Origin of the sequence: Alcanivorax sp. HI0007 (assembly GCF_001635525.1) — a bacterium.
Taxonomy (GTDB): Bacteria; Pseudomonadota; Gammaproteobacteria; order Pseudomonadales; family Alcanivoracaceae; genus Alcanivorax.
This window is the reverse complement of the sequence record NZ_LWEJ01000182.1, coordinates 1-40,766: the sequence shown is the minus strand read 5'-3', so window position 1 is coordinate 40,766 and position 40,766 is coordinate 1. Positions and strand designations below refer to the sequence as shown.

The window sequence follows — 40,766 nt, the reverse complement described above, 5'->3', positions numbered from 1 at the left end:
GCCGAAAGGGAAACTGTCGGCCGGAGAAAAAGGGTTGTGGGGGCGTATCCGCTGGCGACGGGCGGGGAGATGGACTGGTCACCGCCAAGGGCGTTCCGGCTCAATGGCAACTTCGATGGCTCTGGTGTGGTGATCCTCAACCAGCTGCAGCCGGGCACTCGCTACGAGTACCAGGCGGGCTGGGTGAACACACAAGAGGATGTGGCGCTGGACTGGAGCGCCGTAGAACAGGGGCAATTTCTTACCAACCAGCCGGATGCCAGCGCCACCCGCTTTTTTTTCGGATCCTGTTGTTATCGCTTTGTTGGCCTTGATGGCGAGATTCAGGATGATCGGGCGGACAAGATTTTTGCCGAGATGTCATCCCGGGCAACGTCTTCGAAACCGGATTTTGTCCTTTTCGGCGGGGATCAGGTGTATGCCGATTCCATGTATAAATTTGGTGCCGCCTCCACGCGAGAGGACTTTGACGCGCTTTATCGGGAAAGCTTTTCCCAGCCCCATCTGGCCAAGTTGCTGCGCGAGACCAACAGTTACATGATCCTCGACGATCATGAAATCGAGAACAACTGGCCGGCTCGGGCCAATGCAGAGCTGTGGACCAGCAAATACCCGGCCGCGATCAAGGCCTATCAGATTTATCAGGCCTCTCACTCGCCGGCGGCCCCTCTGAACCAGGCCGGCACCTATCTGGATCGTGACCCGGACCGGTTCTGGTACACCTTCTCCCGGGGGCCGGCGGATTTCTTTGTCATGGATGTGCGTACCGAGCGGGTACTGAGCCGCTGGCCCTGGCAGCGCCGCATGATCGGTGATAGTCAGGAAAAGGCGTTTATCGAGTGGTTGGATCGTGATCCGGAGCGCATCAAGGTGCTGGTGACCTCGGTGCTCTTGTTCCCGGAACAACGCAGGCCGTTTCGTGGCAAGGATGCCTGGGAAGGCTTCATGCACCAGCGACAGCGTCTGCTGGAAGCTATGGGCCGCAGCCGTAGCGACAAGTTGGTGGTACTGAGCGGTGATGTGCATGCTTCCCTGTATGCCTGTCTGACCTTGAAGAGTGGCAAGCAGGTGCATAGCTGGACCTGCTCGGGCCTTTTCTGGCCCACTGCGCTGCGGGCGTTCCGCTGGTATCGCCCGATGATCCGGGTGCCGGGCGTATTGCATGGCGGTTGGGGCAAACCCCTGGGCAAAGTGGAGGTACCAGGGGAGGTGTTTAGTGACAACGCCTTCTCCGAGGTTACGTTTGATGCCGAGGGTGCCAGCTTCCAGCTGTTCGACCGCAGGCAGCGGCCGATCAGCGAGACAAGCCAGAAGATTCGCTGGCGCTGACCCGGAGTGATGAGAGGCTGTTTTGCAGGCGTGGCGCTTGAGGCCTGGTCGGTCTGGAAGGGCACAGCGCGCGCCGCTGCTATCGTCTCTTCTCCAGCGATCTGGCCAGAACGGCATTGCTTCAATGGCAAATGGCTTACAGAAACTGTAGCGAATCGCGTCTTATCTTCCGGGTGGGACTCTCCTAAAGTGGATCTCGCAAGGACGCAATCGAACATGGATGTTCAATTTCGGCCCCGGTACAGCCCGCCCGCCATCCCCAAGTGGCGGGCGTTCTTTTCCTGCACTTTGATTGCCCCCCTCCGAATACGGATAATGCACGGCCCTGAATACGGAGCCGCCCATGTCTGATCCATCCGCAGATCGCGATATTCTCAAAGCCAAACTCAACCAGGAAACCGCCAAGGCGAACTGGAAAGAGCTGCAACCCTTCTTTGCCCGCGGCCAGACGGTGTATGTGGCGCCGGAGCTGGACCTGATCGAGGTGGCCCTGGCGTTTTCCGAAGACCAGGCCGATACCCTGTCTTTGTGGCGGGACAAGGGGCAGGTGGACAAGGTTGCCGATGCGCAGGCCGGCCAGTGGTTCGAGGCCGACCAGGCACTGTGGACCGTGGTGGTAATGCCCTGGGTGCTGGTACAGCCGGTGCAGGTACAGTAAGACGCCTGAGGCCGGAGCGTAGGGTGCACTGAACCTTAGGCGAACTGCACCCTACGTATTGGTAAGGCCTGTTTGGAGCCTCTGTCACTTCCCTTGTCATCCCACTGTCGCGGTCTGCTGATCTAATCACGGCACCGGGCTGGTATTGATCTCTTCCTCCGGTATAGAGTGAAACAAGGGCCGCTGGCGCCTTGCCGGCGCGCCTGAACGGATGCCGGAGGATTCGATGCAGGATGACGTCGCGCAGCGCCAGGCCCTGTTACAGGCCCAGCTGGAAGCACTGGTTACCGCCCACGTCGGGGTTGAGCATCAACCCCTGTTCCGCAGTTTCATGGCGGCCTATTTCGAGATGAGCAGCCAGGCCGCGCTCACCGCCAGAACCCCCGAACAGCTTTTCCATATCGCCCAGCAGCACTGGATGATGGCTTTCCAGCGCCACCCGGAAGAAACCCTGATCCACCTGAAACCTCCCACCCGGTCCGGGGGACTGGCCGCCTTGAGGACGGTGACCGATGACATGCCGTTTCTGGTGGACTCCATTGCCATGGCGGTGCGTGATGCGGGCACGGCCATCGACTGGACGATTCACCCGGTGATCCAGGTGCTCCGCGATAATCACGGCCACATGACTCGGGTGGTGGGGGTTGGCGATGGTGAGCACCCGGCGGAATCACTGATCTATGTGGAATTCGAGCCGCTGGCCGACGATGATGCCTATCAGCATCTGCAGGAACATCTGGAACAGGTGCTGGGGGAGTTGCGGGTGGTGGTGCAGGATTTTCCGGCCATGCTGGATAATCTGGAAACCACCCAGCGCAATCTCTCGGCGGAGTTTCCCAACCGGGACCAGGAAGAGCTGGCCGAAGCGCGTGCCTTCATCGACTGGCTCTCCCAGGATCATTTCACCTTTCTCGGCTATGCCCGTTCCCGGGCGGAGCCCGTGGCAGACGGCATCAAGCTGACCCTGGATGATGATGCGGGTCTGGGCCTGGCCCGGGCCGGTAGCCGTTACGCCAATGCGGAAGAATTTATCGCCCCCCATGATGAGATGGCAAAGTACATTTCCCATGGCCGTCTGGTGGTGGTGACCAAGGCCAATGCCCGCTCGCCGATTCATCATCCCCATTATATGGATGTGGTGTCGGTGAAACGCCTGGCCGAAGACGGCACGGTGGAAGGGACGGATCGCTATATCGGCTTGTTCTCCCTGGATGCCTACATCAACCGGCCCCGTGATATTCCGCTGATACGTCGCAAGGTCAACTATGTACTGGAGCGCTCCCGCCTGCCCGAGCGCTCCCACTCCGGCAAACATCTGCGCGATATTATCTATCAACTTCCCCGGGACGAGTTGTTCCAGTGCAGCGAGGAAGAGCTTTATCACACCTGCATGGGAATTCGCGCGCTGCGTGATCGCCATCATCTCAGCCTGTTCATGCGCCGTGATCGCTATGGCCGTTTCTATTCCTGCATGGTGTATCTCAGCCGCGAGCGTTATTCCCGAGAGCTGCGCGACCACGTCACCGCCGAGCTGAAAAGTCTCTGCAACGGGAATTCGGTGGAGCGCACCGTGGACTTCCTGCGCGAAGGGCTGGCCCGAATCCACTGCATTATCCGCATTCCCCAGGGCACCCGCCTGGCCATGTCCCAGGAACAGGTGGAAGAACGGTTGCTGGCGGTGACCCGGACCTGGGCGGACCAGCTTCGCGATATTCTCAAGAAGGACGGGGAAGAGGGTGCGGCGTTATCCCTGCGCTATGGCGATGCCTTTTCGGTGGGATATCAGGAAAACACCCGCCCCATGGAAGCAGCGGCAGATATTCAGTACCTGGCCCAGTTGCATGATGCCCAGCCGGTGTTGCCTTCCCTGTCGATCAACAGTCAGGACGGTGCGGCGTGCCCCACCAGTTTGCGTCTCTATAGCCAGAAGAAACCCATCGCCCTGTCAGAAGTCTTGCCGGCACTGGAAAATTTTGGCCTGCGAGTGGTGAGGCAAGAGCCCACCCAGGTCATGCCCCGCGAGGGTGATGCCCAGTGGATTCAGGTTTTTGATGTTCAGGTGCATGGCGATTGCGCCCTGGGGCCGGTGCAGCAGAAGCGCTTTTTTGAAGAGGCGTTCCTGGAATGCTGGCACGGTCATACGGAGAACGATGGGCTGAATCGACTGGTGCTGCTGGCCGGACTGAACTCCCGGCAAATCGTCTGCCTGCGTACCTTGACCAAGTATCTGGTGCAGACCGGCTTGCCGTATTCCCAGGGCTACATGGAGCAGTTGCTGGCGGACCATGCCAGGATCGCCCGGTCCCTGGTGCAGCTATTCGAGATCCGCTTTGATCCTGCCGTTAGCGATGAGCGCCGTAAAAATGAGGGCATCACTCTGGCCCAGACTCTGGATCACCAGCTGGATCAGGTGGCCTCCCTGGATGCGGACCGGGTGTTGCGGGCTTTTCTCAGTGTGGTGCGGGCCGGGTTGCGGACCAACTTTTATCAGCCGGATGCCGCCGGCCGTGACAAGTCCTATGTGAGTCTGAAACTGGACCCGAGTCAGGTATCGGAATTGCCGCCGCCGCTGCCCATGTATGAAACCTTTGTCTATTCTCCCCAGATGGAGGGGATTCATCTGCGTGGCGGTCCGGTGGCCAGGGGTGGGCTGCGCTGGTCTGACCGGCGAGAGGATTTCCGCACCGAGGTATTGGGCCTGGTGAAAGCGCAGATGGTGAAAAACGCCATTATCGTGCCGGTGGGGGCCAAGGGCGGATTCGTCCTCAAGCGCGGCAACCCGGCGGACCGGGAGGCCTGGCAGAAACTTGGCATCACCTGTTACAAGGAATTCATTCGCGGCCTGCTGGACATCACCGACAACCGGGTTGGCGACCAAGTGGTGCCGCCTGAATCGGTGGTCCGTCATGATGGCGACGATCCCTACCTGGTGGTGGCGGCGGACAAGGGGACGGCGACCTTTTCTGATATTGCCAATGGTCTGGCCGAGGAATACGGCTTCTGGCTGGGGGATGCGTTTGCCTCCGGCGGCAGTGCCGGCTACGACCACAAGAAGATGGGTATCACCGCCCGTGGCGCCTGGGAAAGCGTCAAGCGACACTTTCGGGAAGCGGGAAAGGATATTCAGACAACGCCCTTTACGGTGGTGGGCATTGGCGACATGGGCGGCGACGTGTTCGGGAACGGCATGCTGTTGTCCGAACAGATCAAGCTGGTGGCCGCATTCAACCACATGCACATCTTTATTGATCCGGACCCGGACCCGGCAACCACCTTTGCCGAGCGGCAGCGTCTTTTCACCACCCGCGGTACCACCTGGGAGGATTTCGATGCTTCGCTGATTTCCGAAGGGGGGGGCGTCTGGTCGCGCAGCGCCAAGAGCATCACCCTGAGCCCGCAGGCCTGTGAGGCCCTGGGGATCGAACAACGGACCCTGACCCCCGCAGAACTGATTACTGCCATTCTCAAGGCGCCGGTGGAGTTGCTCTGGAACGGCGGCATCGGCACCTATGTGAAAGGCAGCAATGAAAGCCAGGCCCAGGTGGGGGACCGGGCCAATGATGCCATCCGGATTAACGGCCGCGACCTGCGCTGCCAGGTGGTGGGCGAGGGCGGCAACCTGGGGCTGACCCAGCTGGGCCGCATCGAATACGCATTGAACGGCGGCTGTATCAACACGGACGCCATTGACAACTCCGGCGGCGTGCACAGCTCCGACCGGGAAGTGAACATCAAGATTCCACTTAACCAGCGGCTGCGCGATGGTCGTCTGGATCGGGAAACCCGGGATCCGCTGCTGGAACGGATGACCGATGATGTGGCCAGCGCCGTGCTGCGCGACAACTATGTGCAGTCCCTGGCCCTCAGCCTGCTGGAATTCAATGCGCCCAGTCGTCTCGACGAACACGCCAACCACCTGCGCACCCTGGAGCGCCAGGGCATGCTTACCCGGTCGGTGGAATACCTGCCGGATGACGAAGGACTCAGCGAGCGGCGCACCCGGGGCAAGGGGCTGACCCGGCCGGAACTGTCGGTGCTGTTGTCCTACACCAAGAACGCCCTGTTCGATGCCATGCTGGCCACCGATGTGCCGGACGATCCGTTCTTCGATCAGGACGTCCTCAACTACTTCCCCAGCGAGCTGGTGGAATCCTACCGCGAGGATTTGCTGGCCCATGGCCTGCGACGGGAACTGATTGCCACCGTGCTTTCCAATGCGGTGGTCAATCGTATGGGGTTCTCCTTTGCTCATCGTTACGCGGACGAACACGGCTTGTCATTGCATCGCATCGTCAAGGCCTACGCCATGGCCCATGCGGTGTTTGACGGTGACCTGTACTGGGCGCCGGTGGATGGGCTGGATGGCAAAGTGGACAGCCAGGTACAGCTGCGACTTTATGGCCGTGTCATAGGTTTGATGAAACACGTCACCACCTGGCTGATCCATTACAAATGGGGGCGCCGTCCGGTGGCGGAAGCGGTCAATCGTTATCGCCAGTCCATTGGCGAACTGGAAGCCATGCTGCCGGACATCCTGCCGGGCAGTTACCGTCAGGAGTGGGATCAGGCCGTGACCGGTATGGGCGACGACGGTGTACCGGAAAAAGAGGCTCGCCTGCTCGCCAACACCATGGTGCTGGGTAGCGCCCCGGACGTGATCGAGCTGGCCTCACAGGCCCAGGTGCCACTGAAGCTGGCGGCGGAAGTCTATTTCCTGGTGGGTGATCATCTGCAGATTCTCTGGCTGTTGTCTTCCATCATCGACTTGAGCGTACAGGGCCGCTGGCAGGCCCTGGCCCGCGCCAACCTGCGCGAAGACACCTATCGCCTGCACCGTCAGGTCGCGGCCAAGGTGCTGGAGCAGGAGGGCGACAGCGCCACCGCCCGTTTCGAGGCCTGGGAGGACAAGGCCAGCCGCAAGGTTGCCTTCGGCATTCACCGCCTGCAAACCCTGCAGGCCGACAGCCCTCACGATTTCATGACACTGGCGGTCGGGGTAAGGGAGCTGCGCAAGCTGCGGAGTTTGTGAGGGCCCTTTATGTCCCGCCCTCATTTCCCCGTTGGCGCCTTGCTCGCAAGGCGCCAACGGAGTGGGTGGGTAGCGTTGGGTAAAAAGTATTGAGTCCGGGCTCGTCTCGATATACTGTACAAAAAGACAGTATTCGACAGGAGCCATTATGCCTGCTGTGAACCGGGGTACCCTCAGCCAGATACCGGGGCGCTTTGCCGTCAGCCACACTGACAGGGATGACGCGCCGGTGAACCGACCCACCCGCTATCACCGTGAACAGGCGAAAAGCCTGATCATGACCAACCACAGTCCGGACCTGCCCTTCGAGCAGAGTATCAATCCCTACCGGGGCTGTGAGCATGGTTGCATCTACTGTTACGCGCGCCCCAATCATGCCTATGTGGATCTATCACCCGGGCAGGACTTCGAGAGTGAAATCTTCTGCAAGGACAATGCGGCGGAAGTGCTGCGCGATAGTCTGCGCAAACCGTCTTACCGTTGCCGCCCCATTGTGCTGGGCACGGTGACAGACCCTTACCAGCCCATTGAAAGAGAGCGTCGTATCACCCGCGAATTGCTGCAGGTGCTGGTGGATTGTCAGCATCCCTTCAGCCTGATTACCAAGAGCACCCTGGTGCTCCGGGATCTGGATCTGATTGCGCCCATGGCCCGTCAGGGCAGGGCTTCGGTGGCGGTGTCCGTGACCACGCTGGACAACCGTCTCAAGGGTCAGCTGGAGCCGAGGGCCAGTGGTGGCCGTGAGCGGATCAAGGTGATTCGTGAGTTAAGCCGGGCCGGTGTGCCGGTGACGGTGCTGGCGGCGCCGGTCATTCCCTTTATCAATGATCACGAACTGGAAGATATCGTCGAGCAGGTGGCCCAGGCGGGGGCGCAGCAGGCAGGGTATGTGGTGCTGCGCCTGCCCCATGAGGTGGGGCCACTGTGGCAGGAATGGCTCCATGAGCATTACCCGGAGCGGGCGGAAAAGGTGATGTCGGTGATGCGGGATCTCCATGGTGGCGCCATTTACGATAGCCGCTGGCATCAGCGACAGAGCGGTCAGGGAGCCTGGGCGCATCTGTTACGGCAGCGATTCGCTTCCGCCTGCAAGGGGGCCGGCCTGGAAGCTAGGGAAGTGCAATCCCTGGATACCAGTGGCTTTGTGCCGCCGGGCCCCCATGGTCAGCTCAACCTCTGGGGGGTGGCCGAGGGGGCGATCTGAAGCGATGGCGCTGTTGGAGCTTTGCTCGCAAAGCGAAGATTCCTCTGAGAACCCGGGCTCTCAAGGGGTAGTGGCAAGGCAAATGGATTAAGTGACCAGCGGTTATTTACATGGCGGTAAGTTTTCTCTAAATTAGTGACCACTGGTTACTTAATGGAGAGAAGACATGCAAGCAGTCGTTATTACTGGCGCCAGCGCCGGCATTGGTAAGGAATTTGCCCGGCAACTGGCGGCGGAAGGGAAGAGCCTGGTACTGGTTGCCCGGCGACTGGATCGCCTGGAAGCGCTCGCGGCTGAGCTGCGTGACGGGCACGGCATTGAGGTGGCGTGTATTGCTTCGGATCTGGCGCAGCCGCAGGCATCTGCAGAACTGGTCAAGGCGCTCGAAGAACAGCAGATTGCGGTGACCGGCCTGATCAACAATGCCGGCTTCGGTGATCGGGGGCAGTTTGCCGACCTGGATCTGCAGCGCCAGCTCGATATGGTTCAGGTGAATGTGACCGCCCTGGTAGATCTGACCTGGCGCCTGGTGCCGGCTCTCAAGCAGGCTCAGGATGCGTTTGTCATCAATGTGGCGTCCACGGCGGCGTTCCAGGCTGGTCCTAACATGACTATCTACTATGCCACCAAGGCGTTTGTCCTTTCGTTTTCCGAAGGTCTTCATGAGGAGCTGAAAGCAAGCGGCGTTGCGGTGAGCGCCCTGTGTCCTGGCGCCACCGACTCCGAGTTCGCCACCGAAGCACACATGACCGACACCCTGTTGTTCAAGGCAGGCACCATGAGAACGGACGCGGTGGTGAAGAAATCCCTGGCGGCACGCCGTCGTGCCATTGTGATTCCCGGGCTGAAAAACCTGCTGCTGGTGTGGATGGGCAAACTGTCCCCCCGTATGATTACCCGCCGACTGGCAGGCATGCTGCAGGCGTAATCTGCAGACGACTTCTCCCATGGGAAGCATTGGGGCCGGGGCGAGCTGCATCAGAAATATTGAGCATTGATAGCGCGAGGGATAGTGCCGTCATTGGCTAAACCAAGAGGCCGCGGTGGCACTTTAGCGCGACTTCCGGGTGTTCCGACCAGGCGGCGTTTGTCTCCGTGCTTATCAATGACCCAGTCCCAATGACCCATGTAAGGGTGTGGGTGTTGTTCGCCTGAGGCCAATTGCACCCTATTGTCATGCCGCCCCGCAGGGTAATGACGGGATAACCGTTTCGGTGGAAATCAGGCCGGCATGATGCAAATGCAGGCCTGCTACCCGACTCAATCAGAGGTTCTCTATGGCCGAATGTCCTTTTCAACGCGCCCGCTCCCCGGAGCAGAAGGCGGAACGTCGAGCCCAGATTCTTGCGGCAGCGGCCACCTTCTTCGAGCAGGAGCGTTTTGAAGCGATCAGCCTCGCGTCCATTGCCCGCAAGGCGGGCGTTACAAAAGCGGCCTTGTATCGTTATTTCTCTTCCAAGGAAGCCCTGTTTCTGGGCCTCTACCTGGACGAGCTGGAGCAGGTGAGTCTGGCGCCGGTGAATGACAGCCTGCCGCTGTGGCAGGCCCTGTCCGAGCTGCTGGTGGCGCGGCCGTTGTTTTGTCGTCTGACAGCGATCCTGCATTCGGTGCTGGAACAGAATCTGGAGGAAGACGCGGCCCGTGAGTTCAAACAATCGCTGCTGTCCCGCTTTACGGTCCTGGCGCAACGGATACAGCAGGCCTACGCCCTGACGGGGGATCAGGCGGCCACCTATCTCATGCAGGTGCAGCAGACTCTGATCGGTTGCTGGGCGGTCAGTCATCCGGCACCGGTGGTAGAGAAGATACTTGATACACCGGGGCTGGATCTTTTCCGGGTCGATTTCAAAACGGCGTTGCAGGCTCAGCTCAAAGCGTTGGAGATGGCGTTGTGATAGAGCTGTTGTGGAATCGTGCCGAGCAACCTTCTGCCTTGTTGGTATTGGCCCATGGCGCCGGAGCGCCCATGGACAGTGACTTCATGAACGTGATGGCTGAGGCCATTGCCGGGCGGGGGGTCTCAGTGGTCCGGTTCGAGTTCCCCTACATGGCGCGCCGGCGTCAGGAACAGCGCAAGTTTCCCCCCAATCGCGCCCCCCAGTTGCTGGCTCACTTCCGGGAGGTACTGGCGGTGTTGCCGGAGGGCTCTCTGCCCGTGTGGATCGGCGGCAAGTCCATGGGCGGGCGTATGGCCTCGCTGCTGGCAGCGGAAGCAGACTGTCCCCCCATCCACGGGGTGGTGGCCTTGGGCTATCCGTTTCATCCTCCGGGCAAACCTGAGAAAACCCGCACCGAGCATCTGCGGCATCTGGCGGTGCCCATGCTGATATGCCAGGGTGAGCGTGACCCTTTCGGTAAGCCGGAGGAAGTGGCGGGTTATGGCTTGCCGGGGAACGTTCGGGTGCACTGGCTCGCCAGTGGCGATCATGATTTCAAACCCTTGAAGCGCAGTGGCCTGATTCAGGCAGACTTGATTGAAGAGTCCGCGGTGGCGGCAGCAGGATTGATTCAGGGAGGCTAGCGCTTCCACCAGAGGTTGGCGGAAAATGTCGCCCAGGAAACACAAGAGGCCGCGCCGGGATATCCGGGCGCGGCCTCTTGCGTTTTCACCCAACCCCGGGTGTATTGAGGGCAGGGCGGTACCTGATCATTCTCAACGATCAATTGCCCTTCTTGGGTTTCTCGCTGATCCAGAGATTGATGGTGCCTTCCACGACTACGGTGCCGTCATCACGCATGGCCTTCACGGTGACGGGCAGGTCGCCGGGTTTCCAGTCTTCCGGGTTGGCCTCGGCGGTAGCAGTGATGTCGCTGGTGGCCTTGGCGGTGTAATTCACATTCATCCCTTTGGGGATCCAGCGCAGGTGTTTGGGCACGGACGCTTCCGCCATGGCGCCCATGGCGCATTCCAGGGCGTTGCAGATAGCGATCACATGCACCGTCTGGATGTGGTTTTCCACACCTTTACGTTTCTTGAACTTTACCTCACAGAAATTGGGGCGAAGTTCGCTGATGGTCGGGGTAATAGTAGCGAAGTAGGGGGCTTTGCGGCTGAACACCATGGAAAACAGCTTGCGGCCAGCAGGCAGCTTGAGGGCTTTTTCATACATGTTCAGAAGGTAGTTGTCGCTCATGGCAGGACTCCTGTGCAAGATGCGCCCATTTTCCACAGCCGTCCGGGTGGCGCAATGGGTTTGGGGCGCCACTGGCGCGCGCAACTGCTACCATGGCGTCAACATTGAAAGGTCTTGAAAGGAGGCAGTTGTGAAGGTGCTACAGGCCTGGAAAAGCAGTAGCTGGAAAGTGAAAACCCTGATTATTCTGGCTAGCCTTTATCTGCTTTATGCCTTGCTGGGGTTTTTCCTGGCACCGGGCCTGGTCCGGGATAATGCCAGGCAGGCACTGGCAGACCTGACCGGTCGGCAAGTCACCATTGAGGAGGTGAAGGTCAACCCTCTGGTGCTAAGCGCCACGGTGAAAGGTTTCTCCATTGAAGACGACCAGACCGAGGTGTTGCTCGGGTTCAACCAGCTGTATGTGAATTTCCAGCTGTCTTCCCTGTTCCGCTGGAGCTGGCATTTTGATGAGATCATGCTCGATGCCTTGACGGTGCGAGCCCAGCGCAACCCCGGTAATACCTTCAGCTTTGATGATGTGCTGAGCCATATCCAGACGCAGCTTGCCCAGACTCCGGAGGAGGAAGCCGCGGAGCCGGAGCAGGAAGAGCCGGGGTTGCCGGCCATTTCCATAGCCAGCCTCAGTCTTGCCGATGGCGATCTGCGTTTTACCGAGGCCACCGGTGAAGAGCCAGAGACTTTGGTGCTGCCGCTGGCCTTCACAGTGAGCAACTTCTCTACCAAGAGCAAGGACGAAAACAGCAATGACTACGCCATTCGCCTGGAAGGGCCGGACGGCGGCGTCCTTGATTGGCAGGGCCGTTTCGAATTTACCCCCTTCAGCGCGCAGGGCCACTTGAATGTGGAAAAGGTCGATCTGGTCCCGCTGGCGCGCCTGCTCAAGAACGAAGTGCGTTTTACGGTGCCGTCCGGTGAGCTGGATGTGGAAACCGCGTATCAATTCAACGCGGAGCCTCAACCCAGGGTGCTGCTCAGCGACGGCCAGTTGATATTGCGACAGCTGCAGCTGTTAAAACCCGGCGAGGACACGCCCAGTGTCTCCCTGCCGCAGGTTCGCGTTGAAGGCGTGGCGCTGGACTCCCATGCCCAGGAACTGACGATCCCCAATGTGACCGTTACCGATCCCGGTGTCGCTGTGGTACTGGATGGTCAGGGCATTGATCTTGCAACGTTGTTCCTGCCTGTTGATCGGGAAGCGGCGGAGGAGCGCGTCGAGGAAGTCAAAGAGAAGGCAGAGCAGGCGGCCCAGAAAGTTCAGCAAGGTAAAAGCGAATGGATTGTTCGCCTGGAGAACGTGCAGGTTGCCGGCAGTGGACTGCGGTTCACCGATCGCACCCTGCAACCGGCTCAGACCCTGGCGCTGTCCGACGGCACCCTGACCCTGAAAAACCTGATTATCGGCGAGCCAGCCACGTTTAGCTGGGAAGGCAGTAGCAAGATCCAGCAGAGCGGCACCCTGAACCATTCCGGTGAAGGCAATCTGACGCCTTTCAGTATGGATGCCCAGGCCGGGCTGAAAGGGTTGTCGTTGACACCCTTCTCGCCATGGCTGGAACGGGAAGCGCCGCTGGTGCTGGCCGACGGACTGTTGTCCCTGGATACCCGGGCCAGCGTGAAAGGTGAGAACGCGGATGTGTCGGTCAATGCCTCCGCCACGGTGGAAAATGTCAGTTTGCTGGAAAATGGCCAGTCCCTGCTGAAGATCAACCAGGGCCGCGTGACAGACCTGTCACTGAGCACGGCTGAACAGGTTGTGCGTATCGGTGAGGTGGGGCTCACCGGAATGGATCTGGCCAATAGGGTGGATGCCCAGGGTCGGGATGTGGCCGCACGGATTCAGGCGGGTATGCCTTCCGGTAATTCTCCGGATAAAGCCAATAGCCAGGGTCAGAGCGAGCCCTGGCAGGTCACTGTGGATCGTGTGCGGCTGGTGGGCAGCCAGATTCGCCATGAAGATTTGTCCCTTAGCCCGAATTTCCGGATCGGCCTGTACCAACTGTCCGGTAATCTGCGCAATCTGGATACCCGACCGGGTAAGCGGGCCAGGATTGATCTGAGTGCGCAGGTGGATCGCTACGCACCCCTAACGGTGAAAGGGTCGCTGACACCGGAGCCTCTCTTCACGGATCTGAATGTCTCTCTGCAGAACTATGAAATGACCGGATTGACTCCCTACACCGGTCAATACCTGGGCTACAAGGTGGAAAAAGGCCAGCTGGGTGTCACCACGGGAGTCTCCATCGAAAAAAATCAGCTCAGTAGTGATACCAATATTCGTGCCAATGAGTTCTATCTGGGTGAACAGGTCCCCAGCGAACAGGCGGTGAAAGCTCCCGTTAAACTGGGGCTTTCCGTCCTGCGAAACCGGTCCGGCGAAATTACCCTGCCCGTTACCATGGCCGGCAATCTGGATGATCCCAGTTTCAGCGTGGGCGGCATGGTGCTCAAGGTCTTGAGCAATATCGTGGTGAAGGCAGCCACGGCACCGTTCTCCGTGCTGTCAGCACTGGCTGGTGGCAAAAACCTTGAGACCATTGCCTTTTCGGCAGGGGATGCCGAGATCCAGTCGGACACAGCCTCAGCCCTGGATGCGCTTGCCAAAGTGCTCAATGAGCGCCCGCAGCTCAGGGTGGGGCTGGTCGGCACGACCAATGAAGCGGACCGTACTGCGCTGGCAGCGCAGGCCATTGGACGGGATGTGGCTGATGAGGACTGGTTAGGTATCGATGACGCCTTGCTGGAGAAGAAGTGGCGCCGCAAATTGATTCGGCGCTATGAGTCCAGCACCGACCGTGACGTGGAGAGTCTGGTCAGCGACCCGCTACCCGAAGACGATCAACAGCGGGAAACGATTCTGGCCAAGGCTGCCTGGGAATCCATGCTGGCAGCCGAAGCCCGGGCGCTGGAACGGGCGCAACTCACCGAACTGGCACGTCTGCGGGGTGAAAATGCCAAAGCGGCCTTGGTACAAACCCTGGGAATTGATCAGAACCGGGTGTTCCTGAACGAAACCACCGTCGATGGCAATGTGGCTGGCCTGACCCTGACTCTGGAAAAATAAGTGTGGCGTTGATCTGGAAAACCGACCTGCAAGGTGTGCATTACGAAGTGCGTCGAGCAGGCCGGACCCTGCGACTGTATGCCAATGGCGTTCAGCATTCCGAGTTTCATCCCAAGCGCCTGCTCACTGGCAGTGTCTGGGATCTGCTCTGGCTGCCGGCACTACTGCATGAGCCTTCCCGGTTTCGCCGGGTGCTGGTACTGGGGCTGGGCGGGGGATCACTGATCCCGCCGATTCGACGTTTGTTGAACCCGGAGACGCTGGTTGCCGTAGAGCTGGACCCTGCCCATTTGCAAGTGGCGCGGGAGGTGTTTGGCATGGCGGCGTTCGGCGTGGACACCCATGAAGGGGATGCCCAGGCCTGGTTGCGGGCCTATCAGGGAGAACCGTTCGACCTGATTATCGAAGACCTGTTCGCCCCCAGTAATGAGCAGGTCAGCCGCGCGGTGGCAGCAGACAGGCCGTGGCTAGAGTGTCTGGCAGACAATCTGGCACCCGGCGGTACCCTGGTGATGAACTTTGGTGACTGGAAGGAATACCGGGAAAGCCCGGCGGCCACCGATGAGGCCATGGCCGGCTATGCCAGCCGTTTCCGGTTATCATGCAGTGACTGTCACAACGCGATCATTGCCTTCACCCGGGAACCGGCTCGCAGCATCCACCTGCGCCGGCGGGTGGAGGCGACCCCGCTGCTGTCCACCCGCGATGCCCGAGCCCGGCTGGATTACCACATCCGGCAGCTGGATTGAGGGAGAAGAGGCAGAGCGAGTGACGGAAACCGAATCGGAACTCCCGTTATTGCCTTTCGCTTCTCGTAACTCGCAACGAACCTTGCTTTGTTCGCCTTGTCCGGGCGCAAAGAGCGGAGTGCCCCTCCGTCAAATCATGCTCAATCCAGCATCGAGACGGAATACAGAACCTGGCTTTCCTTTTCGGTGAGCAGTTGCGAGGTGCGTGCCTGGTTGTCGTGTAGCCCTACAAACAATGCCCGGTAGGTGAGTACAGCCTGGACATAATCCCGGGTTTCCCGAAACGGAATGGATTCGATCCAGACATCCGCGGGCACGGCATCGTCTTCCTCTCCCAGCCAGTTATTCACCCGATGCGGACCGGCATTGTAAGCCGCCAGGGCCAGCACCCGGTTGCCTTTGAATTCGTCCAGCAACTCTGCCAGGTAACGGCTGCCGAGCTGGATATTCAGATCAGGGTTCTGCAGGGTCTGGTTGGTGGGCCGTCCCAGATTGGCGTCCTTGGCAACTTTGCGAGCGGTGGCTGGCATCAATTGCATCAGGCCCATGGCCCCTACCGGTGAGCGAGCCTGGGGATTGAAGGCACTTTCCCGTCGCGCCACTGCCATGGCCAGCCAGGGGTCCAGGTCATGGGCCGCCGCCATCCGTTCAAAATCGTTCTGGAATGCCGGCGGGAAACGCCAGGCCAGCACATCCCAGGCCTTGGCCTGGATGGATGCCTGTACCGCCAGGTCATACCAGTGTTGTTCCAGTGCATGCTGGGCAAGCTGGCGAACCTTGGCATCATCGTTGTGCCACATCAGCCACAGCCACTCCTGACGGGCCGCATGATCCTCGCCCAGTTCCCGCAGCAGTTTCACTCTGGTGATGGCGGGGGGAGGCGTGAAATCGTCGGAGGACGCAACCCTGGCATTGGAGAAATGGTAGGGCTCGCCAAGCCGGTCGGCGGCCATAAAGGCAAAAAAGTTTCTCTGTCTGGCTGCTTGCTGGTAGAGGGCCCGGGCCCGATCGGATTGGTCCAGTTCCTCCAGGGCCCGGGCACGCCAGTAGAGCCAGCGTGAGTCCTGCTGTTCGTTTTCTGGCAAACGGCTAATCCACTGCTCCGCGCCACTCCAGTCCTGTTCAATGATGGTACGCCGGGCGCGTTGTTCCAGCAGTTCCCCATCCGGGTTGGCAACCAGCCAGGTGTCCAGCCATTGGCGATTTTCTTCAATGCCCCGGATGGTGGAATACCAGGCAATGCGTCGACCGGCTTCTGCCCGGATGGTGTCATCGCGAAGACCGTGACGACGGCTGTGCTCATCGAACCACTGGCGAGCGGCTACCGTGTCCTTGTAAGCCCACCGGTGAAGGGCTGCGGCCAGCAGTTGCTGGCGTTGTTCCGGCTTGATGGCGGTGGGCAGGTTGTCCACCTTGTCGGGATCACGATAGAGCGTTTCCAGCCAGTCACTGGCCGTTTCATAATCGGTGTCCTCGAGTTTCTGTGCCAGGTAGCGGATCAGGCCACGGCTGTTGGCCTTGAAGGCCAGCAGCTGCCTCTCCCAGATAGCGGCATCGTCAATCACACCCCGTGCCTGAGCCTGATCAAACAGGGGGTCACACTGATTGGGGCGAGATTGTCCACTGGCCCAGATTTGGGCAGCAGCTTGCAGGGCGGTGTCGTCCCCATGGGCCAGTTTGGCCTGGTAGTAGTAGCACTGGCGGGCAGTGGCAGAGGGGGCATCGCTGATGACAGCCAGCAAAGCGTCCCACTTTTTCGCCTTGCCATAGGCCACGGTAGCCAGCTGACGAATATCGTTAGGCAGGGGCGAATCCGGGTAGCGCCGAGCGTAGTCGTTGATCCTGTCCGGGGCCAGGTCCGGCAATGCCGCCCGCAGCCGATGGAAATCCAGATAGGCTTGCAGAGGATGATCGTCTCCCAGCTGTTTTTCCATCCGGGTCAGGGTATTCCAGTCATCATTGCGTGCTGCGTCCAGTGCCTGGCGGAAAGCGCCGCTATCCGTAGCGGCGGCCACCAACGAAGAAAACAGACAACAACTAAACAGTGCCACAGCGCGAAAATAGGCAACAGCGCGAATGCAGGGTCCTGCGCTTACCATTTAAGTCTCCACATCGTCGGGTTGATTCCGTGATTCTACCGGTGTGGCCGGTTCGTTGGCGTGGAGAATGTGTAAAACTTGAAGCCTAATACCAAAGGGTGAGAGCCCGTTGCGACTGACATGAAAAGGCGTGCTGCTCTATACTGCGCCGCACTTTATTCCACCGGTTCGAGCTCGCTGCTATGGAAAATACGACACAGTTATTATTGCGCCAGGCAGGGGCCCTGTCGGGCCGTCAGGTATTGGTGGTGGATGCGGATGACCCGGCACTGAAAAACCTGGATGCGGATGCCCAGGTGCATTTGCATGCGGATGATTTCACCGTAGGTGCCCAGCAGTGGGCAGCGGCACCCACGGTCCCCCCCGAGGTGGATTTGTTGGTTCTTCCCTTGCCCAAATCCATTGAGCGTTTACGGTTTCTGCTTAACTGGCTGGCCGGTGAAATCAGTCAGCCGGTGGAGTTATGGCTGATCGGACCGGCCAAGGGAGGCATCCGTGGCGCCCTGAAACACATGCAGTCACATGTGGATGATGCGGTATTGGTGGATAGTGCGCGCCACTGCAAGTTGTATAGCGGCCAATTACAGCCCGGGGAAACCCAGACCCTGGCGGCCTGGGGGCAGGCGATACCGGTTGGGGATCTGGAGATCGTCAGCTATCCGGGCGTGTTCAGTCATGGCCGCCTGGACGAGGGGACCCGGCTATTGCTGGAGTTGATGGCCGCGCATCGCTTGCCTGGCCCGGGAAGCATGATCGATATGGGCTGCGGCGCAGGAGTGATCAGTGCCAGCCTGGCCAGCCAGGGTTGGAAGGTGCAGGCGGTGGATGTGAGTGCCTGTGCGGTGGCGGCGACCACCGCCAGCTTGGCCCGTAATGGTTTGCAGGGGCGAGTGATTGGCGGCGATCTGTTTTCTCCGATCTCCGGTCGGGTGGACATGATTGTCACCAACCCTCCCTTTCACGACCGTCGTCAGCGCACCACGGATATCACTCGCCGGTTGATCGCCGAGGCACCGGCTTACCTGAACAAGGAGGGAGAAATGTGGCTGGTGGCAAACCGCGAGTTACCCTACGCCCAGTGGCTGGATGAGGCCTTTTCCCATGTGCAGGTGGCCGGGGAGACTACGCGGTTTCGGGTATATCGGGCGGTGGTATGAATCAGAACAGGGCATTGCTGCCCTGATGCTTTTTCCCGTAACGGTTTTTCTGTAGGAGCTATGCTTGCATGGCGAACCGCCCACACAGGCAAACAGGTTCGCCATGAGAGCATAGTGACTACAGGCGTTTCTCCTGACTCATCCAGTGAATACAGTTTGCGATCATGGTGGCCAGCGGAACCTTGTCGTTGAAGCCCAGAGCTTCTACGGCCTTGCTGCCATCCGCATGCACCCGGCTGGTTACCAGCGCCACCTTTTCCGGTGTCAGACGGGGTTCATTGCCGGTAAACAGGCTGCCAATAGGGTATAGCTGTCCGGCCAGTTTCAATACTGCCGGAGGCACGGTGCGGGTCGGGGCTTTTTTGCCCAGTTGCCCGGCAATGGTCTGCACCAGTTCCAGAAAGCTGGCTTCCACTCCGGCCAGGATATAGCGCTCACCGCATTGGCCCCGTTCCAGCGCCGCCAGGTGCGCGTTGGCCACCTCTTCAACGGCGCAGAAATTACCTCCGCCCGGTGGCACCCCCGGCAGCTTGCCGTCCTGAATCAGTTTGATCATCTGCGACCAGTTATGGGTGTCGCCGGCGCCGATAATCCCGCAGGGATTCAGGATGACGGCGTCCAGCCCCTGGCGGATACCGTTTTCCACCTCTTGTTCGGCCAGATACTTGCTGCGGTTATAGCCGATCCAGTCGTTGGCGGCATTGGAGGGTGTCTGTTCATTGATGGGGATGTCCTGGATACCCCAGGCAGAAATCGAGGAGGTATGCACGAAGCGGCCCGCTACATTTTTCAGCGCCGCGCTGACCATGGCCCGGGTCCCCAGGACGTTATCCCGGTACTGCTGCTCGTTGCCGCGTCGCCACAAACTGGTATTACCGGCCACATGAAACACCGCGTCCGGGGCTGCCGGCATCACCAGGGCCAGCTCGGTGGCATTGTCCAGCGGAGCCTGTACCACCTGAACGCCCTTGGCCTGGAGTGCTGCCGCATCACTGTAGGGTCGGATCACGGCGGTAACTTCCCAGCCCCTGGCCAGCAACTGATCGACGATATGCCCACCGAGAAAGCCCCGGGCCCCACTCACAAATGCCATTGGCATGGCCATGCTCCTCTTTTCATTCTCATCGTTACGGGGCCCCTGAGTATGCAATGCATGATTCAGAAGCGGTTAATGCAGTGTAGCCCAACCTTTCTATTATGACGTATTTGCCCACATCAGCACTGGCAAAGACACATCCTTTTGACTATATTGCCGGTTGTCAAAGCGGGTGTAGTTCAATGGTAGAACGGCAGCTTCCCAAGCTGCATACGAGAGTTCGATTCTCTTCACCCGCTCCATATTGAAAAGCCACCCAGCGGGTGGCTTTTTGTTTATGGGGTATCGGTGTTTGTCAGATCGGATAAGCCAGAAATTTCCCGCCAAGCCGGAACAGTACCTGTACCTGCATCCCTTCTTCCAGGTCCTGAGCGGCGTCCCGCGCCAGCATGATGTAGGGGTAGCGGCGCGCCCAGGCGCATGGCTTCACATAGTGAGTCAAGGATGGGGCAGGGGCGTCGGCGACAAAGCTGTCATTTTCCCGATGATAGAGCACATAGCCCTGAAAAACGGCGTTGGCCGGCAGTCCCATTTCTTCCAGAAAGTCGGACATCCAGCCCGGGTTCCCTTCAAGCATATGACTGCATCCTGATCATGGATTCTTAATGCCAACCCTAAGGCAGCCATGGTGGTGGTGTGGATATGCCTTTCTTTGCGTTTTGTTGTTTTCCTGTGTGTTCCTTCAAGGGGGTATCCGGCAATATGGGTGCACTATATAACTGTACATAAAGACAGTATTTGATAGCATGGTGCTATCGCTATTTTCCTGTGGTGTCCCATGACTGCGCTGCCTTTTTTTACCGAACGTGTTGCCGCCGGGTTCCCGTCTCCTGCCCAGGGATATCTGGAGGCGCCGCTGGATCTGAACCAGCTGTGCATCGGCCAGCAGGAAGCCACCTTCTTACTTCGTGTGGAGGGGGATTCCATGCGCGACGCCGGCATTTTTGCGGATGACATTCTGGTGGTGGACCGCTCTCTGGAGCCGGCCCACGGGGATGTGGTGGTGGCGTCGCTGAACGGGGAATTCACCGTGAAGGAATTGCGGTTGCGACCGCAGCCCGTATTGATGCCTCGCAACCCCTGCTATGCGCCGATACCGCTGGCCGATCAGGACTGGGAGCTGTTCGGGGTGGTGACATTCTCGCTCCATGCGCACCGGCCAGTGGCTCGCTCCGGACGATGACTGCCATGTTTGCGCTGGTGGACTGCAACAGCTTCTATGCTTCCTGTGAGCGTATTTTTCGCCCGGACCTGAGGGGGCGCCCGGTGGTGGTGCTATCCAACAACGATGGCTGCATCGTGGCGGGATCCGCCGAGGCCAAGGCACTGGGGGTGAGAACCGGGATGCCCCTGTTCGAGGCGCGGGATCTGATCCGCAAGCATCAGGTCGCGGTGTTTTCCTCCAACTATGGACTGTACGGCGATATCTCCCGGCGGGTCATGGCGTCGCTGGCGACGCTGATACCCGCTGTGGAGGTGTATTCCATTGATGAGGCGTTTCTGGATCTGTCTCTGATGCGACCCGAGGAGCTTCAGCCACTGGGGCAGGCCTTACGCGAGCGGGTTGGCAAGTGGGTGGGGGTCCCCGTATGTGTGGGGGTGGCGCCGACCAAGACCCTGGCCAAGCTGGCCAACCATGCGGCCAAGAGGTATCCGCAAACGGGGGGCGTGCTGGTACTGACGGATCCGCAGAGGCGTCAACGGCTGCTGGCACGTACGCCGGTATCGGCGGTGTGGGGGATCGGCCGACGTCTGGGGCGGCGTCTCAATGATATGGAGATTGAGACTGCGCTGGACCTGGCGCAGACCGATTACCGTCTGATCCGCAAGCGCTTTTCCGTGGTGCAGGAACGGGTGGTGCGGGAATTGAATGGAGAAAGCTGCCTGCCCCTGGAAACCCGCCTGGAACCCCGTCAGCAGATCATCCATTCCCGTTCTTTCGGGGAGCCGGTGGCCTCGCTGGTGGCCGTGCGTCAGGCGGTCAGTGATTTTACCGCCCGGGCCGCGGAAAGCATGCGTGCCGAAGGACTCAGTGCCGGTGCGATCAGTGTGTATCTGCGCACGGCTCCGGTGGGCAAACCACAGCAGTTATTTCCCCATTCCGCCCGGGCGACCTTGTCGCCGGCCACGACAGACACCCGGGTGATGGTTCGCCATGCCATGGAAATGGTGTCAGCCCTGTGGCAGGCCGGTTACCGCTATGGCAAGGCGGGAGTCATGCTGACGGATCTGGGCCCGGCGGGGCGTGAGCAGGTCACCCTGTTTCGCGAAGATGACAACGCAGAGAAAGGGAAGGCGTTGATGGCGGTGATGGATACCATCAACCGGAGCGGCAAGGGCAAAGTCTGGTTGGCAGGGAGAGGGGTCAATCAGGCGGCGCGCTGTGTCTGGGCCATGCGTCGGGCGCATTTGTCACCGGCCTATACCACCCGCTGGAACGATCTGCCCCGGGCCCGGTAACCCGGGCGGCGGGGCAGAGGATGACGCCTGTCAGACGGCGGTCATCGGTACCTGATCGAGCATGCGTTCCTCGATACGGTCCAGACGGGCGCGGCAGTCGCGGAAGGTGCGACTGATGGCGGTAGTGTTGGCCACCATATCGAGCTTGGGCCAGGTCGCCTTTTCCCCCTTGCGGATGTAGTTGCGTACATCCTGCAGGGTCGGGTTGCTCAAGACTCTCAGGGCGTTCATGGGCTGGCGCGGCGGGATCATGTTGATATCGCCGATGTATTTCTGGGTGACCATGCTTTTGGCCTTGTCGAACATCAGGCCCACGTCGTTGGACTCCACCCGGCGCTGCATCAGTTGTAAAGCATAGCGCAGGTTCATGGACACGTTTTTCAGGCCCCAGTCTGCCAGTGTGCTCAGGGAACTGTCGGTGTTCTCGTTACGGGACAGGAAGGGCACCACATGGGGGTTGGTCTGGCTGACAATGGAGTGGTTGACGCCATACAGTCGTGACAGGCGGCGGATGGGCAGGTCGTCGACGATGGAGCCATCCACGAACTTGCGGCCGGGGATATAGGGCACCCGCTCGCCATCAATATTCTTGGCCCACAGGGAGACCGGCGGGTAGATGCCGGGAATCGCGCAGGACGCCAGGGACGCCTTGCGGATCAGCACATTGGGCGAGGTACGCCAATTAAGCAGACGGGCGTGCTGATTGCGGTCGTAGGGGCTGACGGTGATGTTGATTTCACGACCGGTGTGGCGGTAGGCCTCCTCGAAGGTCATGTCGAGGATGTTCTCTTCCAGGCAGGCTTCCAGGTGGTCGCCATCCAGTACTGGCGTGCCGCGCACGATGCCCTTCCAGCCCAGCACCTTGAAGGCTTCCAGATAAATGTTTTCCGGTTCCAGCTTGAGCTTCAGCTCTTCATCGTTGTGGGTCCCCACAACGGACGCAATGATGCTGCCGGCACTGGAGCCGGAGATCACGGACGGCAGCAGGCCTTGTTCCCAAAGACAACGGGCCACGCCGATATGGAACAGTCCCAGGGCGGCGCCACCGGACAGCATCAGGCAGCTCTGGCCAAAGGCCTGGCCGGTGGTTTCGAAGAAATCCAGTTTTTCCTTGAGCCCGAATTCCTTGAAGTTGGTATCGCACAGGTAATTCAGGGCGATGGTGACTTCTTCGAGATAATTCTCGATCAGACGCTTGGTGCCTACCCGGGTCTGCTGATAAAGGCGCGGGTTGGAGATATTGCCCAGGTTGCCGTGCAGGCCTTCGTGTAAATGGAACACCAGCTTGTTCACGTCATGGCGTTCACGGGCCTGACGAATCTGCCACAGGCGATTACGGATCAGCTCGTAGTCGTAATGGGGCGAGCGATCGATTTCCTTCCATTCATCCGCACCGGAAAGACGGTCGTGTTCGCGGCTGGCTTCGTACCATTCTTCGTAGGTTTCTGCGCGCTCGATGGCCCGGTCCAGTTGCTTGAGAGTGCCTTTCATGCAGGTCTCCGCTCATTATTGTCATTGGCTGATGTCAGTATAGCCATGACTGGAGGCCGGGTTTAAGGCTTTGTAGGACAAAAAGAACGCGGCCGAAAAGAAAAGGCCGCGTTTATATGGGCAGAATTGCCTATCAGGCGATCAGCGCAAGCTGATGGGGGCAGGCCGGTCAGCCGGGTAAGGCCCGGGCCACGTCTTCCAGAACCCGGATCATGTTCATGGCACGGAATGGATGGGACAGGGTGAAGGGGGCATTGGGTCGGTTCTGGGAGCTGGGGTATACCACGATGCAGGGTTTGTCCCCTTTGCCGGCGGGAAGATGACGTGCGTCACTGGCGGCGACCAATAATACGTCGGCCTGTCCGGGGTCGGCATTTTCCCAAATAACGCTGCAACGACCATTGATGATGCCCATCATGGAGACAAAGGCGCTGGCAGAGTCATGAGTCAGGCCACTGACGGAGATTTTGCGGTTCATGGTACGTCCCTGTAGAGGTTCCTGAAACCGATGGGCTCGGTGGTTTGGGGGAACGTCGCGATCCCTTGGGGACTGTTGTAGTCAAACCGTGGTGGCACGGGCAAAGCGATAACGACCGGTGGCGGTGGGGTAGATACCGAACGGGATTATGATCCAATGCGCATAAGAGAAAGCCGATAAATTTTGTAAGCTATCTCTTACAAATCGGGCTTGTGCCGGGTGCGGAACTGACCCGGGGTGATGCCGGTATGTCGCTTGAAGCTGCGCTGGAAAGAGCGGATATCCGAGTAGCCCAGGGCTTCGGCAATCTCTGCCTGGGGAGCCGGGCTCTGGCAAAGCAGTTGCCGGGCCCGGTGCAGGCGCACCTCATCCAGCAGCTTTTGCCAGTTGTGGCCTTCATCGGCCAGGCGCCGGTGAAGCGTACGAACATTCATGCCAAGCCGTTCGGCGATGGTTTCCTTGCGGGGCAGGGAATGGCCAATGGCATCCTGGATGCACTGCTTGACCCGCTGGCCCAGGCTGGTTTCCACGCCCAGCTGGTTGAGTTGCTGGATCGCGTGGGCTTCCAGGGTAGACAGCAATAGCGGGTCCGGTTGACGGATGGGTTGTTGCAGCAGGTCCGGTGGGCCGATCAGGGCCGAGCAGGGCTGGGCAAACCGCACCTCGCAGAGAAACACTCGCTGGTATTCCTCCACCAGCGCCGCTCTGGGTCGGGGATGTTCCAGCCAGACCTGGGCCGGGGCCAGTTTTTCATTTCCGGTCAGCCAGCGGGCATAGCGGACCCAGGACCCCAGCACATTGTCGATCAGGTGCTGGCGTGCGGGTTGCTGGACATAGCGGCATTGCCAACGGATGGCCGCCTGATTATCGGTGACTTGCGTGTCGGTGGTGCCCATGTCGCCCACCAGCTTTTCGTAGAGACTGACCTTGGACAAGGCCTCCTGCAACGTGCTGGCGCTCATGGCAATGTAGCCCATCACGTTATAGGAGCCGGGTTGCACGAACTCGGAGGTGTGCAGCCCGAACAGGGGGTCTCTGGCCTGGTGAATCAGTGTGTGCAGCAAGGTCTGGAAGCTGACACCGGGTATGCGGGCATCCGGCTGGCGGATCCGTTCCGCATCCAGGTTGGCAGCCTCCAGTGCCGCAGCAATATCCAGCCCCCGGGCCTCACCGTGGGAGAGATATTGCTGCAGCGCCGCGCTGCAGATTTGCCCCAGGTTATCCATCAATCCAGTTCGAAGGTGATCTGGACCCGGGCGGTGATGTCGGTTTCACCGGGGCGATAGCTGTCGGCGTTTCCGCTTTCCTTGCTGCGAGCCATCATCATCACCGGCTGCGGAGATTGCACGTCCTGCGCATGGATCTGGATGGCCTTGCCCAGTTCCCGATCAGCGGCCTCAGCGATGATGCGGGCGCGCTGGCGGGCGTCGGCCACGGCTTTTTCCAGGGCCCGGTTGGCGAGCTCGTCAGCATTACTGACCTCGGTGCCAGCAGGACGAATGTCGCGTACGCCTTGTTTGGCCAGGCCTTCCAGCAACTGTGTGTAGGTGTCCAGACCGTTGGCGCGGAAGATCACGTCACGGCTGACTTCATGGCCGATGAGTTTGCGTTCAGGCTGGTACTGCCATTGTGGCTGGACGTGCAGGTCACTGGCGCGGACCTGTTTCTCTTCGATGTCCAGGTCATCGGCCAGGTCAAGCATGTCGGCCACCGCGTCATCAACGCGGGACTTCATAGCGGCAATATCATCGCCTTGCTCGCGGGCCGTCGCGGCCACCCGAAAAATATCCGGCTGGGCAGCGATTTCGCCATTGCCGGAAACCGTAATACTGTCGGGTCCGGTGCTGAGCATCTGGTGTGTATCGCTACAGGCGGTAAGGGTCAACGCTCCCAGGGCGATCAGGGATGCGGCGGTGATGCGTTTCATGGACTCTCCTTGTACTGCCGTCCAATCGGCAGGATTCTATTTTGCGTATTTATCACGGGATAACCACCCCAAGGTTTGTGTTTGTGTGAGGGCGCCCATGATTTGGCGCTCAACGGATAACATCCATGGGGTGACTTGGTTGTTCCCGGCTTAGCCCCTATCATCGCAGCTCGCGAAACGGAGGCCATCATGAGTTCAGCCGAGCAACGCATTCGACAGCAATTGGGCGAATTTATTCCCGAGGATCTGGGCGTCAGCCTGGCATCGGTGAATGCCATTGAATCACTGGCGGTGGATGACCGCACCGTCCACGCCCGAATCGTTCTGGGATTTCCGATTGACGGTATCCGTGAGCAATGGATAGCGCAGATTCGGGAGTATCTGGAGCCGGTGCTGGAAGGCCGCGAGCTGGCGTTGACCCTGACGGCGAAGATCATTCCGCATCGGGCCCAGAGCAGCCTGCCGGCGCTGGACCAGGTCGCCAATGTGGTTGCCATCGCTTCCGGTAAAGGCGGGGTGGGGAAATCCACGACGGCGGTGAATCTGGCGTTGGCGCTGCAGGCGGAGGGCGCCCAGGTGGGGCTGCTGGATGCGGATGTGTTTGGCCCCAGCCAGCCGTTGATGCTGGGCTTGCCGGACGGCACTCGTCCAGAGGTTCTTGAAGGCAAGTACTTCGTGCCGGTGGAGGCCTATGGGTTGCAGACCATGTCCATGGGGTACCTGACCACCAAGCAGACCCCGGTGGTCTGGCGGGGGCCGAAAGCCAGTGGCGCGCTGGTGCAAATGATGGAGCAGACCCGCTGGCATGAGCTGGATTATCTGTTGGTGGATCTGCCCCCGGGCACTGGCGATATCCAGCTGACGCTGGCCCAGAAAATTCCCGTCGCCGGTGCGGTTGTGATCACCACGCCCCAAGATATTGCCCTGTTGGATGCCATCAAGGGGGTGGAGATGTTTCGCAAGGTGGATATCCGGGTATTGGGCATTGTGGAAAATATGGCGGTGCACATTTGCAGCCAGTGTGGCCATCAAGAGCATGTGTTCGGCCAGGGCGGCGGTGAAAGGATGGCCCGGGAGTATCACACTGACGTGCTGGCGGCCCTGCCGTTGTCACTGCGGATCCGCGAACAGGCTGACAGCGGCCAACCGGTGGTGGCGGCCTGCCCGGACAGCGAGGAGGCCGGGTTGTACCGGCAGGCCGCCCGCCGTCTCGCGGCCAGGCTGTCATTGACGGAAGCCGGCAAGCGGTCATTTCCCAAAGTGACACAGCATTGAGAAAGGCCGTGAACCCGGCCTGCTGCGTGCGGCGTTTCATGCTGCTACCATTGGCCGCTTGAACGCCAATTACCCCGGAACATTGAGGCGCAATAATGACGATTAAATCGGATCGCTGGATTACCCGTATGGCCGCCGAAAAAGGCATGATCGAGCCCTTCCAGGCCGGCCAGATTCGTGCCGACGAGAATGGCGAAAAAATGATTTCCTACGGCGTGTCCAGCTATGGCTACGATGTGCGCTGCGCGGATGAGTTCAAGGTGTTCACCAATATTCACTCCGCCACGGTGGACCCCAAGGCCTTCGACGAGCGCAGCTTTGTGGATATCAAGGGCGATTACTGCATCATCCCGCCCAATTCCTTTGCACTGGCCCGCACGGTGGAGTACTTCCGCATTCCCCGCAATGTGCTGACCATCTGCCTGGGCAAGTCTACCTATGCCCGTTGCGGCATTATCGTCAATGTGACGCCGCTGGAGCCGGAGTGGGAAGGGCATGTGACGCTGGAATTTTCCAATACCACTACCTTGCCGGCGAAGATCTATGCCCATGAAGGGGTGGCACAGATGCTGTTTTTCGAGTCCGATGAGATGTGCGAAACGTCCTACATGGACCGGGGCGGGAAATATCAGGGGCAGCGCGGTGTGACCCTGCCGCGGGCGTAAAGCCAGCCGGCTGAGCTTGCCATGGGAGCGTCGCCAGCGACGCTCCCGAACAGACGTTATCCGCTGACTTGATCCGGGCCGGCGTAATCAATCATGATCAGTTCCGCCTTGAGCAGGGTGCTTTCAATGTGCCTGGCTTTCACCACCATGTAATCCAGGCTTGGCGCTACCCAGAACAGGGTGCGACGCTTTTCCTTGCTGTCTCCCTCACGCTTTTTCTCCACCAGCAGGGTATCGATCTTGCCCAGTGGGGTGTCGATTTCTTCCCGGTCGATGATTTCGAAATGGTGGGTACGGAGTTTGTCGCCGTAGGCACTGGTGACCTTGTAGGCCTTGTCACCGGTGGCAAACACGCAGCGCCCGCGGAGCAGAATGGTCAGCTCATCCAGGGTGTTTTCCGGGATTTCCAGGCTTTCCTGATCGTCTTCCGATTCGTTGTGGACCATGGGCGGATCCCACTGAAAATCCATGTGATGGTAGCGGTGCTGGCCGAAGCCCTTGAACTCGTGCACATAGTGGGTGGTCCGGGGCTGGCAGTCGCGCCAATGGAAATAGCTCTCTTCCGTGTTGGTGAGCAGGAACGACTTGGCCTTGAGCAGCATGCGGTAATAGTCTTTGCCCTCGGCAGGCTCCAGGACCAGATCGGCCTTGACGGGGGTAGGCAGTTTATTCACATAAATGCGGAATTCAGCGGCGAAGGGAGCCAGTGGTTCGGCGGAGGCAAGGCTGCTGGTTATCAATAGCAGGGCAAGTAATATCCGTTGCACCGTTATAATCCTTCCATAGATTGCAGTGTCATCACGTGGTCGCCATCACTGTTTTCCTGCAAGAGTTGCACAAGCAGGTAGTCATGCTGTGGCGCAAACCACATATAGGTCTGTCGTTTGCTGTTGGCGCCCCGCTGGCGTTGTACTTTTACGGTTTCAATCCGCTGGCCGTCAATCTCCAGGGATTCTTCGCCGACTACCCGGTAACGGTGGTTTTCCAGGGAGCGCTCGTCAGCCACCTGTAACTTGATGTCCTGTTGCCCTGCTTGCAGGGAGCACTGCAAGGCCAGAGAGACAGACAGCTCGTCTGTCGCTTCATCGGTGATCGGATAGCTTCGCGTGGGTTTGTCGGTGCGTTCGCTGGCGGCGACACCGGCTTCCCGGTCCAGATGCAGCTTGGCTTCCTTCACCCGGCCCAACCCGCGCCGATAGTAGCCGTAGTAGGTGCTCTCGGGAATGCACTGCTGCCAGTCAAACAGGGTGGTTTCACGGATTTCGCCCAGCCAGTTCTTGGCTTGGACCTGCATTTCCCACAGGCCGTTTTTTACCGGCTTGAGCGTTCGGGTAGCGGTGACCGTAAAGGGAATGCCCTCGCTTTTGAGATGGTAATCCAGCGTGAAGGGGGCCACCGGCGGTCCGGCGTGGCTGGCCGGCGCCACCAGGGCCAGCATCAGCAGAAGGCTGCTAGACCAGTTGATAACCCTGTTCAGGGAGGGGTTTGCCATCCAGCTTGACTCCGTCGTGATCCAGTTCCAGGCGCTGTTCGGCGCGCCATTGCAACACCAGAGGATAAAGCAGGTGTTCGCGTTGTTGTACGCGTTTGGACAAGGAATCAACGGTATCGTTCGCAAGCACGTCCAGGGGAGCCTGGGCGATCAGTGGGCCACCATCCAGCTCTTCGGTCACGAAATGGATAGAGCAGCCATGTTGTGAATCGCCGGCTTCCAGAGCGCGGGCATGGGTATGTAGCCCGCGATATTTGGGCAACAGGGAAGGATGGATGTTTATCAGTTGTCCAGCATAGTGGCGCACAAACAGGGGCGAGAGAATGCGCATGAACCCGGCCAGTACCACCGTGCCGGGCTGATAATGATCCAGGGCCGTTATCATGGCCTGGTCAAAGGCTTCCCGGCTGTCGTACTGGCGGTGGTCCAGGACTTCGGTGGCAATGCCGGCATGCCGGGCACGGCTCAGGCCGCCGGCATCGGCACGGTTGGACAGCACCACGGCGATTTCCGCATTCAGGCGGCCACTATCGATGGCCGCCATAATGGCCTGCAGATTGGTGCCGGAGCCGCTGATCAGGACAGCAAGGCGGTGCGTCACTCTGCCAGGCCTTCCAGTACCACTTCCGGTTCCCCTTCACCGGCCTGTATTTCTCCCATCAGGAAAGCCACTTCGCCTTCGGCTTCCATGAGCGCCAGGGTGGCATCCACCTGGTCTGCGGGGACGGCAATGACCATGCCCACACCACAGTTGAAGGTACGGTACATCTCGAAAGCGGGTACCTGGCCTTCCTGTTGCAGCCACTGGAACACGGCAGGGAATTCCCAGCTACGGGTATCAATGACCGCACGGGTATTCTCCGGCATGACCCGGGGCAGGTTTTCCGGCAGACCGCCACCGGTAATATGGGCAAGGGCGTGGACCGGTACCTGCTCCAGCAGTTTCAGCAAGGGCTTTACATAGATGCGCGTGGGGGCCAGCAGATGTTCCATCAGGGGTTGGCCGTCCAGGTCAATATTGATGTCGGATTGGGCCATGATGCGGCGGATCAATGAGTAGCCATTGGAGTGGGGGCCGGAGGAGGCCAGGCCAATGAGCTTGTCGCCAGCTTGTACCTTGCTGCCGTCCAGCACTCCGTCCTTTTCCACCACGCCCACGCAGAAGCCGGCCAAATCGTAATCTTCACCTTCATACATGCCGGGCATTTCCGCGGTTTCGCCACCAATCAGGGCGCACCCGGCCATTTCACAGCCTTCGCCGATGCCGGTCACCACGCTGGTGGCAGTGTCCACATCCAGTTTGCCGGTGGCGTAGTAGTCGAGGAAAAACAGTGGCTCGGCGCCGCCGACGATCAGATCGTTGACGCACATGGCCACCAGATCGATGCCCACCTTGTCATGGCGACCGGTATCAATGGCCAGGCGCAGCTTGGTGCCGACCCCGTCGGTTCCGGCCACCAACACCGGGTTCTTGTAGCGGCTGGGCAGCTCGCAAAGGGCGCCGAAGCCACCCAGACCGCCCAGCACCTCGGGACGACGGGTGCGTTTGGCCACAGGGGCAATACGTTTTACCAGCTCGTTACCAGCGTCGATATCGACGCCGGCGTCACGGTAGGTCAGCGGCCGTTTCTGATCGGTCATGGGGGGCTCCGGATTGGTGAAGGCGCGTATTTTAAGGGCGGGGGACCCATCTTTCCACCGCTGTCTTCACCTGAAAATCCGGTTCGCGTGGTGGGAGGGAATAAGTGATAATAGCGCGCTTGAATTTTCAGGTTGGAATGGGCGGTCATGCGTTTTCTTGGAATCGTGGCATTGTTGTTGGGATTGTGTCTGGTGGCCCGGGCAGAGTCCCTGAATACGGTTGTGCAGTCCGTGGATGGCCGTGGCGACAGCGAGCGCCAGCAGGCCTTGCAGCAGGGGCTCAGGGATATGCTGGTACGGCTGAGTGGCAAGCAGCAGGTGCTTGATCAGCCAGTGACAGAGCAGGCACTGGCCCAGCTGGATCGCTGGGTGACCCGTTACGATTATGACGGCGACAACCTGGTGATCCGCTATGACACCCGGGGGCTGATGGATTTCATGGCCTCGGAAGGTGCTTCGGTCTGGGGATTTCCGCGTCCCCAGGTACTGATATGGCTGGTGGATCAAGGCGCCGGGCGCGGTGAACTGGTGGCCGGCGATCATGCCCTGCGCGAGACACTGGTCGGCGAAGCCAGGCGGCGGGGGTTGTCCCTGGTGGTGCCGGAATGGGATAGCCAGGACCGCAGTGCGGTTACCGTGGCGGATATCCGTGGCCGTTTCGATGGTCAGTTACTCGCCGCTTCCGAGCGTTATCCCCATGAACTGGTGGTCGCTGCCGTGATGTATCGAGGCTCGCCGACCAAGGTCAGCTGGCGTGTACTGCAAGACCAGAAGACTCTGGATCAGGGCCGCGAGGAAAGCGCGTCCGCCGGGGAGGCTGTGAAGACGCTGGTGGATGCGGTCACTGACCAGCTCGCCCAGCGTTATTCGGTGGCCAGCAGTGCGTCCCGGGGGCTTACCCTGCTGGAGGTTGAGCGGGTGGACGCGCTGGCAGACTGGCACCAGTTGCAGGGCTTTCTGGCCGGGCTGAGCGGCATGCGGTCCGTGTCACTGGTGCAGGTGTCAGATCAGGGTGTGACCTTCGGCCTGGACTTCGGTGCCAGCGATTCCCAACTCCGCAGTTTGCTGGAACTTTCCCGTCAATTACGCCCCTGTCCGGACGATGCGGTCGCCGGGCCGCAGTGGCGCTACTGCTGGCGCTCCTGATTCATGAGCGCACAGCTGCCCCTGGCGCTGCAACTGCGTGAGGGAAATGATTTGTCGAACTTCCTTCCCGGGCCCAATGGGGCTGTGCTGGCCGGTGTCCGTGAAGTGGTACTGGGCGATGACCGCCAGGCCTTTGTCTGGGGGGGGGCACAACAGGGCAAAAGTCATCTGCTGGAAGGGGCCGTTCGCCTGGCCCAGCGGCAAGGGCTGGATGCCTGTCTGCTGCCTGCCAGCGAGCTGCTGCCACTGGTCCCGGCGGTGCTGGAGTCCATGGAACAGTTTGATCTGTTGGCGCTGGATGACTGCCAGCGTTTTGCAGGTGATGCGGCCTGGGAAGAAGCCCTGTTTCACCTCTACAACCGTCTGATGGCGAGGGGAGGGCGCCTGCTGGTAACCGCTGATGCGTCCCCGACTGCCGCAGGCCTGTTGTTGCCGGATCTGGCCACCCGGCTGGCCGCCGGCCCGGTATACAGAATGTCCCCCTTGGTTGATGAGGACCTGCAGGCCCTGTTGCAGGCGCGAGGCAGAGCCCGTGGACTGAGAATCGAGCAGGATGTTGCTCACTATATTGCCATGCGCAGTGAAAGAAGCCCCGGTGCGCTGATGGCGCTGCTTGACCGTCTTGACCGGATGGCCCTCGCGCAACAACGCTCGGTCACTATTCCCTTTGTCAAGGATGCGCTGGGGTGGTAAAAAGGGGCGCTTAACGAAGAAGCAACAGTTTGATACGCAAGTAACCGGTATATTGATGTTTACTTACATCAGGTTACGTTTTCGGTGGTTCGTGTATCGCCGGACTTTGGATCCAGATTAGAACAATAACGCCAGGCACAAAAAAGCCTGCAGGAGCACAACATGCGCCACATCGCGCTTTGGCAATCCCTTGTTGGCTGCGCCCTTATTCTCGCGGCCGCCTCTTCCCAGGCCACTGTCTACAAGATCGAGACCACGGATGATGTGGCGGTTTCTGTGGAACGTGTTGTCTACGATGAAACTGATGCCCCCGAATTCTCACCGGAAGACAGCTATTACAAGGTGACGCCGCAATCGAGCGGTGGCCTTTGCAGCTTGCGTGAAGCTATCTATGCCATCAACTACCAGGTTTCTGTCGGCGCCTGCGAGGCAGGCACGGGTAACGACACCATTCGCTTGCTTGAGGGTGAGACCTATCTGTTGACGGAGGGGGAGCTTCCCGTGGGGGGGCTGAAAGTCAAGCTTGTTGATCAAACAAAAGAAATTTTGGACCCCGAATGTACTGAAGACATTCCGGCTGATTGTGAGCTGATTGATATCGTTGTGAAAGTGCCGGTCGATCTTGAGGAAGGTGATGACACTGCCATTTCCCCCAACATCAGGGTCGATGTGTTTCTCGACACCTTTGAAGAGCCGGAAGAAAAAGAGAAGCCTGTTATCTCTGCTGCCGGCAATAGCCGCTTGTTCCGCCTGGATCGCGGTTCCCTGACTCTCGGCAATCTTGTTTTGCAGGATGGCTCAGCCAATAACGAAGTCGACCCGGCAGACAGAAACGGGGGATTGATTCTGGCCAATGGTGGTCTTGGCTTCTCGGAGAATCTGGAGTTGCGCGGCGGCCAGGCAGTCAACGGCGGCGCGATCTACCTCGATAAAGGCGCCAACCTGGTTTTCCCGGAAAGCGCTCTCTTCGAGGATAATGTGGCCAGCGGCAACGGAGCTGTGATCGCCACGTCTGCCGAGTTTGCCGGTGAGATCACCGGCCATCGGTTTTACATGACAGGGAATGAGTCCCAGTCCGATGGCGGCCTGTTCTATCTGGATGGCGATGAAGACAACACGATGGCCGTTGATCTGACCAATGGCACCATCACTAACAATGTGGGTGGCGTGATTCAATTGGTGGCGCCAAAGCATCAACTGGTCATGCAAAACATGACCCTTGCCTTTAACGATGGCCTGGCGCTTTACCTGGACGAGGCGGAGCTGGACGTTCCGGAAGACCCGGAAACGGATCCACCGGAACCGACCAGCACCGCCTTTATTGTCAATACTGTGATGGTGGGTAACAGCAGTGGTGCGTGTGCGGGAACGGCCCTGGATGGTACAGACGACGCTGACGCCAGGCTGCTCTACACCATTACTGACGATGCCGCCTGCCCCTTGCCCCGTGAGCAGACAGAGGGAACACCGGTCACATCCGATCCCAACGGTGCCTCGGCAGAGGTGCTGCTCGGCTGGGATGAGACGGCCGGCTCTCGTCGCGTCTGCACCGGCACCGGTCAGGGAAGCTGTATGCCTATCCCTGCCGACGAGCTGGGCGGGAACTTCCCGGGCTTTCTGCCCAATCCGGAGCCTGCCGGCCTGGATCCTGCAATGTCGGCGGCCACTCCCAGTCTGTTTGACCGCGGAAACCCGGAAACCGTCGACCAGTGTGCCAAAGAAGACATGCGTGGTGAGTCCCGTGGTGGTGCCGGGGGGCGTTGTGATGTGGGCGCAGTGGAATTCCTTCGTGCGCTGGCGCAACCGGATGAGGTTGAGTTGATTAGCGGGCGAACCGTGCTGGGTGACGTGCTGAGCAATGACATGAACGACACCCGGGTGGATTGCGGTCGTCTTGAGCCGATCATTGTTGATGAGGGCACCTGTGCCGCCAGTGATGAGGTCTGCCTGGAGCAGCAAGTGCTCAATCGCTGCATGACAATTATTGTTGCGCCTGAGCGTGGCATGGCATCGGTGGAAATCGATGATCAGGGATACCCGCGTGTCCGTTATACCCCTGCCAGCAGTTTTCATGGTGTGGACAGTCTGGCATACGTGGTGGTAGCAGAAGCCTTTGCAGGTGGAACGGATCTTGGCCTGCAAATTGGCGAAGATGTTAATTTTGTTGCCGAGCCAGCCACTGGTTTGACGGAGTCCAAGAGTATTCTGGATGGAAGCAGTGGTGGTTCCGTGCCGGCTCTGACTCTGCTGATGCTGGTTGTAGGTGGATTACTGCGTCGTTGGCGTGCAGGCATCGTTGCCTGTGCGATGACTGTATCGGGCACGGCACTGGCAGCGGATATCGAGGTGAACTCCCTGCTGGATCATAACCCGCCGATTCCCAATGATGGCCTCTGCACACTGCGTGAAGCCTTGGCAAATGCCGCCACTTTCAGCAGCCCGGATTGTGAATTTGGCGCCAAAGGCGAAGATCGCATTCTCCTGCCTGCGGGGGAAATCCAGCTGGTGGATACGCTGTTGATCCAAGGTGGCAGTGTGGAGTTGGTGGGCAAAGGGGTTCGCAATGCGGACGATGCGGACCCGGCGGATGAGGATACCATCACCCGCATCATCGGCGATGGACAGAGCCGATTGTTTGAGGTTCGGGCACCGGTGAGTAACGGGCACCCCAGCGTGGCGTTTCGCTATCTGACGCTGGAAGATGGCAATGCCTCCGTACCAGGAGCGACGCCTGTTGGTGATCAGGGATTCGGTGGAGCCATCATTACCGGTGGCTCGGTGGTATTTGACCGGGTTGTTCTCCAGAACAACCGGGCAGATCGTGCTGGTGGGGTGATCTATGTGCGGGCCAATGCCGGCAATGAAAAACAGGTGTCCTTCAACCGTGCCTATGTGACCGGGAATGAGGCGGTGCTGTCCGGTGGCGTTATGGCAACCACGGCGCAGAATGGGGAGAGCTTCCGGTTTGCCGCTGTGGACACCACGTTTGAAAACAATAGTGCCGGTACTGAGGGCGGAGCCTTTGATTTGAATGTTCCCACCGGGAATTTCATAGCGTTTTCCAACTCTACGTTTGTGAATAACAGTGCACCGCAGGGGTCGGCTCTGGATCTGGGGGGCGTTGATATCAATGTTCGCCTGATGAATCTGACTTTTGTGAATAATGCTCCGGGGAATGGCATTGAGTTAGGTGATTCTGAAGCCTCGGTCAGTCTGGCTAACAGCATTGTGGCTGCCAGCGGCACCAGTTGTTCGACAGGTACCGGGGAATTGCGCGATAGCCTGTATAACCTGTTTTCCGACGCTGCCTGTGTTGCAAGTGGTACAGCTGAAAACAATGATGATGGGGCAGGTGGAAACGCGGGCATGTCCACTGACCTTGATGGTGAGGCAGGCACTTCAACGGATTATACGCCCCCGTACCTTGCTGCTGAGGACCTGAGCGATCCATTGATCATTGATGCCGGCAACGATGAAGACGATCTGCAATCCGGTACATCGACCCCGCTGCGCTGTCGCGCGACGGACTTGCGCGGTATTGCCAGAACGTCCGGGGGGCGTTGTGACCGGGGGGCATTCGAGTATCAACAAATTACTGCTTCAGATGATGAGGCTAATAACCAGCGCGCGCCAGATCGCCGCGTTCTGGTCGACATTTTTGAGAATGATTTGCCCAGCGATGGCGCTGAGATCCAGCTCCTTGATGAAAACGATGTGTTCCTGAATGACCGTTTCGTTTTCACTCCGGCACAGCTTGATGTGGTTGGCGAGGACGAAGAAGTGAACCCGGCCGCCGGCTCCTACACGTATGACCCGGCCACAGATCGTTATGTTCTGGGCGGGAGTGGCACCCAGGCTGATGGCACGACCATCGAATTTGTCTGGGAGTTTTATAGCGAATCCGTGGATGGCTACGATGTGAAATGTGGCGAGCCGCTGCCCCAGCGTTTTATCAATCGCAACCCGGACGAGTATGAAGATGGGGATGTGGCAAAGAATTGTATCGTTCTGTTCACTCCTTCAAACCAGGGCTTCATTCCTGACTCGGTAGACCCCACTAAGGATGCGGTTTGTGAAGCTCTCGAAGATGATGAGACAGACACGCCCCGTCTGTTTTTCCTTTACAACTTTGAAGACAGTGCAACCCCGGCTCAGCAATCCTCCGATGCTTCTGTGAGTATGAGCATCACCAACAAGGCACCCAGTATCACTGGCCAGACCCGAGGCAGCCGTCCTGGAGAGTCGGTGACCTTCAAGATTACCGCTGAGGATCCTGATGGCGACGAAAATTCCATCAATTGGGCAACCCTTAGAATCAAGGATGAGCCCAGTTTCACTAAGCGGAATAGCGAGACGGGCAGTGCTCAGGGTACGGGGATTATCATCGATTCTGTTGCGCGTACCGTGACCTATATCCCTGATAGTAACTTCAGCCCGTTCAAGGACAGCTTTACTCTTGAAGTGGAAGACAAGTGCGGTAGCACGTCGTCGGCGGCCACATTTACCATCACCTACCCGGGTGAGCAGGAAGACAACAGCGCGGGTAGCTGGAGTCTTGGCCTGCTCTCCGGCCTGCTATTACTGTTCTGGCGTCGTCGACGCTTTGCGGCGGCGTAGCAGACCTCGCCGCAATAGTTCCCAGATCAGTCCACCGGCCAACATGCTGGCCAGTAAAAGCAACAGTTTGGGGATGTCCACCAGTGTCCAGAAAAGGATATCGATGCTGGTGGGCTCCAGATTCTGAAGCACGATAATGGCCAACAGCAGCACTGCCAGAATCTGCAAGGCCCCTACGGGGTGGGTCACCAGCCAACGCCCTGTTGTCTTGCCACCACGGGCCAACCGAGAGGGCTTGTGTTCTCTGCGCTCATCCATGTCAGACTCCTTGTTTGATTGAATCACTCTCTTTCTTCATCCCCATCATGCCAGCCTCGATGGCTATGACCAGACCTCGGCTTTGGTCTTACTCGTACCCATTGTGCGGCATGCCTATAATAGTCGCGTGGTGGAAAGGAGAAGTGAATGGATATCAGTGCAGGTTGGGATCTGGTGGTGATTGGCAGTGGGCCGGCGGGTGAAGCGGCGGCCATGCAGGCGACAAAGAAAGGCCTGCGTGTGGCCATTGTCGAGGATCAGAAATCTCTGGGTGGAAATTGTACACACTGGGGGACGATCCCTTCCAAGGCGCTTCGTCACCTGGTACGCCAGGTGATTCGTACCCAGCGCAATCCGTTGCTGCGCGGCATCCTCAATCCCCGGGAGGTCCGTTGGCAGGATCTGATCACCCGAACCCGAGAAGTGATTGATTCCCAGGTCCAGGTGCGTACGGATTTCTATATTCGTAACCGGGTGACCGTTTTCGGAGGGCGGGGAGAGCTGCTCAGCAACAACGAAGTGAAAGTGCAGGATCGGGAAGGGCGACTGCATCTGCTGACAACCCGTAATGTGGTCATTGCCACCGGCTCAAGGCCCTATCACCCGGATGACGTGAATTTCGACCATCCACGGATTTACGACTCCGATACCATTCTGACCATGGACCATACTCCAAGGCATATCATTATCTACGGGGCCGGGGTGATCGGGTCGGAGTATGCCTGCATTTTTACCGGGCTGGGGATTCGGGTCGATCTGGTGAATTCACGCCAGCATCTGTTGGACTTTCTGGATACAGAAATTTCTGACGCGCTGAGTTATCACTTGCGTGAGCAGGGCTGCACGATTCGTCAGGATGAAGAATACAAACGGGTTGTCGCCGATGATCATGGTGTCACTCTGGAGCTGCAGTCCGGCAAGAAACTGCGGGCGGATGCCGTGCTGTGGTGTAACGGCCGGTCCGGTAACACCCAGGACATGGGATTGGAAACCTTTGGCCTGAAAGCCAACAGCCGTGGTCAGCTGCAGGTTAATGAGCGTTATCAGACAGAAGTCGACGGGATCTATGCCGTCGGTGATGTGGTGGGGTGGCCTTCACTGGCAAGTGCCTCCTACGATCAGGGGCGTTTCTGCGCGGCGGCCATCGCCGGAGATGAAGTGCGGCAAGTGACCGATGTGCCCACCGGGATTTATACCATCCCGGGGATCAGTAGCGTGGGGCGCACAGAGCAGGAACTCACCGAAGCCAAAGTCCCCTATGAAGTCGGGCAGGCCTTCTTCCGCAATCTGGCCAGGGCACAGATTACCGGTGAGCGAGTGGGCATGCTCAAAATCCTCTTTCACCGGGAAACCCTGGCCGTGCTGGGCATTCATTGCTTTGGTTATCAAGCCATGGAGATCGTGCACGTGGGTCAGGCAATCATGCGCCAGCCCGGTGAGCTGAACACCCTGGAGTATTTCATCGATACGACCTTCAACTATCCGACCATGGCAGAAGCGTATCGGGTGGCAGCGATCAACGGGATCAACCGGATAAGGCGGTGAAGTAATTAATAATGAATAGTGAATAATTAATAGCTGCGCGGGTCAGTCTTCACTGAGACTCAACGCAAGAGGCCGCGCCCAAGTGCTGACCGCGGCCTTTTGCATTTCAGAAATCTTACGGGCTATATCGCGCGTTATTAACTATTAATTCTTAACTATTCATTATCTCTGTTGCTTTCCCGCCTCCATAAAGAATTCCCTATTACGCTGTCGTGACTGACTGCTTTTCCGTATCAGCACATAGGTGGCGCCACTGCCGCCCTGATTCTGGGGGGCGGAGTGGTAGGCAAGGACCAGATGGCTTTCCTCAAGCCAATGCATGACATAGCTCTTGAGAAAGCCCGGGCGTTCACTGTGCACGCCTTTGCCATGACTGATCAGGACGGAACGTAAGCCTTGCTCGTGGGCTTTCACAAGAAAGGTTTGCACCCGGTCTCGGGCGTCCATCAAACGTACCCGGTGCAGGTCCAGCACGTCCTGGGCGTCGTACTTTCCCAGTCGTAATTTACGGTAAACCCCTTCCTGAACACCGTTTTTCTTCACACCGACTATGTCGGTGGGGCCAACGGGAGGAACCTGTTCCGGTACAGTGAGGGGATTGTTGTCCTTGCGATCATCCATGGCAGCGGCGCGGCGAAGCTGTTCGCGCAGGCTGTCCGGTCGCTTGGCGCGGGGCAGAGTTGCCCGATTATCCGGCTTGATCGGTGTCACATCCGCCATTTCCTGGCGGAACAGATCATCGTCATTGGTGGCCATGGGACTGCTCCACAAAACCCGTTAGTTCATGCTTGCATGGTACACAAAGCGGGCAGAAACTGGCAGTGAGCCCCTTCCCGAGAGGTAGTTATGGAGCGACGACGTTTCCGCAGGCCTCGACTGAGACTCAATGTGCAGGCTTCCATCCACCGACAGCCCGTGGGGCATGTTCTCAATCTGACCGATGTGACCGGTCGGGGTACGCCGCCACAAGGCTGCCAGCCCCTGCTGCTGCAATTACCCCTGACTTTATCGGGTTGCCGTGAATTGACGGTGATGGCGGAGCCCCGCTGGCATGATTATTTACCCAATGGGCATTGGCGTGGCGGATTCAAACTGCAGTCGGATGCAAAAACCGCCGCCGCATTGACCACCCTTGCCAGCCGTTACGGTGATAATTAGTCAAAAAGGGGGAACCAGGGCCTCATCCGTGAAGCCCGGTTTTCAGACCATGAGGCGAATGCCTCAGGGGAAGAAACGCGTTTCAGTAAGGGCGTGAATCGCGACCGTCGCGTGATTCACTTTTTTCCTCTGAATCGTGCCGATGTCGCTTGGCATCGCGTTTGCGACGTTCACGTTCGGCGCGCTTGTGCTCTTCTTTCCAATCGTCCGGTTCATAGTCATCAAAATGTCGACGACCCATGGTGCTGCTCTCTTTCCAGAATTAAAGGGGTACTCAGTGCTTTATATAGCATTAATCCAGAGAGGGGAGAAGGGGGAAACCCCCGAATAACACCTTGCGTGCTCAGCGTGGTGTGAAGGGGGCAGGGGCTATATTTTCTGGCGACGGACAGGGGGGGGCT

General features: G+C 59.1%; 33 protein-coding genes and 1 tRNA gene. 20 read left to right on the top strand and 14 right to left on the bottom strand.

Annotation, left to right across the window (positions count from 1 at the left end):
- The 7 genes from A3714_RS10055 to A3714_RS10025 form a co-directional block, all read left to right on the top strand.
- A partial coding sequence (locus A3714_RS10055; protein ID WP_231867843.1) for an alkaline phosphatase D family protein occupies positions 1–1,329 on the top strand: 1,329 nt, incomplete at its 5' end.
- A 343-nt stretch (positions 1,330–1,672) separates the two neighbouring features.
- Positions 1,673–1,987: a DUF2288 domain-containing protein gene (locus A3714_RS10050; protein ID WP_063508552.1), complete on the top strand. Its 315-nt coding sequence runs from the start codon at positions 1,673–1,675 to the stop codon at positions 1,985–1,987.
- A 226-nt stretch (positions 1,988–2,213) separates the two neighbouring features.
- Positions 2,214–7,016 carry an NAD-glutamate dehydrogenase gene (locus A3714_RS10045; protein WP_063508553.1) on the top strand — a complete coding sequence of 1,601 codons (4,803 nt, stop codon included), beginning with the start codon at positions 2,214–2,216 and terminating at the stop codon, positions 7,014–7,016.
- 148 nt (positions 7,017–7,164) lie between these two features.
- Positions 7,165–8,220: a PA0069 family radical SAM protein gene (locus tag A3714_RS10040; RefSeq protein ID WP_063508554.1), complete on the top strand. Its 1,056-nt coding sequence runs from the start codon at positions 7,165–7,167 to the stop codon at positions 8,218–8,220.
- Between the two features lie 166 nt (positions 8,221–8,386).
- Positions 8,387–9,148 (top strand): SDR family oxidoreductase, encoded by a 762-nt coding sequence (locus A3714_RS10035; protein ID WP_062816283.1) that lies wholly within the window; start codon positions 8,387–8,389, stop codon positions 9,146–9,148.
- Between the two features lie 349 nt (positions 9,149–9,497).
- Entirely contained in the window at positions 9,498–10,115 is a 618-nt protein-coding gene (locus A3714_RS10030) for a TetR/AcrR family transcriptional regulator (RefSeq protein ID WP_062816282.1), read from the top strand.
- The gene (locus tag A3714_RS10025) at positions 10,112–10,741 is read left to right on the top strand and encodes an alpha/beta family hydrolase (RefSeq protein WP_063508555.1); all 630 of its coding nucleotides are present in this window, start codon (positions 10,112–10,114) and stop codon (positions 10,739–10,741) included. Before A3714_RS10030 ends, A3714_RS10025 begins: the two co-directional genes overlap by 4 nt.
- A gap of 139 nt (positions 10,742–10,880) precedes the next feature.
- Here A3714_RS10025 and A3714_RS10020 read toward each other — a convergent pair whose 3' ends face one another.
- On the bottom strand, positions 10,881–11,354 hold the full coding sequence (locus tag A3714_RS10020; RefSeq protein WP_062816280.1) for a hotdog fold domain-containing protein: 474 nt from the start codon (positions 11,352–11,354) through the stop codon (positions 10,881–10,883).
- A gap of 130 nt (positions 11,355–11,484) precedes the next feature.
- On the opposite strand from A3714_RS10020, the gene A3714_RS10015 reads away from it, so the two are divergent.
- Both A3714_RS10015 and A3714_RS10010 read left to right on the top strand, forming a co-directional pair.
- On the top strand, positions 11,485–14,418 hold the full coding sequence (locus A3714_RS10015; RefSeq protein WP_063508556.1) for a DUF748 domain-containing protein: 2,934 nt from the start codon (positions 11,485–11,487) through the stop codon (positions 14,416–14,418).
- A 2-nt stretch (positions 14,419–14,420) separates the two neighbouring features.
- Positions 14,421–15,167 (top strand): hypothetical protein, encoded by a 747-nt coding sequence (locus A3714_RS10010; protein ID WP_062816278.1) that lies wholly within the window; start codon positions 14,421–14,423, stop codon positions 15,165–15,167.
- A 140-nt stretch (positions 15,168–15,307) separates the two neighbouring features.
- Here A3714_RS10010 and A3714_RS10005 read toward each other — a convergent pair whose 3' ends face one another.
- On the bottom strand, positions 15,308–17,266 hold the full coding sequence (locus A3714_RS10005; protein ID WP_063509224.1) for a transglycosylase SLT domain-containing protein: 1,959 nt from the start codon (positions 17,264–17,266) through the stop codon (positions 15,308–15,310).
- A 182-nt stretch (positions 17,267–17,448) separates the two neighbouring features.
- Here A3714_RS10005 and A3714_RS10000 point away from each other — a divergent pair, with 182 nt between their 5' ends.
- Positions 17,449–18,423 carry a methyltransferase gene (locus A3714_RS10000; RefSeq protein WP_062816276.1) on the top strand — a complete coding sequence of 325 codons (975 nt, stop codon included), beginning with the start codon at positions 17,449–17,451 and terminating at the stop codon, positions 18,421–18,423.
- A gap of 118 nt (positions 18,424–18,541) precedes the next feature.
- Here A3714_RS10000 and A3714_RS09995 read toward each other — a convergent pair whose 3' ends face one another.
- Entirely contained in the window at positions 18,542–19,522 is a 981-nt protein-coding gene (locus tag A3714_RS09995) for an NAD-dependent epimerase/dehydratase family protein (RefSeq protein WP_063509134.1), read from the bottom strand.
- Positions 19,523–19,687: 165 nt separating this feature from the next.
- Here A3714_RS09995 and A3714_RS09990 point away from each other — a divergent pair.
- A tRNA-Gly gene (locus A3714_RS09990) sits at positions 19,688–19,761 on the top strand.
- A gap of 53 nt (positions 19,762–19,814) precedes the next feature.
- Here A3714_RS09990 and A3714_RS09985 read toward each other — a convergent pair.
- On the bottom strand, positions 19,815–20,096 hold the full coding sequence (locus A3714_RS09985; RefSeq protein ID WP_062816274.1) for a hypothetical protein: 282 nt from the start codon (positions 20,094–20,096) through the stop codon (positions 19,815–19,817).
- 201 nt (positions 20,097–20,297) lie between these two features.
- Here A3714_RS09985 and A3714_RS09980 point away from each other — a divergent pair, with 201 nt between their 5' ends.
- Both A3714_RS09980 and umuC read left to right on the top strand, forming a co-directional pair.
- The gene (locus tag A3714_RS09980; protein ID WP_063509127.1) at positions 20,298–20,702 is read left to right on the top strand and encodes a LexA family transcriptional regulator; all 405 of its coding nucleotides are present in this window, start codon (positions 20,298–20,300) and stop codon (positions 20,700–20,702) included.
- Between the two features lie 5 nt (positions 20,703–20,707).
- Positions 20,708–21,979 (top strand): translesion error-prone DNA polymerase V subunit UmuC, encoded by a 1,272-nt coding sequence (gene umuC, locus A3714_RS09975; RefSeq protein WP_082844719.1) that lies wholly within the window; start codon positions 20,708–20,710, stop codon positions 21,977–21,979.
- A gap of 30 nt (positions 21,980–22,009) precedes the next feature.
- Here the strand turns inward: umuC and A3714_RS09970 are convergent, their stop codons facing one another.
- The 4 genes from A3714_RS09970 to A3714_RS09955 all read right to left on the bottom strand — a co-directional run bounded on the left by A3714_RS09970 (position 22,010) and on the right by A3714_RS09955 (position 25,875).
- Complete coding sequence (locus tag A3714_RS09970; RefSeq protein ID WP_062816271.1) at positions 22,010–23,470, bottom strand: DUF3336 domain-containing protein; 1,461 nt, start codon at positions 23,468–23,470, stop codon at positions 22,010–22,012.
- 169 nt (positions 23,471–23,639) lie between these two features.
- Positions 23,640–23,948, bottom strand: a complete 309-nt coding sequence (locus tag A3714_RS09965) for a hypothetical protein (protein ID WP_063509129.1) — start codon at positions 23,946–23,948, stop codon at positions 23,640–23,642.
- 197 nt (positions 23,949–24,145) lie between these two features.
- Entirely contained in the window at positions 24,146–25,174 is a 1,029-nt protein-coding gene (locus A3714_RS09960; RefSeq protein WP_063509130.1) for an AraC family transcriptional regulator, read from the bottom strand.
- Positions 25,174–25,875 (bottom strand): SIMPL domain-containing protein, encoded by a 702-nt coding sequence (locus A3714_RS09955; RefSeq protein WP_062816268.1) that lies wholly within the window; start codon positions 25,873–25,875, stop codon positions 25,174–25,176. The genes A3714_RS09960 and A3714_RS09955 overlap by 1 nt, the downstream gene beginning before the upstream one ends.
- A gap of 189 nt (positions 25,876–26,064) precedes the next feature.
- On the opposite strand from A3714_RS09955, the gene apbC reads away from it, so the two are divergent.
- Positions 26,065–27,150: an iron-sulfur cluster carrier protein ApbC gene (gene apbC / locus A3714_RS09950; RefSeq protein ID WP_063509131.1), complete on the top strand. Its 1,086-nt coding sequence runs from the start codon at positions 26,065–26,067 to the stop codon at positions 27,148–27,150.
- Positions 27,151–27,245: 95 nt separating this feature from the next.
- Complete coding sequence (gene dcd / locus A3714_RS09945; RefSeq protein ID WP_062816266.1) at positions 27,246–27,815, top strand: dCTP deaminase; 570 nt, start codon at positions 27,246–27,248, stop codon at positions 27,813–27,815.
- Positions 27,816–27,871: 56 nt separating this feature from the next.
- Here the strand turns inward: dcd and A3714_RS09940 are convergent, their stop codons facing one another.
- From A3714_RS09940 to purM, 4 genes are read right to left on the bottom strand one after another with little or no spacing between them, the layout of a single operon-like run.
- Positions 27,872–28,582, bottom strand: a complete 711-nt coding sequence (locus A3714_RS09940; protein WP_062816265.1) for a DUF3108 domain-containing protein — start codon at positions 28,580–28,582, stop codon at positions 27,872–27,874.
- Positions 28,583–28,584: 2 nt separating this feature from the next.
- Positions 28,585–29,307, bottom strand: a complete 723-nt coding sequence (locus A3714_RS09935; protein WP_063509132.1) for a DUF3108 domain-containing protein — start codon at positions 29,305–29,307, stop codon at positions 28,585–28,587.
- Positions 29,267–29,908, bottom strand: coding sequence for a phosphoribosylglycinamide formyltransferase (purN, locus tag A3714_RS09930; RefSeq protein WP_063509133.1), 642 nt, complete (start codon positions 29,906–29,908; stop codon positions 29,267–29,269). The genes A3714_RS09935 and purN overlap by 41 nt, the downstream gene beginning before the upstream one ends.
- A complete protein-coding gene (purM, locus tag A3714_RS09925; protein ID WP_062816262.1) occupies positions 29,905–30,948 on the bottom strand; it encodes a phosphoribosylformylglycinamidine cyclo-ligase in 1,044 nt (347 codons plus the stop codon). Before purM ends, purN begins: the two co-directional genes overlap by 4 nt.
- 147 nt (positions 30,949–31,095) lie before the next feature.
- Here purM and A3714_RS09920 point away from each other — a divergent pair, with 147 nt between their 5' ends.
- The 3 genes from A3714_RS09920 to A3714_RS09910 all read left to right on the top strand — a co-directional run bounded on the left by A3714_RS09920 (position 31,096) and on the right by A3714_RS09910 (position 37,404).
- Positions 31,096–32,094, top strand: coding sequence for a DUF2066 domain-containing protein (locus tag A3714_RS09920; RefSeq protein WP_062816261.1), 999 nt, complete (start codon positions 31,096–31,098; stop codon positions 32,092–32,094).
- 3 nt (positions 32,095–32,097) lie between these two features.
- Positions 32,098–32,787 (top strand): DnaA regulatory inactivator Hda, encoded by a 690-nt coding sequence (gene hda, locus A3714_RS09915; RefSeq protein WP_063509825.1) that lies wholly within the window; start codon positions 32,098–32,100, stop codon positions 32,785–32,787.
- A 162-nt stretch (positions 32,788–32,949) separates the two neighbouring features.
- Entirely contained in the window at positions 32,950–37,404 is a 4,455-nt protein-coding gene (locus tag A3714_RS09910) for a choice-of-anchor Q domain-containing protein (protein WP_063525819.1), read from the top strand.
- Here the strand turns inward: A3714_RS09910 and A3714_RS09905 are convergent.
- Complete coding sequence (locus tag A3714_RS09905; RefSeq protein WP_062816258.1) at positions 37,366–37,662, bottom strand: hypothetical protein; 297 nt, start codon at positions 37,660–37,662, stop codon at positions 37,366–37,368. The genes A3714_RS09910 and A3714_RS09905 overlap by 39 nt on opposite strands.
- 147 nt (positions 37,663–37,809) lie before the next feature.
- Between A3714_RS09905 and sthA the strand changes: the two genes are divergently transcribed.
- On the top strand, positions 37,810–39,207 hold the full coding sequence (gene sthA, locus A3714_RS09900; RefSeq protein ID WP_063509244.1) for a Si-specific NAD(P)(+) transhydrogenase: 1,398 nt from the start codon (positions 37,810–37,812) through the stop codon (positions 39,205–39,207).
- 162 nt (positions 39,208–39,369) lie between these two features.
- On the opposite strand, the gene smrA is transcribed toward sthA, so the two are convergent.
- Entirely contained in the window at positions 39,370–39,963 is a 594-nt protein-coding gene (gene smrA, locus A3714_RS09895; protein ID WP_062816256.1) for a DNA endonuclease SmrA, read from the bottom strand.
- 90 nt (positions 39,964–40,053) lie between these two features.
- Here smrA and A3714_RS09890 point away from each other — a divergent pair, with 90 nt between their 5' ends.
- Positions 40,054–40,365, top strand: coding sequence for a hypothetical protein (locus tag A3714_RS09890; RefSeq protein WP_156493027.1), 312 nt, complete (start codon positions 40,054–40,056; stop codon positions 40,363–40,365).
- The last annotated feature ends 401 nt before the right edge of the window (positions 40,366–40,766 follow it).

Bases quoted from the DNA above. Each gene is read 5' to 3' on its own strand.
- A3714_RS10030 (WP_062816282.1), top strand. From the start codon at position 9,498: ATGGCCGAATGTCCTTTTCAACGCGCCCGCTCCCCGGAGCAGAAGGCG.
- smrA (WP_062816256.1), bottom strand. From the start codon at position 39,963: ATGGCCACCAATGACGATGATCTGTTCCGCCAGGAAATGGCGGATGTG.
- A3714_RS10035 (WP_062816283.1), top strand. From the start codon at position 8,387: ATGCAAGCAGTCGTTATTACTGGCGCCAGCGCCGGCATTGGTAAGGAA.
- A3714_RS10020 (WP_062816280.1), bottom strand. From the start codon at position 11,354: ATGAGCGACAACTACCTTCTGAACATGTATGAAAAAGCCCTCAAGCTG.
- umuC (WP_082844719.1), top strand. From the start codon at position 20,708: ATGTTTGCGCTGGTGGACTGCAACAGCTTCTATGCTTCCTGTGAGCGT.
- A3714_RS09985 (WP_062816274.1), bottom strand. From the start codon at position 20,096: ATGCTTGAAGGGAACCCGGGCTGGATGTCCGACTTTCTGGAAGAAATG.
- dcd (WP_062816266.1), top strand. From the start codon at position 27,246: ATGACGATTAAATCGGATCGCTGGATTACCCGTATGGCCGCCGAAAAA.
- A3714_RS10000 (WP_062816276.1), top strand. From the start codon at position 17,449: ATGGAAAATACGACACAGTTATTATTGCGCCAGGCAGGGGCCCTGTCG.
- A3714_RS09935 (WP_063509132.1), bottom strand. From the start codon at position 29,307: ATGGCAAACCCCTCCCTGAACAGGGTTATCAACTGGTCTAGCAGCCTT.
- A3714_RS09955 (WP_062816268.1), bottom strand. From the start codon at position 25,875: ATGAAACGCATCACCGCCGCATCCCTGATCGCCCTGGGAGCGTTGACC.
- hda (WP_063509825.1), top strand. From the start codon at position 32,098: ATGAGCGCACAGCTGCCCCTGGCGCTGCAACTGCGTGAGGGAAATGAT.
- apbC (WP_063509131.1), top strand. From the start codon at position 26,065: ATGAGTTCAGCCGAGCAACGCATTCGACAGCAATTGGGCGAATTTATT.
- A3714_RS10045 (WP_063508553.1), top strand. From the start codon at position 2,214: ATGCAGGATGACGTCGCGCAGCGCCAGGCCCTGTTACAGGCCCAGCTG.
- A3714_RS10005 (WP_063509224.1), bottom strand. From the start codon at position 17,266: ATGGTAAGCGCAGGACCCTGCATTCGCGCTGTTGCCTATTTTCGCGCT.
- A3714_RS09995 (WP_063509134.1), bottom strand. From the start codon at position 19,522: ATGCCAATGGCATTTGTGAGTGGGGCCCGGGGCTTTCTCGGTGGGCAT.
- A3714_RS09965 (WP_063509129.1), bottom strand. From the start codon at position 23,948: ATGAACCGCAAAATCTCCGTCAGTGGCCTGACTCATGACTCTGCCAGC.
- A3714_RS09960 (WP_063509130.1), bottom strand. From the start codon at position 25,174: ATGGATAACCTGGGGCAAATCTGCAGCGCGGCGCTGCAGCAATATCTC.
- A3714_RS09910 (WP_063525819.1), top strand. From the start codon at position 32,950: ATGCGCCACATCGCGCTTTGGCAATCCCTTGTTGGCTGCGCCCTTATT.
- A3714_RS10050 (WP_063508552.1), top strand. From the start codon at position 1,673: ATGTCTGATCCATCCGCAGATCGCGATATTCTCAAAGCCAAACTCAAC.
- A3714_RS09890 (WP_156493027.1), top strand. From the start codon at position 40,054: ATGGAGCGACGACGTTTCCGCAGGCCTCGACTGAGACTCAATGTGCAG.
- A3714_RS09970 (WP_062816271.1), bottom strand. From the start codon at position 23,470: ATGAAAGGCACTCTCAAGCAACTGGACCGGGCCATCGAGCGCGCAGAA.
- sthA (WP_063509244.1), top strand. From the start codon at position 37,810: ATGGATATCAGTGCAGGTTGGGATCTGGTGGTGATTGGCAGTGGGCCG.
- purM (WP_062816262.1), bottom strand. From the start codon at position 30,948: ATGACCGATCAGAAACGGCCGCTGACCTACCGTGACGCCGGCGTCGAT.
- A3714_RS09920 (WP_062816261.1), top strand. From the start codon at position 31,096: ATGCGTTTTCTTGGAATCGTGGCATTGTTGTTGGGATTGTGTCTGGTG.
- A3714_RS09905 (WP_062816258.1), bottom strand. From the start codon at position 37,662: ATGGATGAGCGCAGAGAACACAAGCCCTCTCGGTTGGCCCGTGGTGGC.
- A3714_RS09980 (WP_063509127.1), top strand. From the start codon at position 20,298: ATGACTGCGCTGCCTTTTTTTACCGAACGTGTTGCCGCCGGGTTCCCG.
- A3714_RS10040 (WP_063508554.1), top strand. From the start codon at position 7,165: ATGCCTGCTGTGAACCGGGGTACCCTCAGCCAGATACCGGGGCGCTTT.